The sequence below is a fragment of the Pseudomonas sp. Y5-11 genome (genome assembly GCF_022368695.1).
Lineage (GTDB): Bacteria > Pseudomonadota > Gammaproteobacteria > Pseudomonadales > Pseudomonadaceae > Aquipseudomonas > Aquipseudomonas parakoreensis.
Genome location: NZ_CP058974.1, coordinates 1992021 through 2049691 on the forward strand (window position 1 = coordinate 1992021; position 57671 = coordinate 2049691).

Consider the following 57671-nt stretch of genomic DNA (forward strand, 5'->3'; position numbering starts at 1 on the left):
TAGGGATGGAGTAATTCATCTCCACGACCAAGCGAATGGCTTCTGCTTTTTCCTCTGACGTAACAACCCGATATCCCATGATGCTTCCTTAAATCGACGCTCCTACATCATGGTCTAAAAAAATTCGACCACAACACGGCAGCTCCTACAGTTTGAACGCGTTTTCCCTGTAGGAGCTGCCGCAGGCTGCGATCTTTTGCTTCTAAAAAAAGCCCCCGCCCAACCCACTGCGGATAGGGGACGCAGCGGGCTGGACGGGGGCTTCCTATTGCCGGGAGATCACTGCGCGATGGTTTTCACCGACACGCCGCGTTCGATCGGGGTGGAGCGACCGTAGATGTCTTCGAAGCGCTCGATATCGTCTTCACCCAGGTACGAACCCGACTGCACTTCGATGATTTCCAGCGGGATCTTGCCCGGGTTGCGCAGGCGGTGCACCGAGGCGATCGGGATGTAGGTCGACTGGTTCTCGCAGAGCAGGAACACGTTGTCATCGCAGGTCACTTCGGCGGTGCCGCTGACCACGATCCAGTGTTCGGCGCGGTGGTGGTGCATCTGCAGCGACAGGCACGCGCCCGGCTTGACCGAGATGTGCTTGACCTGGAAACGGCCGCCCATGTCCACCGAGTCATACGAGCCCCACGGACGGTAGACCTCGCAGTGGTTCTGGGTTTCGCTGCGACCCTGCTCGTTGAGCGTGTTGACCATCTGCTTGACGCCCTGGACCTTGTCCTTGTGGGCGATCATCATCGCGTCCTTGGTTTCGACCACGACGATGTTTTCCAGGCCGATCACCGACACCAGTTTGCCGTTGCCGTGGATCATGCAGTTCTTGCTGTCCTGGATCACCACATCGCCCTTGCTGACGTTGCCGTTGGCATCCTTCTCGTTGACTTCCCACAGCGACGACCAGCAACCGACATCGCTCCAGCCGGCGGTCAGCGGCACCACGCAGGCGCGCTGGGTTTTTTCCATCACCGAGTAGTCGATGGAGTTGTCCGGGCAGCAAGCGAAGGTGGCTTCGTCGAAGGTGATGGTGTCGGCGTCCTGCTGGCTGCGCTCAAGGGTCAGCAGGCAGGTGTCGTAGATGTCCGGATCGTGCTTTTTCAGCTCTTCGAGGAAGCGGCTGGCGCGGAACAGGAACATGCCGCTGTTCCAGTAGTAGCCGCCTGATTCAACGTACTCAGTGGCGCGTTTGACGTCAGGTTTTTCAACGAAATGCGAAACGCGGCTGACGCCTTCTGGCAGCAGCGAGTCGCCGGTGGATTTGATGTAGCCGTAGCCGGTTTCCGGTTTGGTCGCCGGCACGCCGAACAGCACCATCTCGCCGTTTTCGGCGGCGACGGTGGCCAGGGCGAGGGCGCGTTGCAGGGCTTTCTGGTCTTCCAGCACGTGGTCGGCCGGCAGCACCAGCATCAGTTCGTCACGCCCTTCATTGACCAGCATCATCGCAGTCAGCGCTACCGCTGGTGCGGTGTTGCGGCCGAACGGCTCCATGAGGATGCGCTGGCATTCGAGGTTACGGTTGGCCAACTGTTCGTTGACGATGAAACGGTGATCCTTGTTGCAGACCACGATCGGCGTGTCCATGCCTTCGAACACCAGGCGCTCCAGCGTTTGCTGGAACAGCGTGTGTTCACCGGTCAGGGCCAGGAATTGTTTAGGGAATTGCTTACGCGAAAGCGGCCAAAGACGTGAACCGCTACCACCTGACAAGATCACCGGAATCATGTTGTTTACTCCATAAAAATCGATTGGTTAGAGGCACGAACGTTGTGTCGTTTCACTCTTGTTGTTGTCTCGTACCGAGAGGCCGCGGCATTCCCCTGTAGGAGCTGCCGAAGGCTGCGATCTGTTGTTCTTGATCTTTAAAAACAACGTCAAAAGATCGCAGCGTGCCGCAGCTCCTACAGGGATCAGCGTCTCATCGGGAAATTGTTAGCGAGTCGACACCGGGCGTTTCACCCAGACTGGCGACAGGCTGCTGCCGGAGCCGGTGACGTACAGCACCGCGGCCTCACCGCGCTCCAGCGCGACCGGTTTCACGTCGCCGACTTTCTTGTCACCTTCGTACAGCGCCAGGCTGACTTTCACCGGGTTGATTTCACGCTCGCCACGGCCCTTGGCGGCCACGTTCGGCACCACTTCGGTCTTGCCGTCGGCGGTCTTCAGGGTCAGCGGCTTGTCGCTGAGGTTCTGCACGCGCACCAGGGATTTCTGCTTGTTCTTGAACGGCGGTTCCTCGATCAGTTGCGGCGCGCCGGACGCGTTGTTGACCAGGGTGTAGTAGTGGTCACCGGCCAGTTTGACCGGCAGGGTCTGGCTGCCGACTTTGGCGCTGTAGTCACCGCCCGGCATGAAGCTGAAGTCGCTGCTGGCCAGTGGCGCTACGTCACTCAGATTGGTGCTGCCGACGGTGGCGCTGACTTCGGCGTTGCTGGCGTTGTAGACCCGCACGAAGGTCGAGCCTTTCGGCGCGGTCGGGCCGTACAGCGCGGCGTCGCCACCGGCAAAGGCCTGGACCGACAGCACGCTCAGACCCGCAACCAGTGCGAAGCGTTTGGCGAGACGACGAGGAGTAGTAGTGAAAGTCATGGTGTTACCTCTCTTTCAGTTTTGCGCCCGATCGGGCGTCTCGGATTTAGTGTTGATGGCTACGTTTTGTTGGCGAGCACCGGCTTGTTTGAGCTCTGCGACCCACTGCGGGTCGGCGTCGCCGATTTCGTTGTTCACAGGCAGATATCGTTCAGGAAACTCCCAGATCAGCACCTGTGGCGGGCTGTTCTTGAAGTCATCGCTTTTCAGGTAGCTGAGCATCGGCAGGATCGGGCCGTGGCCGTCCTCGGCGTAATTGACCACGTCGCTGTGCAGCGCTTGTTTCAGCGCACCGACGAAGTTCCAGTTGGGGTTGGCGCTGTAGCTGGTGCCGATCAGTGCGACCGGTACTTCGCTGCTGGCGAACAGCGCGTCGTCACCAGCCGGTTGCTCGGCGGCCACGGTGTTGCGCTTTTGCAGCGGTTCTTGCGCCGGCATCAGGTTTTCGAACAGCGGATCCAGCGGCAGGAACAGACGCAGGTCGCCCTTGTGCGTGACCTTCTCCGCTGGCGTGGTGACGAAGCGCTGCGGCTCGCCGCTGAGCGGGAACTTGTCGGCGATGGTCTTGGCCAGGGTGTTGGCGGCGATTTCGGCGCCTTCCGGGGTCCAGTGGGTGTCGGTGCGCAGGAACACTTGCTGACCGTTTTGCTTGGCTTGTTGCAGCGGGCCGAGCAGGTCCGGGGCGAGGATCTTGTCTGCCGCGACACGGGCGTGGAAGTCCTGATAAAGGTTGGCGTGAATGCTTGCCGGTTTCACTTCACCCAGGTGTTCCGGGTACAGGCGCACCTTGGCCGGCACGATCGCCATCACCAGTTTCACGCCTTTCTCTTTCAGGGTCTGGCGCACGCCTTCGACCAGCGCGTAGTTGCCTTGCAGGTTCAGCTCTTCGTTGACGATCGGGTTGAATTCTTCGTCGCTGTACAGCCACTGATCGCGACCGAGCACCACGCCCGGACGCCCTTCGTTGAACAGTTTGAAATCCAGCGCCGCCCAGAGGTTGGTGCCCAGTCGCTTGATCGGAAACTGATCGTCGTAGTGGGTTTCCACGGCTTTGGTCCAGCGGCCGTTGAGTACCGTCGCGTCGGCATTGGTGTTGAAGCCGAAGAAGCTGCGCACCGACCACAGACCGAGCACCAGCAGGGTCAGCAGAAACAGCGCGATGTAGAAGATGCGTAATGAGCGGGTCATGTCAGATCCCTCAGAACTGGAAGTAAAGGAACGGCGAGAAGCTTTGCGCCGAGAGTTTGAGAATCGAGGCGATGAACAGCAGCAGGATCAGCCCGCGCATCACGTAACGCGACCAGTCCGCCGTCCAGTACGCCGGTTGCACCTGGGCTTCGACGCCGACGGTGTAGCCAGGCTCGTGGATGCTCGCCGGGTTTTCGCCGGGTGCGGCTTTGATCGTTCCCGGAGTCGCAGCGGCAGGGCCGTCGGTTTCGACGTTGACCACTGGCTTGGTTTTGACCGGAGGCTGGTTGGTGTACAGATCACGCAGGCCGAAGAACGCCAGCGTTGCGTACGCCACCACCAGGGTTGCCACTTGCAGACCGGTGAGGCTGGCGCGGTTGAGTTCCGACAGCGACCAGTCGCTGAAGCTGAACATCGCGCCGTACATGCGCCCGGCGACGTGCAGGTTCTCGGCACGGAAGATCACCCAGCCCATCACCACCAGCAGGAAGGTCAGCGCCCAGCGGATCGGGTTGAGGCTGCGCGGCGAGGTGTTGATGCCGAGCATTTTTTCGATCGCCAGCCACATGCCGTGCCAGGCGCCCCAGACGATGTAAGTGATGTTCGCGCCGTGCCACAGACCACCCAGCAGCATGGTCAGGAACAGGTTGCGATAGGTCATCAGCGTGCCTTTGCGGTTACCGCCGAGGGTGATGTACAGGTAGTCACGCAGCCAGGTCGACAGGCTGATGTGCCAGCGACGCCAGAACTCGGTGATCGACTGGCTGATGTACGGCTGCTTGAAGTTTTCCATGAAGCGGAAACCCATCATCAGGCCCAGACCGATGGCCATGTCGCTGTAACCGGAGAAGTCGAAATACAGCTGCGCGGTGTACGCCAGCGCGCCCAGCCAGGCATCACCCGTAGTCGGGTTTTGCAGGGCGAAGCAGTGGTCGGCCACTACCGCGAGGGTGTCGGCGATGAACACCTTCTTGATGAAACCCTGCATGAACCGCGTGCAGCCCTCGGAGAACTTGTCGAGGGTGTGGGTGCGGTTGTTGAATTGATCGGCGAGGTCGCGGAAGCGCAGAACCGGGCCGGCAATCAGGTGCGGGAAGATCGCCACGAACGCTGCGAAGTCGATCAGGTTGCGCGTGGCCGGGGTGTCGCCGCGGTACACGTCGATGATGTAGCTGATCGATTCGAAGATGTAGAACGAGATACCGATCGGCAGCAGCACGTGGGTCAGGATGAACGGTTCCAGACCGAACGAGGTCATGATCGCGTTGATGCTGTCCACGCCGAAATTGGCGTATTTGAAGTAGCCGAGGATGCACAGGTCGACCGCGACGCCGAGCAGCAGCCAGCGCTGCGCCGGTTTGGTACGCACGCCGGCGGCACCGACTTTCAGGCCGATCCAGTAGTTCCACAGGGTGACCCCGGCGAACAGCGCCAGGAAGTCCACCCGCCACCACGCGTAGAACACGTAGCTGGCGATCAGCAGCAACAGGTTGCGATAGCGTTGCCCGCTCAAGTAGTACAAGCCGAGAAAGATCGGCAAGAACAGAAACAGGAACACGTTGGATGAAAATACCATCCCGATCTCTCCATGTTTGAACCAACAGTCAAGGGCCAAAGCCCCCCCAAACCCCCCACGTAAAACCGGAGGGCTAACTCAAATCTCGCTGCCGCCCTGTAGGAGCTGCCGAAGGCTGCGATCTTTTGATCTGGTCTTTTGAAAATCAAAGTCAAAAGATCGCAGCGTGCCGCAGCTCCTACAGGGTTTTGGCCTTATGAACCTTTGTTGCCCTTCTCGTGCGACGGGTCGTAGACCTTGGTCAGGTCGCCGCCGAGGCGGAAGGTCTTGAACGGTTGCATGCCGTGCTTCTTCTCGATCACATCTGCCGGGCAGGTGTAGAGGGTGCAGAACGGTTCAAGCCAGGCGAATTTCATGTCTTCTTTCAGGTCGGTCATGTCCTGTTTCTTGCCGTTCTTTTCCTCGAACTGATCCGGGTCTTTCACCCCGGCCAGCACCCGATCACCCAGACGCTTGAGCGCGCTGTTGTTTTCCTGACGCAGATCCACCCCGTTGACCTGGGCGAAGCTGGCAATCATCGCCAGTGGCGGCAGGGCGTAGTTGTGATAGGCGAGGGCGCGTTGCTGGCGCTTGAGTTCGTTGGGCAGGAAGCCGTCGGCGTCGACTTGATTGACCCCGACCTTGTATTCCTTCACCGCCCAGTCGAACAGGTCGCGACGGTTGGTGGCGACAGCGGTGGCCATCACCGACCAGGCGGCCCAGTACGAGTGGTTGTTGGTTTTTTCCAGCGGCAGGTTGTCCCAGTCGCTGACCACCTGATCGGCCATCTTGCTGAACCACGCCTCGATCTGCTGCGCTTCTTGCTGATGCGTGGCCAGCGGATGCGAATCGGAGAACTTCAGGCGGATGTACGAAGAGGCCATGCTGCCCAGTGCCCATTTGCGCATCGACTTGCCGGTGTGGTTGAAGTCTTTCGACATCAATGCATCGGCCTTGGCCCACGCGGTCAGCCAGTTCAGCGTGCAGTCGAGCTGCTCCGGCCGGCCGTCGCGCATGAACTGCATCACTCGTTTGGCGGTGCCGCGCTCCAGGGTGGTGATGTCCTTGGTGGTGTCGCGGAAAGCTTTTTCCGACTGCACGTTCAGGGTCGCGCGGGCCTTGTCCGAGCCTTCGTATTTGCTGCGAAATTGCAGCGGTCCGGTGTACGGCGTCGGCATCGCGTCGCAGCCTTCGCTGTTGTCGCCGCTCTTGAATTTATCCACCGGGGCGAAATAGCCCTGCGGCGGGCGCAATGGCGCGGCGGCCTGAGTGGCCCCGGCGAACATCGCCAGGGTCAACAGGGATGGCGCAAGCAGGTGTTTGATCGTTCGATTTCGCATAGCAGACCTCATTGCCCGAGCTGAGCGGTTTGTGGCCCAGCGCCCGGGAATACGTTGCGTTTGCAGATTTTCGCTTCGACTTTTTGCGGCGCGGTACCCGCTTCCGGGCCCTGGACTTCGACGGCCAGCAGATTTTGCGAGGCCCAGTCTTCGTCCGTGCGCAGCTCAAAGGCGAAACGACCGTCGGTGTCGGAGGTTTCCGGTTTCTCGATCTTGATGTCCTCGTGGCGACCGTTCATGTACCAGAGGGTGGCTTGCAGGGTTTTCACCGAGGTGTCGGCGAAGCGGATGTCGACCTGATGGCTGCTGTTCTGCAGGTTCAGGTTCTTGCTGTTGACCAGCAGTTCCTGTTTGCCGCCAGGCTTAAGCGTGGTGCTGGCGGACATTTGGGTTTCCTTGCCTTCGCAACCGTTATCCAGCAGCGCCATCATCTGGCGATAGATGGTTTCCTGGTCGAGGCGGTACAGCGGCGAGAATTCCCAGATCAGAATCTTCGGCGGGGTCTTTTGGAATTCATCGCTACCGAGGTACTGCAGCATCGAACCTTCGAGACCACCGCCGGGGAAGGCGACATTGAGGATGTCGGCGCCAATCGCTTCTTCGAGGAAGCCGGCAAAGTTGTAGTTCTTGCCGCTGTGCGAGGTACCGACGAGGGTGATTTGCGGGTTGCCGGAATCACCGAACAGGTCGCCGTCACCGGCCTCGCCTTTCGGCTCGGTGGTGAACTGGTCCATGTACTGGATCGCGTAACTGGTGCCGCACAGTTGCCCGGCCATATTGTGCAGGGTGCCGGTCTTGCCCATGCGCCCGGTGCGCTTGGTCTCGAATTCACGCTTGGGAATGTCGGCGAAGGCCGGGATCTGCTTGACCTTCTCGGCGACGATTTTCGCTGTGCGCTGAGCACCGTATGGGGTCCAGTGCTGGTCGCCGCGGAAGTAGAAATCGTGGGCGGGCAGGGTGTCCGGCAGCGATTCGTTGGTCAGCGGCGACAGGTCCGGTACCACGTAACCCATCTTGGCGAAACGGCCGAGCATGGTCTTGTAGTTGCCCAGCGCTTTCTCGTAATCGAACGCGGCTTTTTCCTGCGGGTTGAGCTTGTTGCGGTTCACCAGACCACGGGTCGGCTGGTAAACGATCACCAGTTCGACGCCTTTGGCCTTGAACGCATCGTGCAGTTGTTGCAGGCGTTTGTAGCCGGCCGGGGTAGTGTTGAACTCGGTGCGCAAATCTTCCTGGGTACGGAACAGCCAGTCGCCCTGCGCCTGCACCAGGGTGGTGAAGTTCTGCTGATAGCGCGTGGTGTAGTTCTTCGCGTCGTGCGCAGCCGGGCACAGGTTGCAGCACGGTTCGGCGCTGAATTTTGGCGCGGTGGCGCCCGCCGCTTCATCGGCGCGGGCAGCATTGCTGGCTGCCAGAATGCCCACGGTCAGGGCCGACAGGCTGAGTAATTTGATCAAATGTGGGTGCATAAAATTATCCTCAGTCCCGCAGTTCGGTCTGGCGTTCGACAGGGTCGATCAGTACGGCTTTCTGCTGGCGCACCAGCAGGTCGAGAATTTCATCCTGGCGCTCGCCGAGGATGCCGTTGAAGCTGATGCCGCTGGACTTGGTCGGCGCCAGCATCGATACGCGATACAGCTCGACGCTCAACGGCGAGTCGATGGCCATCGGCCCGCTGCCGTTGGCCGCCAGTTCACCGCCGACCACGATCAGCGAGACTTGCGCGTCGAACGGGTCGAGCTTGATGTCGCGGTCGGTGTCGGTCAGGTCCTTGATGTGGCCGTAGACGCCGGTCAGCCCGTTGGCCATGGCGACGTTTTCGTAGAGGCGGATGTTCACGCTGTTACGAATGCGGATGCCGTGGCGCTTGTTGCTGATGACCTTGTTGCCCCACAGCAGGTTGTCGGCGGACTCGTAGAGGGTGATGCCGTCCGTGTGGTTCTTGTAGATCTCGTTGTAGGCAATGATGTTGTTGACGCTGTTACGGTCGATCACCAGGCCCGAGAGGTGGTTGTCGTAGCTCTTGTTGTTGAAGATGAAGCTGTCGTTCACTTCTCGGGAAATGATGATGCCGTGCTTCTTCTTCGTACCGTGGACGGTGTTCTCGGCAATGATCAGACCGTGGGAACGGTCGTGCGGGTCGATGCCGTAGACGATGTTGTCCTTGTAGGTGTTGCCCTTGACCACGAAGTCGCGGGTCTCGTAGCAGTAGAAGCCGTACCACATGTCGGAGAACTCGGAGCCGACGATCCAGCCGGTCGGCTCGGGACGCTTGAGGACCTTGGCCATGTTCGGCGTGTACTGGGAAATACTCACCCCGTACGACTTACTGTTGGCGTAACCGAAACTGGCCATCTTGCTGTTGACGATGTAGGTCTCGGTGCCGCCCCAGGCCAGCAGGAACGGACGGAATTCCTTCGGCGAACGGAAGGTGGCCGGGCCATTGTCCTTCTCGCGCCAGCCAGTGACTTTGGTGTCACGCACAAACAACTGACCGTCGTTGACCAGGAACGAACCGGCCTCTTGCGACAGGCGCAACTCCTGGGTCTGACCATCGATTTCGAGGATGCCTTTGCGGCCGACCACAATCGGCAGCTTCGCCAGGTACACGCCCGGCGAGGTCTCGCTGAAGTACTGCTTGGGCAGCTTCTGCGCCAGATCCTTGAGGTTCAGGTAACCGTCGTCGACGAAGATCGCCTGCGGGATACCGTGCTGACGCACCACCCATTCAGCCATCTTGTTGTCGCCGCCGATGAAGTCCTTCAGGGCGTCTTCCTGCATCATCCGGCGCACGCTGATCTTGCCTGCTTTGCTGCGATTGATCTTCGCAGCGGCAGCCTCGGCGGTGAAGCCGGACAGGTCGGGCAGTTTCGGCTTGGCCAGCTCCAGCGCCTCGGTCGGCGCGCTGCTGACGGTGTAGGTCTTGGCTTGTTGCAGCTCTTTGGCGGTGGTCACCGGCTTGGCCGGTTCCACCGTGGCGAACGCGCCAGCGGAGGCCAGCAGCATGGCGCCGGCCAACAGGCTGAGCGAGCCTTTCCTTGCATGGTGCATGTCGGGCACTCCCTTGGCGGTTTGCATCAGAAGCGCCAGATCACGTCGATGAACGCGCGGTGCATGTACGAATCGACCTGGCTGCCATAGGCATCACCCGGCTTGAACACACCGCCACGGAAACGCACCAGCGCCGACGGCTCGTCGATCGACTGGCTCAACGCCGCCGGCAGCAAGCCTTGCTTGAAGTACTTGGTCACCACCAGGTCCATTTCCTGACCCAGGTCCTTGTTGCCATCCTGCAGTGGCAGCGAGGTGCTGGAGAGGATTGCGCCGGTGACGTCGTCGGTGTTGTTTTCCACGGCGTTGATGCCGTTGCTGCCCACCGGCTTGTTGCCGTCCACGCGCCAGAACTTGTGGTAGATCAGGCTGGCGTCGTACTGGTCGTTGAGCATCCACGAACCGAACAGGGTCGCGGTCTGCATGTTGTTCATTTCGCCACGGAATGCTTCGCCGAAACGGTGCACGCGCGAGCGGGTACCGGTGTAGTTGGAGCGGTTGCTTTCCAGACCGTTCTGCTGGTAATCGGCGCTGGCGCGGGCGTAGGCTGCACCGACCTGCCACTGCGGATCGAGGCGCAGGCGCACGCCCAGGTCGGTGGCCCAGCCGTTGATGTCATCACTGCGCTTGGCTTGGGCCGGACGGCTGCCATCGGCGGTCAGCGGGTTGACCGAATCAAGGTCGCCGCTCATGCCGGTGATGCTGCCCCAGTAGTTGACGGTGTTGGTGTTGCGCCAGTTGTAGGCGTCACTGTCGACGGTCAGACCGAGCCAGCTGATGTCGCCGTTCTGGGTTTTGTCGAGGGTGTCGCGGGGCACGCCCGGTTCGGCGTAGTCGAGCTTGCCGTTATCGTGGGTGTGGTGACCGCGAATGCCGACCCAGTTACCCGGCGTCCACTGGTAGGCGGCATCGGCGTAGGCGTGCAGGCGATCCTTGTCTTTCGGCGCCAGCTCTTTGAGGTCGGTGCGGTATTCGCTGAAGCGTTCGGCGACACCGACGTTGGCGCGCAGCAGGGTGGTGTCGAAGGTCCAGTTCAGCGCTTCGATGTTGGTGTCACGCCATTGGCCGTCGTCATTGCGCAGACGCTGGCGACCGAACTTGAGCATCTCGCCGGGGTACGGCGTCAGGCCGCTGTAGCCGACCCAGAATTCGCGCATCGCCAGGTAGTTTTTCTTGGTTTTGCGGTCGCTGTTGTCGGTGGTTTGTTCACCGTCGGACTGCTGCAGGGTGTCGGTTTCGATAATGTCGGTCGAGGTCACGGCCTGGCCCATGGCGTAGGCGCTCCACGCACCGCTTTCGCCGTAGACCCACGGACGCAGGTCCAGGCCCACACCGTTGACGTCGCCGCCGCTGGCGGTGCCGAGGTCGCGGTCGTCTTCGGACTGGCCGGTGATTTTCACTTCCAGACCGAAGTTCTTGGTTTCAGTGATCGCGGCCAGTGTCGGGCAAGACCAGATCAGCGCGAACGTGAGGCCAATGCCAGCCTTCACAAAGGGATTCAACTTCATAGGGATTCCTCGCCGTCTTCTTCTTGCAGGGCGTGCAGTTGCAGCGTGTTCTGGTTCAGGGCGCCACGGCTGGCCTGTTCCTGTTGCAGCAGGCGCTGGGCTTCGGCCAGACGCTCGGGCGGCAATTGCGCTGCGAGGGTGGTCGCCAGTTCATCGGCTTGCGGGGTGTTCTGCGCCTTGGCCAATTGGCTGAATACATAGGCGTTGAGCGGGTCGGGCTTGGTGCCCTTGCCTTGGGAAAACAGTTGGGCGATGGCGAAATCAGCGCTGTTCTGGCCGTTGCGCGCAGCGGTCAGCAGGTGGTCGAGAGCCTTCTGCGGATAGACCTTGCCCAGGTAACCACGGCGATAGATCTGGCCGAGGTAGTAGTCAGCGGCGACTTCGCGGCCGACGGCTTTCTGGAAATGTTCTTCGGCGACTTTTGCGTCGGCCGGCACCAGTTTGCCTTCGTAGTAGAGCTTGCCCAGCAACAGTTCGGCGCGCGGCTGGTCGGCGGCGCGGCCGTTGTCCAGGTACTTCATCATCTGATCGACGTCGCCCAGTTCCGGGAAGTCGTAAAGCAGCTGCGCGAGGGTCACCCACGATGCCGGGTAGCCCGGGGCGATCGGTTCGAGCAGCGACTGCGCGGTCTTCTCGTCGGTTTTGCCGAGGGTCGAATCGGCCAGCACGCGGGCCACCGAATCGACGCGCTGCGCGCTGACCGTGCCGCGGCTGTAACCGGCCTGCATCTGCTTGAGCAGCTCGGCCTGTTGCTCAGGCTGGGCACGTTTCTGATACACCGTGGCCAGTTCGACGTAGCAGATGTCGGTGGTGTTGAGCGCGGCCTTGCAGATCTTTTCCACGTCATCCAGATGCTGGTCGTAAGTGCCTTGGGTGCGATACAGCAGCACCTGCGCCAGACCCGCTTCCGGGTAACCGGATTTGCGCCACTGATCGATCTGCTGCTGCGCGTTGATATTCGGGAAGCTGTGCGGGAATTGCAGGTACAGCATCGCCAGCGGGATCAACGTGTTGCCTTCGCCGTTGGCGGCGGCTTTTTTCAGCAGGCTTTCAGCTTCGTGGTGCTCGGCTTCGGTGGAACCGGGCTTGGCCACCAGCAGGCGACCGAGACGGGCCTGGGCCCGTGGCGACACGTCGGCGGCGGCGCGGTAGGTCGCTTCGGCCTGTTTGATCTGCTCGGGGTCGCGGCTGTCGACCTGGATATCGGCGAGACCGACTTGCGCCTCGCTGTAACCCAGATCGGCCAGTGCGCGGTAGTTCTGCGCGGCAGTGGCAGTGTCGCCACGCTTGAGCGCTTCGTTGGCCAGGCGCTGGTCGGGCAGGCCGGCGCAACCGGCGAGGCTGACGGCCAGTGCCAGCGAGCACACCATATGACCTTTGTGGGAGCTGGCTTGCCAGCGATTCAGGCGGCTCGGTGTGTCAGACAGACCGCGTTGATCCAATCGCTGGCAAGCCAGCTCCCACAGGGATCGCGGTGTTCTCAGGAGACGGATGATAGTCACAGGCATGTCCTCGACTTAAAGACCGGCAGCCATGGCTTTGTCGATCAGCCAGTTCAGGTTCGGACCACGGTCGCTATTCACTTCCACCGGACGGCCGGCGAAGCTGCTGTCCAGCGGTTCGTCCGGCTGGATCTGCACGCGGATGTCGGAGGACAGGTCGGCGCTTTTCAGGCTGGTGCTGCTGACGATCTTGCCGGTGCGGGTCTGGTCTTCGCCGGCGATCTGGAAGCTCACTGGCGTCCCCGGACGCACGTCGCCGAACTGGCGATAGGAGAAGCGCGCATCGACGGTGGCCTGGGTGTTGCGCGGTACCAGGGTGAAGATCACGTCGCCTTTGCTTGCGTACTGACCGTCAGCCACCAGTTGCTGGGCCACGGTGCAATCGCACGGCGAGGTCAGGGTGCCGGTCATCTGCTTGCCGAACAGTTCTTCCACCTTGGCCGGTTGCAACTGGTCTTCGTCGAGATGGCCCTTGAGCACGTCGAGCATGCTGGTGCTGAAGGTCGCCAGCGGGGCGCCTTTGGCGGCGACGCCGTCGGACTTGACCAGGCTCTGCACGGTGCCGTCACGCGGCATGGTGATGTTCATTCCCGGTACGCTGACCAGACCGGCCTGCGCATGGCTGACGAAGTACATGCCGTACACCGACTTGAAGACGAAACCGAACGCCACCAGGCCGATGGCGAATACCCCGGCGCTGAAGGTCACCGCTTTCAGACGCCCGAACGGGGTCATGCCGCTGCCGCCGTCCTTGACCTTGCGCGCCTTGGTGAAGTTGTCGCGCTGCAGCGTCGCCAGCACTTCACCCATGCTGACGATGTCGCCGGCCAGGTGCGACGTGATCAGGTGACGCAGGGTCGAGATGTCTTGCGGTTCGAGGTTCTGGAACTGGCAACCGACGCGGCCGCTCTGGCGGTCGTAGGAGCGCACTTGCAGTTCGACGTCCATGGCCAGGCCGAGGTTGTCGATCACGAATTGCAGGCGTGCCTTGTACACGTCGCCGGTCTTGAGCGGCAGTTGTCCGGCGTTGAACGCCAGACCACCGGCGGACAGGTCCAGGACCCGCGCCTCGACCGGCGTCCGGTCCGGGCCGAAGAAGCGCAGTTTGGCCGGGATTTTCACTCGGGCGTGCTGACGCTGGGCTTCGGATTCATGCACTACGTTGGCGTTGACGGCGGTATTCATGGGGGCGATTTCCTTGTTAATTCAATAGGGGCAGGTCAGACCATCATCAGCAGCACGGCGACGAAAATGCTGCCGGCGGAGAAGGTCATGGTCCGAGACGACCAGGTGTTGAACCAACGTTGAAAGCTGGCGAGATCACGGGTCAGGGAAGTGGGTTGGCGCGTCCAGGATTGCTGGTCGAGGCGGAAGAACACGTAGATCTTCACCAGCGCACCGACGATCTGGTTGTAATACAGAATCACGGGATAGGCCGGGCCGATCCGGTGACCGGAGCACGACAGCAGCAAGGTCAGAATCAGGCGCGTGATGCCGATCCACAGCAGGTAGGCGAGGATGAACGCACCGCCGTACTTGAAGCTGGCGATGATCGCCACGGTCAGGCCCAGCAGCGAGGTCCACATCGACACACGCTGGTCGAACAGCACCACCGAGGTGAAGGCGCCGAGGCGTTTCACACCCAGGCCCAGCGCTCGCGAGTTCTGACGCAGGTTGTTGCCGTACCAGCGGAACATCAGCTTGCGGCTGGCCTTGATGAAGCTCTTTTCCGGCGGATGTTCAACGGTGTTGATCGCGGCGTCCGGCACGTAAAAGGTGTCGTAACCCAGACGCATCAGGCTGAACCAGCTCGATTTGTCGTCACCGGTGAGGAACTTGAAACGACCCAGGCGCCAGTGTTGCAGCGAGTCGCTTTCGACGTCGGCGATGAATTCCGGATCGGTCACCACGGTGGCGCGGAACACCGACATACGCCCGGTCATGGTCAGTACGCGCTTGGACAGGGCCATCGAGCACATGTTGATGTGACGCTGGGCGAAACGCAGCTTGTGCCATTCGCTCATGATGTAGCCGCCGCGCACTTCGCAGAATTCGTTGGTGGTCAGGCCGCCGACATTGCCGAACAGCTGGAACCACGGCACGGTCTTGCGCACGGTGCCTTCGCCGAGCACGGTGTCGCCGTCGATCACGGCCACCACGGCGCGGTCGTCCGGCAGGTGACGGGAGATCGCGCGGAAACCGTAGGCCAGGCCATCACGCTTGCCGGTGCCGGGAATGCGCACGAAGTCGAGCTTCACCCGGTCTGGCGGATTCATCCGCGCCCACAGCGCTTTCACCAGCAGCTCATCGGACATTTCGACGATCGAGCAGACCACGGTGGTCGGCAGGTCGCAGTCGATGGCTTCGCGGATCACCGAGCTGTAGACCTGCGCGGTGGTCAGCGCGTCGATACGGAAACTGGTGACCATCAGAAACACATGCGACGGGTCCGCCGCTTTACCCAGCTTGCGCACTTTGCGGCGCAGGTGCGGGTAAACGATGTAGAGAAAAATCATGCCGCGCACAAAGTGCGTTGCACCCATCGAGTAGCGCCAGATACCCACGGCGCCAATCAGGAAAATGAAGTCCTTCGACTCGGAGTCGAATGTGGACGTGGGCAGCATCAAGGCCAGACCCATCAACAAACTGAGGTAAAACAGCCAACCGGCGGCCTGAAGTAGGCCGTGCTTTAGCCTGTGCATAATCTGCATCCGTCTCTATCTCGGGCGAGCCTGTCGGGTGGCCCGATGGGGTTAAGGCAGGCGAAGAACCGGCCGGGGGTTCAAATCCCCCGGCCGGAAGGCTGACTTACCAGCAGATACCTTCAGTGCGAGTACCTGGGTTGGTGGCTTTGGCCATGAAGCCGACCAGGTCGATGACCTGTTTGCCTTGCGGTGCTTCCTGGGCCAGCGCGCGGAATTTCTCGTCGCGGTTGCCGAGGATGATCACGTCGGAGTTGTCGATCACCGAATCGAAGTCCGCGTTGAGCAGGGACGACACGTGCGGGATCTTCGACTCGATGTAGTCTTTGTTCGCGCCGTGAACACGGGCGTACTCGACGTTGCTGTCGTAGATGCTCAGGTCGTAGCCCTTGCCGATCAGCATTTCGGCCAGTTCCACCAGCGGGCTTTCGCGCAGGTCGTCGGTGCCGGCCTTGAAGCTCAGGCCGAGCAGGGCGACTTTGCGTTTGTCGTGGCTTTCAACGATGTCGAAGGCGTTCTGCACTTGCGATTCGTTGCTGCGCATCAGCGAGTTGAGCAGCGGTGCTTCGACGTCCAGCGAACCGGCGCGGTAGGTCAGGGCGCGCACGTCTTTGGGCAGGCACGAACCGCCGAAGGCGAAGCCCGGGCGCATGTAGTACTGGGACAGGTTGAGGGTCTTGTCCTGGCAGACCACGTCCATCACTTCACGGCCATCGACACCGACCGCTTTGGCGATGTTGCCGATCTCGTTGGCGAAGGTGACCTTGGTTGCGTGCCAGACGTTGCAGGTGTACTTGATCATCTCGGCGACAGCGATGTCCTTGCGGATGATCGGTGCGTCGAGTTCTTCGTACAGCGATTGCAGAACGTCGCCCGAGGCCTTGTCGAACTCGCCGATGACGGTCATCGGTGGCAGGTCGTAGTCCTTGATCGCGGTGGATTCACGCAGGAATTCCGGGTTGACCGCGACGCCGAAATCGACACCGGCCTTCTTGCCCGAGCAGTCTTCGAGGATCGGGATGACCACGTTGGCGACGGTACCCGGCAGCACGGTGCTGCGCACCACGATGGTGTGGCGGGTGGATTTTTCACGCAGCACGAAACCGATCTCGCGGCACACCGCCTCGATGTAGTTCAGTTCCAGGTCGCCGTTCTTCTTGCTCGGTGTACCGACGCAGATCATCGACAGGTCGGTGTCACGAATTGCCTCGGCGAAGTTGGTTGTACCGCGCAGACGACCGGTCTCGATACCCTGGGCCAGAAGTTCGCCCAGACCCGGTTCAACAATCGGCGACTTGCCGGCGTTGATCATGTCGATCTTGTCTTTGGCAACATCGACGCCAACCACGTCATGGCCCCGTGCAGACAGGCAACCGGCACATACTGCGCCAACGTAACCCAAACCAAATATGCTGATGCGCATCGCAAATACCTCTGTGTTTTATCAAGCCATTAGATGGCCGGAGTTAATGGTGTTCAGCGGTCATAGTGCACTCGAAAGTGCGGCAAACAGGCGCCACAATGCCGTGTGCAGGCATACTAAGTTCCGAGTGTCTAAATAAGTGCACTCAAGATGTGCGCAACTAGGCCTGGTTGTTATGACTTGCCCTGTTATGCAGCGGATCCTCTTGCTGGAAGACTCTTGTGCATGTTTTCAGTCCACCTGATGTCGGACGAAAAGCCCGTAGATCAAGCGGTTGGGTGCTCAGGCGAGCACGTTTACAGGGGCGCAGCCTTGGCCTTGTAGAGGATGTTTATGGTGCGTATCACCTATCCATCGTTAGTTGATCAGATGAGTGAACCATCTAGGCAAGTTGCTGTGACAACTTGGTTACATGGTTCTCCGCTCTGCGTAAGTTATCTCGTACAAACTCGGCGAGAATCGTTACCGGTGGTATGAGCTATGCATTTGGACATAGTTCCTACCCGCTCATCGCGAAATCTGAAATTTTTTGAAATATTGACAAAGATGGCACTGGTCTCAAATTGATAGCACTTTCGATTTGGGCCTTTATTAATCGGTGCGCAATCGAGCTCGATAGTTTTGTGCCACTACCGTAAAAAAATTTACGTGCCACTACTGAAAAAAAGTGCGGGTGTCGAGTGAAACTAAAATTAAAATCGGACGGGACGATTTTATGGCGCCAATAAAACGGCGAAATGAGGCGGGGGATTTTTGACGTCGTGCGAGCTGCACGACTCCTTATAGAAAGAGTCGTGCATTGGGCATGCTTTATTCCGGGGCGTGGTCGCGCAGAAACACCAGATTGTCCGGTTTCGACTGCTCGGCGCTGTACTGATAACCCTGCACGTCGAACTGTTTGAGCAGGGCGGGATCATTGATTTTTTCCTGAATCACGAAACGGCTCATCAGTCCTCGGGCCTTCTTTGCGTAGAAGCTGATGATCTTGTACTGACCGTTCTTCAGGTCCTTGAACTCGGTGTTGATGATCCGCGCGTTCAGGGCGCTGCGCTTGACCGCCGAGAAGTACTCGTTGGACGCCAGGTTCAGCAGCACGTCGTCACCTTGCTCGGCCAGGGCTTCGTTGAGCCATTCGCTGATGCGGGTGCCCCAGAACGCGTAGAGGTCCTTGCCACGGGCGTTGGTCAGCTTGGTGCCCATTTCCAGACGATACGGCTGCATCAGATCCAGCGGACGCAGCAGACCATAGAGCCCGGAGAGCATGCGCAGGTGCTTTTGCGCGTAGTCGAACTGGGCTTCGCTGAAGGACTGGGCGTCGAGGCCGGTGTACACATCACCTTTAAAGGCGAGCAGCGCCTGCTTGGCGTTTTCCGGGGTGAAGGCGGGCGTCCAGCTGCCGAAACGCGCGGCGTTGAGGCCGCCAATCTTGTCGGACACGTGCATCAGTTCGCTGATTTGTGCCGGGCTCAGTTCGCGCAGTTGCTGGATCAGCTCCTGGGAATGGTCGAGGTATTGCGGCTGGGTAAAGCGCTGGGTCGCCGGCGGTGTTTCGTAATCGAGGGTCTTGGCGGGGGAAATCACCATCAGCATGAAGTCGTCTCCTTTAATCGTGGGGGCGATTCTAGGGGGTTGGCCGGGTTGACTCCAGCTATCAAGCCCATAGGTGATCGATGGTGTGCTGGAAAAGATCGCAGCCTTCGGCAGCTCCTACAGGTTACGGTCGACTGTTGGCTGCCTTTGTAGGAGCTGCCGGAGGCTGCGATCTTTTGATCTTTCTTTTGATTGTCCTGCGGCCACCCGCGATATAGTGCCGCGCGGGTTTGGTTATGGAGACACCCCTTTGCGCATTGTTCTTTTATTCACGGCGTGGCTGATGAGCTGCGGGGCCATGGCGGCACCGGGCGATGTCGCGACGCTGGATCGCAGCACCTGGCCGGAGCAGCTCAGCAATCCGACGCTGTTCGACGTCGCCTCGCGCGCGGAAATCCTCATGTTCGCCCGGGGCCTGCTCGGCACCGAAGCGCTGGACGAGGCTGCGCTGGCCCAGCGTCTTGGCCTGCGCACGGTCAATGTCGACGCGATCAGCCGCCTGCGGCAGCGGCTCTGGGAACATCTGTTGGCCAACTACAACTTCGCCCAGCAGAGCTGCGATCAGGATGCCTCGTTCTGCTTCCTCGTCGAAGACCTGCCGACCCTGCGCGAGCAGGCCGCCAAGTTCGTGGTCAGCGACGACAGTTATTACACCAAATGGGCCGAACCGAGCCGGTTGTTTCATCTGCAGTACCTGGACGAGCTGATGCGCAAGGCCGCGCTGTCGCCGCAGACCAGCAGTGAAATCGATCGTTTCGGCGACTATGAACGCAGCGGCGACGAGATGCATGACCGGCTGTTTCTGCTGAGTTTCGACAGTGCTGCCAATCTGCAGCCGGACAACACCGACTGGATCGCCGACTACCTGCGCAAAGCCAATCTCAGCGGCACGTTCTTCCTGTTGGGCAAGGACGTGCAGGCGCGACTGGCGGATCGCTCGGTGAGCAACCTGCAATCGGAGTTCTCGAAGCATTGTGTCGGCGTGCAGGGGTGGGAGTTCCGTTCCCACAGCTATTGGCAGGACTGGCAGGACTCGGTGCGCCGCAGCAGTGACCTGGTGAAGAACAAGTTGCCGGAAAACTACGTGCCGCTGTTCCGTCCGCCGGAGGGGCAGCGTCGCTCTGATGCTGGCAGCTTCTTGCGCAATCAGGGCCTGCAAGTGGCGCTGTGGGACATCCATGCCCAGGATGGTGCCGGCAAGCTCAACGGTGCGCAGAGCGCGCAGCGAGTGCTGACCCTGATGCTGTTATGGCGCCACGGGGTGATCAATTTCAACATGAAACAGGATGCGGTGAGGACCGCGTTGCCGTGGCTGATCACGCAGACTGCGCAAAGCGGCATCGGCTTTGAAGACTGTCAGGACGGGTTTCGCTAGTAAACGGAAAAAGCCCGGAAACATTGGGCCTTTGGCGATTTTTTCAGAGAATTCGATGCAGGCGGACTTCCGACTTTAGCGGGGTCTGCACGGTCCGCCAAGGGCTTTTCGTCACTCTGCAAAATAAACTTAAAAAAACCGTCAAAGTGCTTTTTTATGTCATGGGTTTTGGAGTATTACGAAGACAGACCGCCGAAACCTGCAACACAGGTGGCGTCTTCCAAGACTCCTTTTGTGTGCAGTTCATCCAGGCCCTCGTGGATGAATTCGGCAGTCACTTCGAGGCGCAGCACCGCCCAGGTATTGCGTCGAATGGCTCCCACAAAGGTGACCGAGTATGGATGATCACGGACGTAGCCCTTCTTCCAACCAGCCAATCCTTTATGTACTCGATACCAACGTATTGATTCACGATCCAAATGCCCTGCTGAATTTCGAAGAACACCACGTCGCGATCCCGATGACCGTGCTTGAGGAGCTGGACAAGCTCAAGAGCGGCCATCACAGCGTTGCTGCCGAATGCCGCCAGGCGATCCGCCTGATCGACAAGACCCTGGGCGATGCCTCCCCCGAGGACGTCGAGCTGGGCGTGCCGATCCAGCGCGGCAAGGGCGGGCCGAAAGGCTTGCTGTCAATTCTGATGAGCAAACAGGCCGAGTCGAACCTGATTCTGCCCGAGCATCTGAACGACAACAAAATCATCAACCAGTTGATCGACCTGCACACCCGTGATCCGCAGAAGGCGGTGGTGCTGGTCACCAAAGACATCAACATGCGCCTCAAGGCGCGCGCCTGCGGCATCGATGCCGAGGACTACAGCACCGACCAGCTGGTCGATGACGTGTCCCTGCTGCCCAACGGCTACCACAACATGACCGGCTCCTTCTGGGACCGCGTGAGCAAGGTCGATACCCGTCAGGATCACGGCCGCACGTGGCATCAGGTGCAGCTGATCGACAACCTGCCCGCGGTGCACATCAACGAGTTCATCATTGACGAACAAGGCTTTGTCGGCTGGATCAAGGAAATCCAGGAAGACAAGCTGCTGATCCTCGACCTGCACCAGGAACCGCTGCTGCACCAGGAAGCCTGGGGCCTCAAACCACGGGACATCTATCAGAGTCTGGCGCTCTACGCGCTGCTGGATCCGGACATTCATCTGGTCAACCTGTCGGGTGCTGCCGGTTCCGGTAAAACCATTCTGGCGCTGGCCGCGGCGATCGAGCAGACCATGGTCAGCAAGCGCTATCGCCGCATCATCGCGACCCGCAGCGTGCAGGGCCTGGACCAGGAAATCGGCTTCCTGCCCGGCACCGAAGCGGAAAAAATGGAGCCCTGGCTGGGGGCCATCACCGACAACCTCGAAGCTTTGCACATGGATGATGAAAACACCCATGGCAGCGTCGATTACATCCTCAGCAAAGTGCCGTTGCAGTTCAAATCGCTCAACTACATTCGCGGTCGCAGCTTCCAGCAGAGCCTGATCCTGATCGACGAATGCCAGAACCTTACGCCGCACCAGATGAAAACCATCATCACCCGGGCCGGCGCCGGTTCCAAAGTGGTGTGCCTGGGCAACCTGGCACAGATCGACACCCCTTACCTGTCCGCGACCAGTTCCGGGCTGACCTACCTGACCGAACGCTTCAAGGATTTCCCCAACGGGGTGCACATCACCCTGCAGGGCGTGCCACGCTCGATCCTGGCCGAATACGCCGAATCGCATCTGTAACCCTTCCAATAAAACCGGGCGGCCGCAAAGTCGCCCGGTTTTTTATGCCTGAACCACAAATCCCTTGATTGATGCGCCACTGATCCGATGTAGGAGCTGCCGAAGGCTGCGATCTTTTGATCTTGTTTCTAAAAATCAAAGTCAAAAGATCGCAGCCTGCGACAGCTCCTACACGAAGAATTCGTGGGTGCGGAAATTTGACCCACAGGTTTACAATCCACGCTCCTGATCAGGAGTAATCCCGTGCTGACTCATCTCGATTCCCAAGGTCGCGCCAACATGGTCGACGTCACCGAAAAAGCCGTGACATTCCGTGAGGCGACCGCCCAGGCGCTGGTGCGCATGCTGCCCGAAACCCTGCAGATGATCGTCAGCGGCGGCCACCCCAAGGGTGACGTGTTTGCCGTCGCTCGCATTGCCGGCATTCAGGCCGCGAAGAAAACCAGTGATCTGATCCCGTTGTGCCATCCGCTGATGCTCACCGGAGTCAAGGTCGAACTCAGTGCAGAAGGCGACGACAGCGTACGCATCGTCGCCCGCTGCAAGCTCTCCGGGCAGACCGGCGTGGAGATGGAGGCACTGACCGCTGCCAGCGTTGCCGCGCTGACCATTTACGACATGTGCAAAGCGGTGGACCGGGGCATGACCATCGAAAGCGTGCGTTTGCTGGAAAAGGTCGGCGGCAAGAGCGGGCATTTTCAGGCGGAGCAACCATGAAACTGACGGTTAAATTCTTTGCCCGTTACCGTGAAGCGCTGGGCGTGGACTCGGTCAAGGTCGAAGGCGATTTCGCCACGGTCGACGATGTCCGTGCGCTGCTCGCGCAACGCGATGGCGCCGAGGTCTTGAGCGAGCAGAACCTGATGTGCGCGCGCAACGAAGACCTGTGCCAGCTCGACGAACCGGTGAGCGACGGCGACGAGGTGGCGTTCTTTCCCACCGTGACCGGAGGCTGAGGCATGGCGATTCGTGTGCAGTCCACGGCGTTCGATCCCGGCGCTGAAGTCAACGCGATGCACGCGGCGAATGTCGGCGTTGGCGCGGTGGTGAGTTTTGTCGGCTACGTGCGCGACTTTAATGACGGGCTGGATGTGGCCGGCATGTTCCTCGAACACTATCCGGGCATGACCGAAAAAGCCCTTGGCAAGATCGCCGTCGAGGCCGAGCAGCGCTGGCCGCTGTTGAAGCTGGAAGTGCTGCACCGCATCGGCGCGCTGGAGCCGGGCGAGCCGATTGTGTTCGTCGGCGCGGCCAGCGCCCATCGCCAGGCGGCATTCGACGCCTGCGCCTTTGTCATGGACTACCTGAAAACCCGCGCGCCGTTCTGGAAAAAAGAGAACACCAGCGATGGCCCGCGTTGGGTGGAAGGGCGTGACAGTGATCATGCTGCGGCGGATCGCTGGAAGAAGTAATTACTGCATCGCCCTCTAGTCAGTCATCGCTGGCAAGCCAGCTCCCACAGTGTTTTGTGTCATGCACATATTCATGTACACCTCTGAACCCTGTGGGAGCTGGCTTGCCGGCGATTAGGCCATCCGCAACACCAAATACCTTTCTTCAGCTAATTGACGATTTGTACGTGCGAGTCCAATATGGATTTATAAGTACAAAAAAGGCATTCCCCTTTCCAGCTCTTTTCTTCTGTCTTGCCAAACCAACAACAACCCGCGAGAGAACGAACATGAAGAAACTCCCCCTCATCACCGGTCTGGCCCTGAGCCTGTTGGCGTGCACCCATTCCTTTGCCGCTGAGAAAGCCCTGCGCATCGGCATTGAGGCCGCTTATCCGCCGTTCGCCTCGAAAACCGACAAGGGCGAGATCGTCGGTTTCGACTACGACATCGGCAACGCCCTGTGTGCGCAGATGAAGGTCAAGTGCGTGTGGGTCGAGGGTGAGTTCGATGGCCTGATCCCTTCGCTGAAAGTGAAGAAAATCGACATGGCGCTGTCGTCGATGACCATCAACGAAGACCGCAAGAAGTCGGTGGATTTCACCCACAAGTACTACTTCACTTCGTCGCGGCTGGTGATGAAGGAAGGCGCCACGGTCGATGACCAGTACGCCAGCCTCAAGGGCAAGACCGTCGGTGTGCAGCGTGCGACCACCACCGACCGGTATGCCACCGAGGTCTTCGAACCCAAGGGCATCATCGTCAAGCGCTATGGCAATAACGAAGAAATCTACATGGACCTGGCAGCAGGGCGGCTCGATGCGATTTTTGCCGACACCATTCCGCTGACCGACTTCCTGTCGATGCCACGCGGCAAGGGTTACGCGTTTGTCGGGCCGGAACTGAAGGATACGAAGTACGTGGGCGAAGGCGCGGGGATTGCGGTGCGCAAGGGCAATACCGAACTGGTCAGCCAGTTGAATACGGCCATCGACGGGATTCGTGCCAGCGGCGAATATCAGAAGATTTCCGAGAAGTATTTCAAGTCCGACATCTACGGCGACTGACAGTCCGCTATCGCTGGCAAGCCAGCTCCCACAGCGACCGAGTCGTGCACAGATTTTGTGTACACCCAAAAAACTGTGGGAGCTGGCTTGCCGGCGATGGGGCCGGAAATGCCAATGCAGATCTTCAGCCCTTCAATTCCTTCAAATGCTTGTACACCGTCGCCCGCCCCATGTTCAGCACGTTGGCCACATAGTTCGAGGCGCTCTTGCCCTTGAACGCGCCTTCGGCGTGCAGCGCCAGCACCAGTTCGCGCTTGTGGTCGCGAGTCAGCAGATTCAGGCTCAGCTGGCGCTCGCGCAGCCAGGCGTGGAGGAAGGTGTTGATGCGCTCCTGCCAGTCATCGCGAAACAGTGAATCCGGCTGCGGGATCAGTTTGCTCGGTGACAGGAACAGGTCCAGCGCAGCCTTGGCATTCTCGAACAACGAAATATTCAGGTTAATGCACAGCACCGCCAGTGGCCGCTCTTCGCTGTCGCGCAGCACCGTGCTCAGGCTGCGTATCTTCTGGCCGTCCCAATTGAGCTTTTCGTACGGACCGATGTTGCGCTCACTGACCTCCTCGCTGAGCATGTCTTCAAGCGATGAATCGTCGCCGATCTCGCGTTTGGACAAGTTGTTGGCGATGTAGTCGACCTTCTGCGTGCGCAAGTCGTGCAGCACCACTTCGGCGTGGGGAAAAAACAGCGTGGCGATGGCGTCGGCGATGGCGCGGAAATTATCCAGTGCCGGATCGAATTCGGGGGCGGTCATGTTTGTGGAGCTCCAGGCGGCGTCAACGCCCCCGTGCACGGGGGCGCTGCGAGTGTGCCGCAATCCGTTGGGCGCGTCATCCGCCAAGGGTCTTAGCCGAGCCTTGCGAGGGAGAGCATGGCGCTGCTCAGGCCGAACTGCTGCAGATGTTCAGGCAAGGCTTCACCGCGTACCAATGCCGCACTGGCCTGGCCCATGGCCGGTGAGGTCTGAATACCGTAACCGCCTTGAGCCGCGACCCAGAACAGCCCGGACACCTGCGGATCGAAACCGCTGAGCAGATCACCGTCGGCGACAAAACTGCGCAAACCGGCCCAGGTGCGGGGCGGGCGGCGGATGGTCAGGGTCGTGGCCTCTTCGATCTGGTAGATGCCCATGGCGATGTCCAGCTCTTCCGGCTGCACATCGTGGGGTTCGACCGGGTCGGCGTTGGCCGGCGAGCCGAGGAACATCCCGGCGTCGGGCTTCATATAGAACGACTCATCGAGGCTGACCAGCATCGGCCAGTGATGAATGTCCACGCCCTCGGGACCGGCGAAAATGAACGCCGCGCGGCGCTTGGGTTGCAGGCCCAGCGCTTGGGCACCGGCGAGTGCGCCGATCTTGTCGGCCCAGGCGCCGGCGGCGTTGATGATGACCGGCGCGCTGAAGGTCTGACCGTTGGTCTGCACTTGCCACTGGCCGTCAGTGTCACGACGCAGGCCCAGCACTTCGCAATCGGTGTGCACTTGGCCGTTGTTGCGGCGGATACCGCGCAGGTAGCCCTGATGCAGGGCGTCGGTGTCGATGTCGCTGGCGGTCGGGTCGTAGATCGCGCCGTGGACTTTTTCCCGACGCAGGATTGGCAGACGGGCACAGGCTTCATCGGCGCTGAGCAGTTGCATCTCCGGCACCGTGGCTTTGGCGCTGAGGTACTGGTTGTTCAGCTCGGCGGCATCACCGGTGAAATCCACGGTCATTTCGCCGCGCGGTGTCAGCAATGGGTGCTCGCAAAAGCCGCTCGGCGGATGGTCGAAGAACGCACGGCTGGCCAGCGTCAACGCCCGCACCTGCGGCGTGCCGTAGGCGGCGGTATAGAGCGCCGCGGAGCGTCCGGTGGAGTGATAGGCCGGGTGTGATTCGCGTTCGAGCACGATCACTTTGGCGTGGCGCGACAGCCAGAAACCGGTGGAAGCACCGGCAATCCCGCCGCCGATGATGATGAAATCTGCCTGGCTCATGAAATCTCCCAATTTATCTGGAATNGGAGCGTCCGGTGGAGTGATAGGCCGGGTGTGATTCGCGTTCGAGCACGATCACTTTGGCGTGGCGCGACAGCCAGAAACCGGTGGAAGCACCGGCAATCCCGCCGCCGATGATGATGAAATCTGCCTGGCTCATGAAATCTCCCAATTTATCTGGAATCCTGTAGGAGCTGACGAGTGAAACGAGGCTGCGATCTTTTGATCTTGTCTTTTGAAAATCAAAAGATCGCAGCCTCGTTTCACTCGTCAGCTCCTACAAGGGATCGAGGTGTCAGTGCTTGAGGTGATAAATAGCATTGGCCAGCGCAATGTCTTCCAGGCCCAGGCCAATTGAACGGAAAAATACGTGACGGTCGTAATCGGGGCGCTGCACCCTCTCGCTGAGCAGATCGGCCAGGTCGCCGATGATCAAATCCTTGTTCCAGCCATGCTGCTCGGCGGCGATCAGCATTTCACCCGCCGAGCCCGGCGTGGTCAGCCGATAGTCACAGAACACCTGCATGTCGCCCAGAGTCTTTGGCGGTACTTCATGGGCGCGGGGGGCGTTGGTGCTGATCGAGGTGATCAGTGCCGGTTTGCTCAAGCTGGCCGGGTCGATGACCGGACCGGCAGATGACGTGCAGAGCATGATCACGTCGGCCTCGGCGAGGGCGGCTGCGCGGCTGTCGGCAATGTTCAACCCGGGGTAGATCTCTTTCAGCAGCGCCCGGGTTTCAGCGTCTTCAGACAGGCTCGGTGAGTACACGCTGATGCGCTGCCAGTCGCGCAGCCCTTTCACGTAATGCAGATGCGCCTGGGCAACCTTGCCGCTGCCGATGATCGCCAGTCGTGTGGCATTCAGCGGGGCGAGGGCATCGACAGCAACGGCGGTGGTCGCAGCGGTGCGTGCGGTGGTCAGTTCGCCGGCGTCGCACAGCAGCAGTGGCTGGCCGGTTTGCATCGACATCAACAGTGTCCACGCCGTCACCAGCGGCCCTTGTTCGCGGACGATGTACGGCGAGGTCTTGACCCCGTACACACCGTCCTCGGCCAGCACGCCCAGGTAGTTGATAAAGTCGCCGGCGCCCTGCGGGAACTCCACCAGTTGCTGCGCGGGTTGTACGGCGTGGCCGGCGGCAAGGTCGCGAAACAGTTTGCGCAGGATCTGCGGCACGTCAATGCGCGCCAGCAGCTCGCGGGCCTGGGTGTGGTCGATCACGTAGGGTGTACTGGACATGTCAGGCTCCGCGGTCTGGATATAAACTTATTTGTCCATTATGGACTTTTAGTTATCTATCGCAAGCGCCTGGTGAAAACGTCGGGCAAAAAAAAGCGCAGTCCGTTGCCGGCTGCGCTTTTTGCTTTCGGGTCGTTTACTGCGGCTGCGGACGCTTGCGTTCGACTGCGCGCAGCAGGTGCGTCGGCGGTGTTTCGCAGCTGATCTTGCGGCCGAGCTTCTCTTCGATGGACGGCAACTGGTACGAGTCGTCCTCACCGGCGAAGCTGATCGACACGCCATCGGCGCCCGCGCGACCGGTACGGCCGATGCGGTGCACGTAATCGTCCGGGACTTCCGGGAGGGTGAAGTTGATCACGTGGCTGATGCCGTCGATGTGGATGCCACGACCGGCGACATCGGTGGCCACCAGCACGCGAATCTTGCCTTCGCGGAAGCCTTCCAGGGTCTTGATGCGCTTGTGCTGCGGCACGTCGCCGGACAGTTGCGCAGCGTTGATGCCGTCACGTACCAGACGCTCTTCGATGCGGCGCACTTCGTCCTTGCGGTTGGCGAAGACGATCACGCGCTCCCAGCCGTTGTCGTTGACCAGGTTGAACAGCAATTTGTACTTGTCCGCACCGGCTACCGCGTAGATGTGCTGCTCGACGTTTTCGTTGGCCACGTTGGTGACTTCGATTTCGACGATTGCCGGATCGGTGGTCCATTGCTTGGCCAGGTTCATCACGTCTTCGGTGAAGGTCGCGGAGAACAGCAGGGTCTGACGCTCGGACTTCGGCGGAGTCTGGCGAATGATCTGCCGCACTTGCGGGATAAAGCCCATGTCGAGCATGCGGTCGGCTTCGTCCAGCACCATCACTTCGACCATGTCCAGGTGCACGTCGCCGCGCTGGTTGAAGTCGAGCAGACGGCCCGGTGTGGCGACGAGGATGTCGCAGTGGCGTGCTTCGAGGTGCTTGAGCTGCTTGTCGAAGTCCATGCCGCCAACGAACGTCATCACGTTGAGGCCGGTGTACTTGGTCAGGTCGGCCGCATCCTTGGCGATCTGCACCACCAGCTCACGGGTCGGCGCGATGATCAGCGCACGGGGTTCGCCCATGTAGCGTTCTTTCGGCGGCGGGGTCTGCAACAGCTGGGTGATGATCGAGATCAGGAACGCGGCGGTCTTGCCGGTGCCGGTCTGCGCGCGACCGATGGCGTCTTTGCCGGCGAGGGTGAAACCCAGTACCTGCGCCTGGATCGGCGTGCAGTACGGAAAGCCCAGGTCCTGGATGGCGTGCATCAGTTCCGGAGCGAGTTTGAAATCGTGGAAGCGGGTTTTGCCTTCCTGGGGTTCGACGACGAAATCTTCGAGTTTCCAGGGAATGACCGGTGCCTTGGGCTTCGGTTCGCGGCGCGGACGGGCCGGTTTCGGCGCTTCGGCGCGAGCAGGTTCGGCGGCGCTGGCGGGTTTCGGCTCGGGCTTGGGTGTCGCTACCGGAGCCGGACGTTCAACCTTGGGCGCTTCACTGCGAGGGCCGGGGGCGTGCGACGGCGCACTGGGGACTGGCGCGAGCTGCTCAGCCTCGCTTTTACCGAACATTTTCTTGAGTGCTTTGAGCACGGTCATCTCATCAATTGGTTAAGGAATGTACGCCGGCCAGTGTAATGCAAGAAGCGGGCTCGGCGTAGTGGGATGATCAAAGGGACGTTCGAACTGAAACGATCAACGCAGGTGTTCACCCAGCCAGACCCCGATGTCGCGAATTTCTTCGGGTAACACTTCGTGCTCCATTGGGTATTCCTGCCATGTCACGGTGACACCATGCTTCACCAAATGCTCATAGGCGCTGCGCCCCATCGAGTTCTGCACCACGCCGTCGAATTGACCGTGCAGGCACAGCGCTGGAATGCGCTGCTGACTGGCTGAAAGCTCCATCTCGTCAGTGAAGGTCGGGGCATAGGTGGACAGGGCGAGTACACCACCCAACGGGCCTTGCCACTTTATATAAGCGGTGTGCAGCACAACGGCGCCACCCTGGGAAAACCCGGCGAGAAAAATCCGCGAGGCGTCTATTCCGCTGGCGCGCTCCTTTTCGATCAATTCGATGATGCGATCCGCCGACGCTTCCAACTGCTCACGGTCAATAGACCGCGCCGGACTCATTGCTTTTATGTCGTACCAGCTCGGCATCGCGTAACCGCCGTTGATGGTGACGGGCAGGGTTGGCGCTTGCGGTAATACGAAGCGCGTACTCAGCAGGCTTTCCTGCAGCGCTTCAGCCACTGGCAGGAAGTCATAGCGATCCGCGCCGAGACCGTGCAGCCAGATCACACAGGCGTCTGCGGGCTTTTGGGGTTGAAGAATCAGGGGCTCGTGCATGGCTGCTCCAAAAATGTGCGGGCGCTCTCAATAAGTGCGTGATTTGCGTGCGCGCCCGGTCGATCCGTTAACAAGATGTCGCAAGGCTACAAGTTTTGCTATTGACCTGTCGCGCAACCGCTTCAGCAAGCGGTGTGGTACGGGCTTTGCTATGGAGGATTCTGTATGAAGCGTCCTACGCCTTGCGGTAACACTATCAGTGTACGTCGTGCGAAGGGATTGCAAAGAATCCGGTGATGGATGTTCGCCAATGGCCGCTACGGGCAACGCGAACGTGAAAGGGCTACAGCCCGTTCGGCCGACTGGTGAGAAGTGAGTTGTCCATGATGTGGATTTTCTCCTACTAGACTCATAGCGAAGGTCTTACGTCGGTTGACCCCAAAAAAAGCCAACACGGGTCAACAACGCCTCAAAAGGGTGCGACTGGACTCAAGCTCCGACACAACAAGAGCAAAACTGGAGGTTTGAATGAAGATGTTGAAATCCACTCTGGCGGTCGTGACTGCTGCAGCAGTACTCGGCGTCAGCGGGTTCGCTCAGGCGGGTGCAACCCTGGATGCCGTGCAGAAGAAAGGTTTCGTGCAATGCGGCGTGAGCGACGGTCTGCCGGGTTTCTCGGTGCCGGACGCTTCGGGCAAGATTCTCGGGATCGACGCTGACGTTTGCCGCGCTGTGGCCGCTGCCGTATTCGGCGACGCCAACAAGGTCAAGTTCAGCCAGTTGAACGCCAAGGAGCGCTTCACCGCGCTGCAGTCCGGCGAAATCGACCTGCTCTCGCGCAACACCACCATGACCAGCTCGCGTGACGCCGGCATGGGCCTGAAATTCCCGGGCTTCATCACTTACTACGACGGCGTGGGCTTCCTGGCCAACAACAAGCTGGGCGTGAAAAGTGCCAAGGAACTGGACGGTGCAACCATCTGCATCCAGGCCGGTACCACCACCGAACTGAACGTCTCCGACTACTTCCGCGCCAACGGCCTGAAGTACACCCCGATCACCTTCGACACCTCCGATGAAAGCGCCAAGTCGCTGGAATCCGGTCGTTGCGACGTGCTGACCTCCGACAAGTCGCAGCTGTACGCACAGCGCAGCAAGCTGGCCTCGCCAAAAGACTACGTGGTACTGCCGGAAACCATCTCCAAAGAACCACTGGGCCCGGTCGTGCGTAATGGCGACGACGAGTGGCTGGCGATCGTTCGCTGGGTTGGCTACGCGCTGCTGAACGCCGAAGAAGCCGGCGTGACCTCGAAAAACGTGCTGGAAGAAGCCAAATCCACCAAGAACCCGGACGTTGCTCGTCTGCTGGGGGCTGACGGTGAATACGGCAAGGACCTGAAACTGCCGAAGGACTGGGTTGTGAAAATCGTTTCGCAGGTCGGTAACTACGGTGAAATCTTCGAGAAAAACCTCGGCAAGAGCACTCCGCTGGAAATCGACCGTGGCCTGAACGCGCTGTGGACCAACGGCGGCATTCAGTACGCACCACCAGTGCGCTAATGGTTCTATCACCCGGCGGGCCAACCGCCGGGTGATGTTCTGTTCCATTTTTTCCGGGGCACTTCATGCAAAATTCAATCGGCGCACCAAAGCAGAGGTTCAGCCTCAGCGATCCGCGAGTGCGTGCGTGGCTGTTTCAGATCATCACCGTCGTGGCGGTGGTCGCCATGGGCTGGTATCTGTTTGATAACACCCAGACCAACCTTCAACACCGGGGCATCACGTCCGGTTTCGACTTTCTCGAGCGCAGTGCCGGGTTCGGCATCGCTCAACACCTGATCTCCTACACCGAAGCGGACAGTTACGCGCGGGTGTTCGTGATCGGCCTGCTCAATACGCTGCTGGTGACCTTCATCGGCGTGATCCTGGCGACCCTGCTGGGCTTCATCATCGGTGTGGCGCGGCTGTCGCCGAACTGGATCATCAGCAAACTGGCGACCGTGTATGTGGAAGTGTTCCGCAACATTCCGCCGCTGCTGCAGATCCTGTTCTGGTACTTCGCGGTGTTCCTGACCATGCCGGGTCCGCGTAACAGCCACAACTTCGGTGACACCTTCTTTGTCAGCAGCCGGGGCCTGAACATGCCGGCCGCGCAAATGGCTGACGGCTTCTGGGCATTCTTCATCAGCGTGGTGCTGGCCATCGTCGCCATCGTGCTGATGTGCCGCTGGGCCAACAAGCGATTCGAAGACACGGGCGAACCATTCCACAAGTTCTGGACCGGCCTGGCGATCCTGCTGGTGATCCCGACCTTGTGCACGCTGATCTTCGGTGCACCCCTGCACTGGGAAATGCCGCAACTCAAGGGCTTCAACTTCGTCGGCGGCTGGGTGCTGATCCCGGAACTGCTCGCCTTGACCCTGGCGTTGACTGTGTACACCGCAGCATTCATCGCGGAAATCGTCCGTTCCGGGATCAAGTCGGTCAGCCATGGCCAGACCGAAGCGGCGCGTTCGCTCGGCTTGCGTAACGGCCCGACCCTGCGCAAGGTGATCATTCCGCAAGCCCTGCGGGTGATCATTCCGCCGCTGACCAGCCAATACCTGAACCTGGCGAAGAACTCGTCGCTGGCCGCCGGTATCGGTTATCCGGAAATGGTTTCGCTGTTCGCCGGTACCGTGCTCAACCAGACCGGTCAGGCGATCGAAGTCATTGCCATCACCATGAGCGTGTACCTGGCGATCAGTATCAGCATTTCCCTGCTGATGAACTGGTACAACAAGCGCATTGCGCTGATCGAGCGGTGAGGAAACGCGCATGACAACCCATACTTTCAAACCCGACATGCCACCGCCGGCCAAGGTTTTCGGCCCGATGGCATGGATACGCGCCAACATGTTCTCCAGCTGGCTCAACACCCTGCTGACCCTGTTTGCGTTTTACCTGATCTATCTCGTCGTGCCGCCAATCCTCAGCTGGGCGATCCTCGATGCCAACTGGGTCGGCACCACCCGCGCCGACTGCACCAAGGACGGCGCCTGCTGGGTGTTCATTCAACAGCGTTTCGGCCAGTTCATGTACGGCTACTACCCGGTGGAACTGCGCTGGCGTGTAGACCTCACTGTCTGGCTGGCAGTGCTCGGCGTGGCGCCGCTGTTCATCTCGCGCTTCCCGCGCAAAGCGGTGTACGGCCTGAGCTTCCTGGTGATCTACCCGATCGTTGCCTGGTGCCTGCTGCACGGTGGCGTGTTCGGCCTCGACACTGTGGCGACCAGTCAGTGGGGCGGTCTGATGCTGACCCTGGTGATCGCCACTGTCGGTATCGCCGGCGCCTTGCCGCTGGGGATCATTCTGGCATTGGGCCGTCGCTCGAACATGCCGGCGATTCGCGTGGTCTGCGTGACGTTCATCGAGTTCTGGCGTGGCGTGCCGTTGATCACGGTGCTGTTCATGTCCTCGGTGATGCTGCCGCTGTTCCTGCCCGAGGGTATGAACTTCGACAAGCTGCTGCGGGCGCTGATCGGGGTGATTCTGTTCCAGTCGGCCTACGTCGCCGAGGTGGTGCGCGGCGGTCTGCAAGCGATCCCCAAAGGGCAGTACGAAGCGGCTGCGGCGATGGGCCTCGGTTACTGGCGAGCCATGGGCCTGGTGATTCTGCCGCAAGCCCTGAAGCTGGTGATTCCCGGCATCGTCAATACCTTCATTGCGCTGTTCAAGGACACTAGCCTTGTGATCATCATCGGCCTGTTCGACCTGCTCAACAGCGTCAAGCAAGCCGCTGCCGATCCGAAATGGCTGGGCATGGCCACCGAAGGCTACGTGTTCGCCGCCCTGGTGTTCTGGATTTTCTGTTTTGGTATGTCGCGCTATTCCATGCATCTGGAACGCAAGCTCGACACTGGCCACAAGCGTTAGGAGTTCTTTGTAAATGAGCGAAGCAATCAAAAAGCCTGTGGGCCCTGAAGGCATTATCCAGATGCAGGGCGTGAACAAGTGGTACGGCCAGTTCCACGTGCTGAAAGACATCAACCTCAACGTCAAACAGGGCGAGCGTATTGTTCTGTGCGGCCCGTCGGGTTCCGGCAAGTCGACCACCATCCGCTGCCTCAATCGCCTGGAAGAACACCAGCAGGGCCGCATCGTGGTTGATGGCGTGGAGCTGACCAACGACCTCAAGCAGATCGAAGCGATCCGCCGCGAAGTCGGCATGGTGTTCCAGCACTTCAACCTGTTTCCGCACCTGACCATCCTGCAGAACTGCACGCTGGCGCCGATGTGGGTGCGCAAGATGCCCAAGCGCAAGGCCGAGGAAATCGCCATGCATTACCTGGAGCGTGTACGCATCCCGGAGCAGGCGCATAAATTCCCGGGGCAGTTGTCCGGCGGTCAGCAACAGCGTGTGGCGATTGCCCGCGCGCTGTGCATGAAACCGAAAATCATGCTGTTCGACGAACCGACTTCGGCACTCGACCCGGAGATGGTGAAAGAGGTGCTCGACACCATGATCGGCCTCGCCGAAGACGGCATGACCATGCTCTGCGTGACTCACGAAATGGGCTTCGCCCGCACCGTGGCCAACCGGGTGATTTTCATGGACAAAGGCGAAATCGTCGAACAGGCAGCGCCTAACGACTTCTTCGACAACCCGCAAAATGACCGCACCAAACTGTTCCTGAGCCAGATCCTGCATTGATTCAAGTTGATGCACAGACAAACCCGGCCCTGTGCCGGGTTTTCTTTTGCCTGCGATTTTCATTTTTCCCCTGTAGGAGCTGCCGCAGGCTGCGATCTTTTGACGTTGATCGTTAAGCACAAGATCAAAAGATCGCAGCCTGCGGCAGCTCCTACACGGGGTTGTATGAACCCGGCCAGCTGACTAAGATGTCAGAAAATTCATCCTATGATTGGATGAAAGGGCGAATTTCATGACAGACACCTCACCTTTGATCAAGCGATCCCTGGTCGATCAGGCCCTGGATCAGTTGCGCCAACGCATCACCGATGGTGTGTGGCAGGTCGGCGAACGGCTGCCCACCGAGCCTGAGCTGTGCGCCGAGCTGGGCATCAGCCGCAACACCGTGCGTGAAGCCATGCGCGTGCTGGCGTTTTCAGGGTTGATTGAAATCCGGCAGGGCGACGGCAGTTATTTGCGCGCGGTGGTCGATCCGATGGACACGCTCAAGGCGTTGTCCCGTTGCTCGCTGGAGCAGGCGCGGGAAACCCGCCACATCCTCGAAGTCGAGGCGATTGGTCTGGCCGCGCTGCGTCGTACCGATGAGGATCTGGTCGCACTGCGCGAGGCACTTGGCACCAGTGGCAGTCATTATCACGGTGATCTCGACACCTATATTTCCTGCGATCTGGTGTTCCACCGCCGTCTGGTGGACGCCGCGCACAACCCGACCCTCAGCGAGCTGTATCGCTATTTCTCCAGCATCGTCGGCGCGCAATTGCGCCAGACGCTCAATATCGTCCCGCGCCGTCAGGAAGTGTTCGACCTGCACATCGAGTTGCTCGATGCCGTCGAACAACGCGACCCGGAACGGGCCAAAGCCATATCGAGGCAGTTGATCAATGAACCTTGAAAGCGAGAAAAACCTTTCAACCCCCAAGCGCACGGCGGAGCTCGAAGAGCTGCTGATCGACGCCGAGGCTGACGACGAACAAGTACAGCAAAGCCATCCGCTGGTGCGTCGGCCGTGGCTGTTGCTGCTGGGGCTGATTCTGGTGGCGCTCAACTTGCGCCCGGCACTGTCGAGCATGGCGCCGTTGCTCAGCGAAGTGTCGAAAAGCCTTGGCCTGTCTGCGGCGCAGGCCGGTCTGTTGACCACGCTGCCGGTGTTGTGCCTCGGTTTGTTCGCACCGCTGGCGCCGATTCTGGCGCGGCGTTTCGGCGCTGAACGGGTGGTGTTGGGGATACTGCTGACCCTGGCCGGCGGGATCATCCTGCGCAGCAATTTCGGTGAGATCGGCCTGTTCGCCGGCAGCGTCCTCGGTGGCGCAAGCATCGGCATTATCGGCGTGCTGCTGCCGGGCATCGTCAAACGCGACTTCGCCAGACACGCCGGAACCATGACCGGCGTCTACACCATGGCGCTGTGCCTGGGTGCGGCGATGGCCGCGGGTTCCACCGTGCCGTTGAGCGAGCACTTTGATAACAGCTGGGCACTGGGCCAGGGCTTCTGGGTGATTCCGGCACTGGTGGCGGCGCTGTTCTGGCTGCCGCAAGTCGGGCAGAAACACGGCGCGCACCACGTTGCCTATCGGGTGCGTGGGCTGCTGCGCGATCCGCTGGCCTGGCAAGTGACGTTGTACATGGGCCTGCAATCGTCGCTGGCGTACATCGTGTTCGGCTGGTTGCCGTCGATCCTGATCGGCCGCGGCTTGACTCCGACCCAGGCCGGCCTGGTGCTGTCCGGCTCGGTGATCATCCAGCTCGCCAGCTCCCTCGCGGCGCCGTGGCTGGCGACCCGGGGCAAGGATCAGCGCCTGGCGATCGTGGTGGTGATGGCGCTGACCCTAGGCGGTCTGTTCGGTTGCCTGTATGCGCCGATCGAAGGGCTGTGGGGCTGGGCGATTCTGTTGGGGCTGGGGCAGGGCGGTACGTTCAGTCTGGCGCTGACCCTGATCGTGCTGCGCTCGCGGGATTCGCACGTGGCGGCGAACCTGTCGAGCATGTCCCAGGGCTTCGGCTACACCTTGGCGTCGATGGGGCCGTTCGCCGTCGGCGTGGTGCATGACTGGACTGGCGGCTGGAATGCCGTGGGCTGGATTTTCGGCATCATCGGCACCGGTGCGATCATTGCCGGCCTTGGTGCCGGCCGGGCGCTGTACGTGCAAGTGCAAAGCGAAAAAGTCTAAAGGCACTGATTTCAAATGTGGGAGCGGGCTTGCTCGCGAAAGCGGAGGGTCAGTCAATATTGATGGCGACTGATTCACCGCTTTCGCGAGCAAGCTCGCTCCCACAGTTTTTGCGGTGCTTTAAATCTTGCGTGGTATTCGCTTTGCGAATGCCGATAGTGTTTCTGCGATTTGCAGCTTATCGTGCTGGCAATCTGTCCATTTCCCGGAGTTTGCCCATGAGCGAAGCCCACGCCGCCCTGATCACCCGCTTCTACCAGGCCTTCCAGCGCCTCGACGCCGAGGCCATGGCCGAGTGCTACACCGATGACGTGGTGTTCAGCGATCCGGCCTTCGGCGAGTTGCGCGGGCGCGATGCCGGCGACATGTGGCGCATGCTCACCACTCGCGCCAAGGACTTCTCCCTGACCTTCGACAATGTCCGCGCCGACGAGCGCAGCGGTGGCGCGCACTGGGTGGCGACGTATCTGTTCAGCCAGACCGGCAACGTGGTGATCAACGATATCCAGGCGCGTTTCGTCTTTCGTGACGGCATGATCTGCGAGCATCACGATCACTTCGACCTGTGGCGCTGGTCGCGTCAGGCGTTGGGTTTCAAGGGCTTGCTGCTGGGCTGGACACCGCTGGTACGCAATGCCGTCCGCGCACAGGCGCTGAAAGGGCTGAAGGCATTTCAGGCCGGTCGCTGATAAGATCGCGGCCTGTTTCCTGCACGTCCAGATCCCGAAGTGACCAGTCTCAGCGAAAATCCGGTTGATGTTGTCGAACCCGTGAGCAAATCCTGGTTCGTCTATCTCGTGCGCGCGGCCAACGGCTCGCTGTATTGCGGGATCAGCGACGATCCGGTGCGGCGCTTTGCCAAGCATCAGAGCGGCAAGGGCGCGCGGTTCTTCCTGTCCAGCCCGGCGATGGCGCTGGTCTACACCGAACGTTGCCGCGACAAGAGCGATGCGTTGCGCCAGGAACGCTTGATCAAGAAGCTGCGCAAAAGCGCCAAGGAATGCCTGGTCGCGTCTTATCAATCTGACTGATCGGTTCCCATCAGCCAGATCTGTAGGCTGCTAATCAAATGCACGCTAAGCTGCCGATTCACTTTCTGTGCGGCGGAGCCGAGCATGTCCGAGTTGATTCTGCATCATTACCCGACCTCTCCATTTGCCGAAAAGGCTCGCCTGCTGTTGGGCTTCAAAGGCTTGTCCTGGCGCTCGGTGCACATCTCGCCGGTGATGCCCAAGCCGGATCTGACCGCGCTGACTGGCGGCTACCGCAAGACTCCGGTGTTGCAGGTCGGCGCGGACATCTATTGCGACACCTCGTTGATCGCCCGTCGCCTGGAGCAGGAAAAAGCCCTGCCGGCGTTTTTTCCGGAGGGTCAGGAAATGATCAGTGCCAGCTTCGCGGCATGGGCCGATTCGGTGGTGTTCCAGCATGCGGTCAGCCTGGTGTTCCAGCCGGAATCGGTGGCGGTGCGTTTCGGCAAGTTGCCGCCGGAGGCGATCAAGGCGTTTATCGCTGACCGTGCCGGTCTGTTCAGTGGTGGCAGCGCCACGCGGTTGCCGGCCGAACAGGCCAAACACCAATGGCCAACGATCATGTCGCGCCTGGAGCAGCAGTTGCAGCGCGAGCAGGGCGACTTTCTGTTCGGTGAGCCGTCGATTGCCGACTTCGCCCTGGCGCATCCGCTGTGGTTCCTCAAGGCGACGCACGTCACTGCGCCGTTGGTCGATGAATATCCGGCCGTGACGGCCTGGCTTGGGCGTGTGCTGGGCTTTGGCCATGGCGCCGCGAGCGAAATGAGCGCCGAGGAAGCGCTGCAAGTGGCGCGCACCTCGACGCCGGCGGCGCTGCCGGATGAGCAGTTTGTCGATCCGAACGGGTTCAAGGCCGGGCAGCAGGTGGCGATTGCCGCCATTGACTACGGAGTGGATCCGGTGGAAGGCGAGTTGCTGTTTGCTGGCCGCGAAGAGCTGATCTTGCGCCGCGAAGACCCGCGTGGCGGCGTGGTGCATGTGCACTTCCCGCGCTTTGGTTTCCGCATCGAAGCCCGCTGATCAGCAAGCGGCCTTTGCTTGGGGGGGCAATTGTGGTGAGGGGATTTATCCCCGATGGGGCGCGAAGCGCCCCCAAAAAACTGCACGCCCTACCAGGCAGATTTTGCGACGGCTTCGCCGCCGATCGGGGATAAATCCCCTCACCACAGAGGAGTTGTGTTATTTCAGGGCAGCGAGAATCTCGTCCGGGTCGAATCCGCGAATCAGCGTGCCATTCACGTCGATCAACGGAATCCCGCGCCCGCCCAGCGCCTCGTACGCTTTGCGCGCCTCGGCGTCCTTCTCGATATCGAATTCCCGGAAAGGAATCCCCTTGCTGTCGAGAAAGCGCTTGGTCTGTTTGCAGTAGCCGCACCAGTCGGTGGCATACAGCACGACACGGGCCTGCGCCCGCGTCTGCTCAGAGACCATCTGCGACGGGTTGAACACCCGCTCGATCTTGCCCCAGTTCTGATAGATCACCACCACCAGCAGAACCAGCGCAACCTTCTTCAGCACATTGCCCAGCATCAGTTGCGGCGCTTGAGCTGATCGGTGAGCGAGGTCGGCAGGCCCTTGATGATCAGGGTGCCGGCCTCCTCGTCGTATTCGATCTTCGAACCCAGCAGGTGCGCTTCAAAGCTGATTGACAGGCCTTCGGCGCGCCCGGTGAAGCGGCGGAACTGGTTGAGGGTGCGTTTGTCCGCCGGAATTTCCGGCGACAGACCGTAGTCCTTGTTGCGGATGTGATCGTAGAAGGCCTTCGGGCGCTCCTCGTCGATCAGCTCCGACAGCTCTTCCAGGCCCATTGGCTCGCCGAGCTTGGCCTGACTGCTGGCGTAATCGACCAGAGTCTTGGTTTTCTCGCGGGCGGAATCTTCCGGCAGGTCTTCGCTCTCGACGAAGTCGCTGAAGGCCTTGAGCAGGGTGCGGGTCTCGCCCGGGCCGTCGACGCCTTCCTGGCAGCCGATGAAGTCGCGGAAGTACTCCGAAACCTTCTTGCCGTTCTTGCCCTTGATGAACGAGATGTACTGCTTGGACTGCTTGTTGTTCTGCCACTCGGAGACGTTGATCCGCGCCGCCAGGTGCAGTTGGCCGAGGTCGAGGTGACGCGACGGGGTGACGTCCAGCTCGTCGGTCACCGCCACGCCTTCGCTGTGGTGCAGCAGGGCGATCGCCAGGTAGTCGGTCATGCCTTGCTGATAGTGGGCGAACAGCACGTGGCCGCCGACCGACAGGTTCGATTCCTCCATCAGTTTCTGCAGATGCTCGACCGCGACTTTGCTGAACGCAGTGAAATCCTGGCCGCCTTCCATGTATTCCTTCAGCCAGCCGCTGAACGGAAACGCGCCGGATTCCGGATGGAACAGGCCCCAGGCTTTGCCTTGCTTGGCGTTGTAGCTCTCGTTGAGGTCGGCAAGCATGTTCTCGATGGCCGCGGACTCAGCCAGTTCGGAGTCGCGGGCGTGCAGAACTGCGGGCGTGCCGTCGGGTTTTTTGTCGATCAGGTGGACGATGCAATGACGGATCGGCATGGGCTTCTCGGCTGGTGGAAGGGAGGAGGGCGGGCTCCCCCGAAAAAGCGCCCAGTGTACCGCAAACTCCATCCGAGGCTCCCTGTAGGAGCTGCCGAAGGCTGCGATCTTTTGATCTTGTTTTTGAAAAATCAAAGTCAAAAGATCGCAGCCTTCGGCAGCTCCTACATGAATGGGGGATGACTTGAAAATTGTGGCCCGTGGTCGCGTAATCACGGGGTTGAAGGCTAAATCCGGGGCAAGCGCCTGTGCTTATGCAGTTTTTTACCGATTTAGAGCAATAAACCTGACCAAATGGGTAGCTAGAGGCGGATATTTCCCCGTCTCTGTGCTAGTTTTGCCCGGTCTTACGCGAAGTCACTGCGTTAAGCGTGCAATCAGCATTTGTCAGGTCGAACCAAACCCTGATTTCGGTATCTATAACCCGACTCGTCGTGGTTATCGCCGAGGGTGCCAGATCCAGAAGATCGGGCTCGATGGCTGACACTGCACTCTGCAATCCATATGAATTTGATAGGGAAGGAACACTACATGGCTCTTACTAAAGACCAACTGATCGCCGACATCGCTGAAGCTATCGACGCGCCGAAAACCACCGCGCGTAACGCTCTGGACCAACTGGGCCAAATCGTTGCCGATCAGCTGGAAAACGGCGGCGAAATCACCTTGCCAGGTATCGGCAAGCTGAAAGTGACCGAGCGTCCTGCCCGCACTGGCCGTAACCCTTCGACTGGCGCTGCCATCGAAATCCCTGCCAAGAAAGTGATCAAGCTGGTTGTGGCCAAAGGCCTGACCGACGCTGTGAACAAGTAAGACGCAGCGATAAAAAACCGTGCACCGGAGTGATCCGGGCACGGTTTTTTTGTGCCTGCGATTTGGCAAGGCGTTACGCCGCCCTGTAGGAGCTGTCGAGTGAAACGAGGCTGCGATCTTTTGATCTTGTTTTCAAGCAGGATCAAAAGATCGCAGCGTGCCGCAGCTCCTACAGAATCAGCGAACCCAGCGCTCGCGACGCCAGATCTGCTGCTCGGACTTGGTCTGAAAGGTCCACGCCACGAAGCGGCTCTGTTTCTGCCCTTGCGACATCTCCACCACCTGGCTTTCCAGCACGCCGGCCTTTTTCAGGGCGGTTTCGATGGCCGGCAGGTTCGAGGCTTTCGAGACCAGGGTGCTGAACCACAGCACCTTGTGCTGGAAGTTCGCGCTCTCGGCGATCAGTTGCGTCACGAAACGCGCTTCACCGCCTTCACACCACAGCTCGGCAGACTGACCACCGAAGTTCAGCACCGGCAGTTTGCGTTTCGGATCAGCCTTGCCCAGTGCGCGCCATTTGCGCTCGCTGCCCTTGGTCGCCTCTTCCATCGATGCGTGGAACGGCGGGTTGCACATGGTCAGGTCAAAGCGCTCGCCCGGCTCCAGCAAGCCAATCAGGATGTGCTTGCGGTTCTCCTGCTGGCGCAGCTGGATCACCTTGTTCAGCCCGTTGGACTGGACGATGGCTCGGGCGGCAGCCACGGCGGTCGGGTCGATTTCCGAACCGAGGAAGTGCCAGCGGTATTCGCTGTTGCCGATCAGCGGATAAACGCAGTTGGCGCCCATGCCGATGTCCAGCACGTTGACGATTGCACCGCGCGGCACCTTGCCGTCGTTCATGCTGGCCAGCAGGTCCGCGAGAAAGTGCACGTAATCGGCACGGCCCGGTACCGGTGGGCAGAGGTAATCGGCCGGGATGTCCCAATGCTCGATCCCATAAAACGCCTTGAGCAGCGCCCGGTTGAACACGCGCACTGCGTCGGGGCTGGCGAAATCGATGCTTTCCTTGCCATACGGGTTGGTGATCACGAATTTCGCCAGTTCCGGCGTGGTCTTGATCAGCGCCGGGAAGTTGTAGCGGCCCTGATGGCGATTGCGCGGGTGCAGGCTGGCCTTTTCACGCGGCTCGACGGCTTTGGCCGGGGTCGCGGCATCAGGCTTGTTGCGCGCAGGTTTGGGTGTGCGGGGGGCGTTCATGGGTGTGATCGATTCGGGTATGGCTGAAAGTGGCGGGTATTGTCCCACATTGATGAGTCATGCGCCGAACGCATGTGGGAGCTGCCGAAGGCTGCGATCTTTTGATCTTGTTTTAAAAAAATCAAAGTCAAAAGATCGCAGCCTTCGGCAGCTCCTACAGGGGATTGGTGTTCTGGAATAAAAAAGGGAGGCCATTTGGCCTCCCTTTGTCATTGCGGCTTGCCCTTACAGGCTGGAAATCCGCGCGTGTTGCTCGGCCAGTTTGCCCAAGGCCTGTTCCGCCTCGGCCAGTTTGGCGCGTTCCTTCTCGATGACTTCGGCCGGGGCCTTGTCAACGAAACCGGCGTTCGACAGCTTGCCGCCAACTCGCTGGACTTCACCCTGCAGACGCAGGATTTCCTTGTCCAGACGCGCCAGCTCGGCGCCCTTGTCGATCAGGCCGGCCATCGGCACCAGCACTTCCATCTCGCCAACCAGCGCGGTGGCCGACAGTGGCGCTTCTTCGCCAGCGGCCAGCACGGTGATCGATTCCAGACGCGCCAGCTTCTTCAGCAGCGCTTCGTTCTCGGTCAGACGACGCTGGTCTTCAGCGCTGACGTTCTTCAGGTAGATCGGCAGCGGTTTGCCCGGGCCGATGTTCATCTCGCCACGAATGTTGCGCGTGCCGAGCATCAGGCCTTTGAGCCATTCGATGTCGTCCTCGGCGGCCGGATCGATGCGCTCTTCGTTGGCCACCGGCCACGGTTGCAGCATGATCGTCTTGCCCTGAATACCGGCCAGCGGCGCGATGCGCTGCCAGATTTCTTCAGTGATGAACGGCATGAACGGATGCGCCAGACGCAGCGCCACTTCCAGCACGCGCACCAGCGTGCGACGGGTGCCGCGCTGGCGCTCGACCGGCGCGTTTTCGTCCCACAGCACTGGCTTGGACAGTTCCAGGTACCAGTCGCAGTACTGGTTCCAGATGAACTCGTACAGTGCTTGCGCGGCGAGGTCGAAACGGAACTGATCCAGTTGACGGGTTACTTCGGCTTCGGTGCGTTGCAGTTGCGAGATGATCCAGCGATCCGCCAGCGACAGCTCGTAGGCTTCGCCGTTCTGGCCGCAGTCTTCACCTTTGTCCAGAACATAACGCGCGGCGTTCCAGATCTTGTTGCAGAAGTTGCGATAGCCTTCGACGCGGCCCATGTCGAACTTGATGTCGCGACCGGTCGAGGCCAGCGAGCAGAAGGTGAAGCGCAGGGCGTCGGTGCCGTAGCTGGCAATGCCGTCGGCGAACTCGTCGCGGGTCTGCTTCTCGATCTTCTTCGCCAGTTTCGGCTGCATCATGCCGGAGGTACGTTTCTGCACCAGCGCTTCCAGCTCGATACCGTCGATGATGTCCAGCGGGTCCAGGACGTTGCCTTTGGACTTGGACATCTTCTGGCCCTGGCCATCACGCACCAGGCCGTGCACGTAAACGGTCTTGAACGGTACCTGCGGGGTGCCGTCCTCGTTCTTGATCAGGTGCATCGTCAGCATGATCATCCGGGCGACCCAGAAGAAAATGATGTCGAAACCGGTGACCAGCACGTCGGTGGAGTGGAATTTCTTCAGGAACTCGGTCTTTTCCGGCCAACCCAGAGTGGAGAACGTCCACAGGCCCGAGCTGAACCAGGTGTCGAGCACGTCGTTGTCCTGTTGCAGCGCAACGTCCGGGCCGAGGTTGTGCTTGGCACGTACTTCGGCTTCGTCGCGACCGACGTAGACCTTGCCCGACTCGTCGTACCACGCCGGAATCCGGTGGCCCCACCACAGTTGACGGCTGATGCACCAGTCCTGGATGTCGCGCATCCACGAGAAGTACATGTTTTCGTACTGCTTGGGCACGAACTGGATGCGGCCGTCTTCAACGGCGGCAATCGCCGGCTCGGCCAGAGGCTTGGTCGACACGTACCACTGGTCGGTCAGCCACGGCTCGATGACGGTGCCAGAACGGTCGCCTTTCGGCACTTTCAGGTTGTGATCGTCGACGCTGACCAGCAGGCCGGCGGCGTCGAACGCAGCGACGATCTGCTTGCGCGCTTCGAAACGCTCGAGACCGGCGTACTCGGCCGGGATCTTGCCGTCGATGCTGTCGTTCAACGTGCCGTCAAGGTTGAACACCTGGGCTGCGGGCAGCACGTTGGCGTTCTTGTCGAAGATGTTCAGCAGCGGCAGGTTGTGGCGCTTGCCGACTTCGTAGTCGTTGAAATCGTGGGCCGGGGTGATCTTCACGCAGCCGGTGCCGAATTCAGGGTCGCAGTAATCGTCGGCGATGATCGGGATACGGCGGCCGACCAGTGGCAGCTCGACGAATTTGCCGATCAGGGCTTTGTAGCGTTCGTCGTTCGGGTTAACCGCGACGGCGGAGTCGCCGAGCATGGTTTCCGGACGGGTGGTCGCGACGATCAGGAAATCGTTGCCTTCAGCGGTTTTCGCGCCGTCGGCCAGCGGGTACTTGAGGTTCCACAGGAAACCTTTTTCGTCGTGGTTTTCCACTTCGAGGTCGGAAATCGCCGTGTGCAGCTTGGTGTCCCAGTTGACCAGACGCTTGCCGCGGTAGATCAGACCGTCTTCGTGCAGGCGTACGAAGGCTTCCTTGACCGCTTCCGAGAGGCCGTCGTCCATGGTGAAGCGCTCGCGGCTCCAGTCCACGGACGAGCCGAGGCGGCGGATCTGACGGCTGATGTTGCCGCCGGACTGATCCTTCCACTCCCAGACTTTCTCGAGGAATTTCTCGCGGCCCAGGTCGTGGCGGTTCTGGCCGGTGGCTTCCAGTTGGCGCTCCACCAGCATCTGCGTGGCGATACCGGCGTGGTCGGTGCCCGGCTGCCACAGGGTGTTGCGACCCTGCATGCGGCGGAAACGGATCAGGGCGTCCATGATCGCGTTGTTGAAACCGTGACCCATGTGCAGGCTGCCGGTGACGTTCGGCGGCGGGATCATGATGGTGTAGGAATCGCCCGCGCCTTGCGGTGCGAAATAGTTCTCGGACTCCCAGGTGTTGTACCAGGAAGTTTCAATGGCGTGCGGCTGGTAGGTCTTATCCATGCGCGGCGGGACCCTATTGGCATTTATTCAGGAAAAGCCGGGAAGTATAGCGGGGCATGGGGCCGAGGGCGAGCGGGGGGAGGCTGGGCGGACACTAATGTTGGGGGGAACCCTTGTAGTGAGGGGATTTATCCCCGATGGGCCGCGCAGCAGCCCCAAATAACTCAATCACGCTGCGTATTCGCAGGGTTCACGACTGCTGCGCAGCCGATCGGGGATAAATCCCCTCGCCACAAGGGGATCCATCCGGGTTATTCGTACTGGCTGAGCAACCGTTCCATCCGCGCCTCGAGGCGGCGTTTGATTTCGGTTTCAATGTGCGGTGCGAAGTCGTCGATCACGTCCTGCATGATCAATTGCGCGGCGGCGCGCAGTTCGCTGTCCAGGTGCAGCAGGGCGTCCGGGCCTTTATCCACAGGTGCGGCAGCGGGTGCCGGAGCCGGAGCAGGTGTCGGTTCGATGGTCGGCGGCGTGGCGTCGACGGCCTCGAACAGCATCGGAATCTGTTCCTGTTCACCGTCATCGACCGTGTCGGTCAGCAGCGGCGGTTGCAGGTTGTCATCGCCGAGCAACTGGCGGATCGATTCGAGATCGTCCAGCAGGTGCGCAGGCTTTTGCAGCGGTTTTGGAGTGTCCATCGGCGTACTCAGAGTCGCTGTAAACGGTGATCTTGCAGAGGATAGCCCTGTTCGCGGTAGAAACGGAAACTCTCCCGTGCCGCCGCGCGAATCGTCGGATCTTCTACCACCACTTCCGCCACGCGGGCGAATTGGCTGGCAAAGGCCGGGACTTTCAGGTCGAGATTGACCAGCAGATCCTGGTGCGCGCCGCAGTCCGCGCCCACTCCCAGCACAATCAAACCGTCCGGTTCGCTCTCGGCAGGGCCATGAGGGACGAAGGTTTCGCCCTTGAATGCCCACAGGCGCGCATCGAGATCATCACGCTGAGCAGCATCGCTGCAATGCAGGTAGATGCGGTGGCCCATGCGCCAGGCTTTTTCGGTGAGCTTGCAGGCAAAGTCCAGGCGAGCCGAAGGATCGGCGCTGGGCAGGATATAGAAGTCGACTTTGGTCATTGCGGTTCCTGAGCCTTGAGCGGCGTCGCCGTAGAGTGACGCCGCCCAGGTTCATCGGTTTCAGGCTTTGGCGCGGTCCAGCAGGTATTGGGTCAGCAGCGGAACCGGACGGCCAGTGGCGCCTTTGTCCTTGCCGCCGCTGGTCCATGCGGTGCCGGCGATGTCCAGGTGCGCCCAGTTAAGGTTCTTGGTGAAGCGCGACAGGAAGCATGCGGCGGTGATGGTGCCGGCCTTCGGCCCGCCAATGTTGGCGATGTCGGCGAACGGGCTGTCCAGCTGCTCCTGGTATTCGTCGAACAGCGGCAGTTGCCAGGCGCGGTCGTCAGCGGCCTTGCCGGCACTGAGCAGTTGCTCGATCAGCTCGTCGTTGTTGCCCAGCAGGCCAGACGTGTGTGCACCGAGTGCAACCACACAGGCACCGGTCAGGGTGGCGATATCGATCACCGCTTGCGGCTTGAAGCGCTCGGAGTAGGTCAGCGCGTCGCACAGCACCAGACGGCCTTCGGCGTCGGTGTTGAGGATTTCCACGGTCTGGCCGCTCATGGTGGTGACGATGTCGCCCGGACGCGACGCAGTGCCGCTCGGCATGTTTTCCGCGCAGGCGAGGATGCACACCAGATTGATCGGCAGCTTCAGCTCAAGGACGGCACGCAGGGTACCGAACACGGAGGCCGCGCCGCCCATGTCGTACTTCATTTCGTCCATGCCGGCGCCAGGCTTGAGGCTGATACCGCCGGTGTCGAAGGTGATGCCTTTGCCGACCAGCGCGTAAGGCTTCTCGGACTTCTTGCCACCGTTGTATTGCATGACGATCAGGCGCGGTGGCTGGGCGCTGCCCTGACCGACGGCGTAGAACGAACCCATGCCCAGGGACTTGATTTTCTTCTCGTCGAGGACTTCGACTTTCAGATCCTTGAACTCTTTGCCCAGGTTCTTGGCTTGTTCGCCTAGGAAGGTCGGGTGGCAGATGTTGGGTGGCAGGTTGCCCAGATTGCGGGTGAACGCCATGCCGTTGGCGATGGCGGTCGCGTGGTTCACCGCGCGCTGCACTTCGGCCTGGGCGGCTTTGATGGTCAGCAGGGTGATTTTCTTCAGGGCGCGCGGTTCGGCTTTCTGGCTCTTGAACTGGTCGAACGTGTATTCGCCATCCACCAGGGTTTCGGCCAGCAGGCGGGTCTTGCCGTAGCTGTCGCGATTCTTGACGATGATCTCGTCCAGGGCCAGCACGGCGTCGCTGCCGCCCAGACCTTTCAGGGTGTTGAGGATGCCGGCAACGATTTTGCGGAACGGACGGTCACCCAGTTCTTCATCCTTGCCCACGCCGACCAGCAGCACGCGCTCGGCCTTGAGGTTCGGCAGGCTGTGCAGCAGCAGGCTTTGACCGACCTTGCCGGCCAGGTCGCCACGCTTGAGCACGGCGCTGATCGCGCCACCGCTCAGCTCGTCGACCTGTCGGGCGGCAACGCCGAGTTTGCGGCCTTCGCCGACGGCAACCACCAGGGTGGCGGTTTTCAACGTTTCTGGGCTAACGCTTTTTACAACCAGTTCCATGTCCGGATCCCTGAATGAATGGTCAACACGCAGGCGTTCGACGGTGTCCGCAGTCGCCTGCTTATAGATAGAAGAGGCGCAGGTCTGTGCCTGCGACGAAGGCGGCAGTTTGAACCTCGCTCACCGCGCCTGACAACCCTCGGTTGTGCGATCTTCAACGGAATCTACGCTTGGGTGAGTGTGCGCAGTGACAGGCGCCCTCAATCACAGGATAATGCCGCATCTTTTTTCGACGGCTCTGCCTTGCGGGTCGCTCGAAACGTTTGCTTGTTTGGCCGCCTTAGCCTGACAACCCTGGAGTGTCTGGTTTGATCGTCTTCCGTTATCTGTCCCGTGAAGTGATGTTGACCCTGAGCGCCGTCAGCGCCGTGCTGCTGGTCATCATCATGAGCGGTCGCTTCATCAAATACCTTGCCCAGGCCGCTGCGGGCCAACTCGATCCGGGATCGCTGTTCCTGATCATGGGTTACCGTCTGCCGGGTTTCATGCAGCTGATCCTGCCGTTGGGCCTGTTTCTCGGGATCCTGCTGGCTTACGGCCGGTTGTACCTCGAAAGCGAAATGACCGTGCTCTCGGCCACCGGCATGAGTCAGCAGCGTCTGCTGCGCATGACCCTGTTCCCGGCAACGCTGGTGGCACTGGCCGTCGCGTGGCTGAGCCTGAGCCTGGCCCCGCAGGGCGCCAATCAGTTTCAACTGCTGCTGAACAAGCAGGACGCGCTGACCGAGTTCGATACCCTCGAACCCGGCCGTTTCCAGGCGTTGCGTGACGGTACCCGGGTGACCTACACCGAAAGCCTGACCGACGATCGCGTCAACCTCGGCGGCGTGTTCATCTCGCAGAAGAACCTCGGCTCGGATCAGAAAGACCGCGGGATTTCCGTACTGGTGGCCGAGAAGGGGCGGCAGGAAGTCCACTCGGACGGCAACCGCTACCTGATCCTGCACAACGGCTATCGCTATGACGGCAGCCCGGGTCAGGCCGATTACCGCGCGATCAAATACGACACCTACGGCGTATTGCTGCCCAAGCCCGATGCCAGCGACGAAGTTACCGACCGTGATGCGATCCCGACTTCGACCCTGCTGAGCGCCGACGACGAGCGATCCAGGGCCGAACTGCAATGGCGGATTTCGCTGCCGTTGCTGGTATTCATCGTGACCCTGATGGCGGTGCCGCTGTCGCGGGTCAATCCGCGTCAGGGCCGTTTCCTGAAGCTGCTGCCGGCGATTCTTCTTTATATGGCTTACCTGACCATCCTGATTGCCGCCCGCGGCGCCCTCGAAAAAGGCAAGATTCCACCGGCCCTTGGCCTGTGGTGGGTGCACGGGATCTTCCTGTTCATCGGTCTCGGCCTGTTGTACTGGGAACCGTTGCGCCTGAAGCTGGCCAGTCGTCGCAGCGCTGCGCTGGAGGTGGCCCGTGGTTAAACTCGACCGCTACATCGGCAGCAGCGTATTCGTGGCGATCATCGCGGTGCTGGCGATCATTCTGGGTCTGGCGACCCTGTTTGCCTTCATCGACGAGATGAGCGACGTCAGCGATACCTACACCCTGACCGATGTGCTGAGCTTCGTCCTGCTCACCGCGCCGCGCCGTCTGTATGAAATGCTGCCGATGGCCGCGCTGATCGGCTGTCTGATCGGCCTCGGCAGTCTGGCCAGCAGCAGCGAGCTGACGGTCATGCGCGCTGCGGGTGTGTCCATCGGGCGCATTGTCTGGGCGGTCATGAAGCCCATGCTGGTGTTGATGCTGGCCGGTGTGCTGATCGGTGAATACGTGGCCCCGGCCACCGAAAGCATGGCGCAGGCCAATCGCTCGCTGGCGCAAGGCAGCGGCGATGCGCAGAGCGCCAAACACGGTATGTGGCACCGTCAGGGCGAGGAGTTCATCCATATCAACGCCGTGCAACCTGACGGCCTGCTGTATGGCGTGACCCGCTATCACTTCGACAAAGAGCGCCACCTGCTCAGCTCCAGCTTCGCCAAGCGTGCGGAGTTCGACGGCAAGCGCTGGCTGCTCACTGACGTGACCACCACGGTGTTCCACGAGCGCAGCACCGAAGTGGTGAATGCGCCGAGCGAGGAGTGGGACGTGTCGCTGAGCCCGCAATTGCTCAACACGGTGGTGATGGCGCCTGAGTCGCTGTCGATTTCCGGTCTGTGGGGCTATATCCACTATCTGGCGGATCAAGGCCTGAGCAACGGTCGTTACTGGCTGGCATTTTGGGTCAAGGTGTTGCAGCCGCTGGTCACCGCTGCGCTGGTGCTGATGGCGATTTCCTTCATCTTCGGCCCGTTGCGCTCGGTGACCCTCGGTCAGCGGGTGTTCACTGGTGTGCTGGTAGGCTTCACCTTCCGCATCGTCCAGGATCTGCTCGGCCCGTCGAGCCTGGTGTTTGGCTTCTCGCCGCTGTTCGCGGTGCTGGTACCGGCCACGGTCTGTGCGCTGGCGGGTGTCTGGCTGCTGCGACGCGCCGGTTGATGACCGCGTTGTTGCCAATGCTTTAACCGCGAAAACGCCTCGATCGACAGATCGGGGCGTTTTCGTATGCAATCCGGGTGACAGGCGAACGTGACGCTTGCGCCGTGTATCAGGTACAATTCCCGGCTATTTTTCGGCGGGCCAAGCCTGCAGCCTTTTTGAGTGTTGATCCGTGAGTGATTTGAGTCATATCCGCAATTTCTCCATCATCGCCCACATTGACCATGGCAAGTCGACGCTGGCTGACCGTTTCATCCAGATGTGCGGTGGCCTGGCCGAGCGTGAAATGGAAGCCCAGGTACTGGATTCCATGGATCTGGAGCGCGAACGCGGGATCACCATCAAGGCCCACAGCGTTACCCTCTATTACAAAGCCAAAGACGGCGTCACCTACCAGCTGAACTTCATTGACACCCCGGGTCACGTCGACTTCACCTACGAAGTCAGCCGTTCTCTGGCTGCGTGTGAAGGTGCGTTGCTGGTGGTCGATGCCGGTCAGGGTGTTGAAGCCCAGTCCGTGGCCAACTGCTACACCGCCATCGAGCAAGGCCTCGAGGTCATGCCGGTGCTGAACAAGATCGACCTGCCACAGGCCGAGCCGGACCGCGTCAAGGACGAGATCGAGAAGATCATCGGCATCGACGCCACCGACGCCGTTACCTGCAGTGCCAAGACCGGCCTGGGTGTCGACGAAGTGCTCGAGCGTCTGGTCGCGACCATTCCTGCGCCGACCGGCAACATCGAAGATCCGCTGCAAGCGTTGATCATCGACTCCTGGTTCGACAACTACCTGGGCGTAGTCTCCCTGGTGCGCGTGCGTCATGGCCGCGTGAAGAAAGGCGACAAGATCCTGGTGAAATCCACCGGCAAGATCCATCTGGTGGACAGCGTCGGTGTGTTCAACCCGAAACACACTGCCACTGCCGACCTCAAGGCCGGCGAAGTGGGCTTCATCATCGCCAGCATCAAGGACATTCACGGTGCACCGGTCGGTGACACCCTGACCCTGAGTTCGACCCCGGACGTTGAAGTGCTGCCCGGCTTCAAACGCATCCAGCCACAGGTTTACGCCGGTCTGTTCCCGGTCAGTTCCGACGACTTCGAGGACTTCCGCGAAGCGCTGCAGAAACTGACCCTGAACGACTCCTCGCTGCAGTACACCCCGGAAAGCTCCGACGCCCTGGGCTTCGGCTTCCGTTGCGGGTTCCTCGGCATGCTGCACATGGAGATCATCCAGGAGCGCCTGGAGCGCGAATACGACCTGGACCTGATCACCACCGCGCCAACGGTAATTTTCGAGCTGGTGTTGAAAACCGGTGAAACGATTTACGTCGACAACCCGTCCAAGCTTCCGGATGTCTCGGCCATCGAAGACATGCGCGAACCAATCGTGCGCGCCAACATCCTGGTTCCGCAGGAACACCTGGGCAACGTCATCACCCTGTGCATCGAGAAACGCGGCGTACAGGTCGACATGCTGTTCCTCGGCAATCAGGTCCAAGTGACCTACGACCTGCCGATGAACGAAGTGGTCCTGGACTTCTTCGACCGTCTCAAATCCACCAGCCGCGGCTATGCTTCGCTGGATTACCATTTCGATCGTTACCAATCGGCTAATCTGGTGAAACTGGACGTGCTGATCAACGGTGACAAGGTCGACGCCCTCGCGTTGATCGTGCACCGTGACAATTCGCACTTCAAAGGTCGCCAGTTGACCGAGAAGATGAAAGAACTGATTCCTCGTCAGATGTTCGACGTGGCGATTCAGGCTGCCATTGGCGGTCAGATCGTCGCCCGGACCACCGTCAAGGCACTCAGAAAGAACGTATTGGCCAAATGCTACGGCGGTGACGTAAGCCGTAAGAAAAAGCTGCTTGAAAAGCAAAAGGCCGGTAAAAAACGCATGAAGCAGGTCGGCAACGTGGAAATTCCACAAGAAGCCTTCCTCGCCGTGCTCAGGTTGGAATAGTCAGGTCCTATGTCACTAAATTTCCCGCTGTTGCTGGTCATCGCCGTGTTCGTCTGCGGCCTGTTGGCGTTGCTCGATCTGCTGTTCCTGGCGCCGCGTCGGCGTGCTGCGATTGCCTCTTATCAAGGCAGTGTCAGCCAGCCGGAGCCCGTGGTGGTCGAGAAGCTGAACAAAGAGCCGTTGCTGGTTGAATACGGCAAGTCGTTCTTTCCGGTGCTGTTCATCGTGCTGGTGCTGCGTTCGTTCCTGGTGGAACCGTTCCAGATTCCGTCCGGCTCGATGAAACCGACGCTGGACGTCGGCGACTTCATTCTGGTGAACAAGTTTTCTTACGGGATCCGCCTGCCGGTGATCGACAAGAAAATCATCGAAGTCGGTGATCCACAGCGCGGCGATGTGATGGTATTCCGCTACCCGAGCGATCCGAACGTCAACTACATCAAGCGTGTAGTCGGCGTACCGGGCGACACGGTGCGTTACACCGCCGACAAGCGTCTGTTCGTCAACGGCGAATCGATTGCCGAGCAACTGGTCGGCTCCGAGCCGGGCACGCTGGGCAGCGCGGAACTCTACAAGGAAAAACTCGGCGCCGCCGAGCACCTGATCCGCAAGGAAATGAGCCGCTACCGCGCGACGCCGGACCATACCTGGACCGTGCCGGCCGGGCACTACTTCATGATGGGCGACAACCGCGACAACTCCAACGACAGTCGCTACTGGGATGACCCGAACATTCCCAAGGATCTGCTGGGCATGGTTCCCGACCAGAATATCGTCGGCAAAGCCTTCGCTGTCTGGATGAGCTGGCCGGAACCGAAACTCAGCCACCTGCCGAATTTCTCGCGGGTTGGCCTGATCAAGTAATCAATCACGGCGCTGTTGACCACAGCGCCGAATGCATTTCTGGCGTCGACACAAATTGGCGCCAGGGCATGAAGCCACGATATTCAGGACGTCATTTTTGAACACAGCGTTAATTGTCCCAGGCCTGCGCCGTACCCCGGCGATGGCAGTGGAATCCAGCCACGAACTCAGCGTGGGTAAACCGTGAGCGTTTCTCTAAGCCGTCTCGAGCGCCAGCTCGGTTACACCTTCAAGGATCAGGAGCTGATGCTGCTGGCCCTCACGCACCGCAGCTTTGCCGGGCGTAACAACGAACGCCTGGAATTCCTTGGCGATGCCATCCTCAACTTCGTCGCCGGCGAGGCGCTGTTCGATCGCTTCCCGCTGGCTCGCGAAGGCCAGTTGTCGCGTTTGCGCGCACGCCTGGTGAAGGGTGAGACACTGGCCGTGCTGGCCCGTGGTTTCGATCTGGGTGACTACCTGCGTCTGGGTTCGGGCGAACTGAAAAGCGGTGGTTTCCGTCGCGAATCAATTCTGGCCGACGCCCTCGAAGCGCTGATCGGCGCGATCTACCTGGATGCTGGCATGGACGTCGCTCGTGAGCGCGTGCTGGCCTGGCTGGCCGGTGAGTTCGAAGGCCTGACGCTGGTCGACACCAACAAGGATCCGAAGACCCGTCTGCAGGAACACCTGCAATCGCGCGGTTGTGAACTGCCGCGCTATGAAGTGGTGGACATCCAGGGTGAGCCGCACTGCCGTACCTTCTTCGTCGAGTGCGAAGTGGTCTTATTGAATGAAAAAAGCCGAGGTCAGGGTGTGAGCCGTCGTATTGCCGAACAGGTAGCGGCCGCCGCAGCACTGATTGCCCTGGGCGTGGAGAATGGCAATGACTGATACAAACGCAACTCGCTGTGGCTACGTTGCCATCGTCGGCCGTCCCAACGTCGGCAAGTCGACGTTGCTCAACCACATCCTCGGCCAGAAGCTCGCGATCACCTCGCGCAAGCCGCAGACCACCCGTCACAACATGCTCGGGATCAAGACCGAAGGTGACGTCCAGGCGATCTACGTCGACACCCCCGGCATGCACAAGGGTGGCGAAAAGGCCCTGAACCGCTACATGAACAAAACCGCCTCGGCGGCGTTGAAAGACGTCGACGTGGTGATCTTCGTGGTCGATCGCACCAAGTGGACCGAAGAAGACCAGATGGTGCTGGAGCGCGTACAGTACGTGACCGGTCCGCTGATCGTCGCGCTGAACAAGACCGACCGCATCGAAGACAAGGCCGAGCTGATGCCACACCTGTCGTGGTTGCAGGAACAGCTGCCGAACGCACAGATCATCCCGATTTCCGCGCAGCAAGGGCACAACCTCGACGCGCTGGAAAAGGTCATCGCCGATCACTTGCCGGAGAACGATCATTTCTTCCCGGAAGACCAGATCACCGATCGCAGCAGCCGCTTCCTCGCTGCCGAACTGGTGCGCGAGAAGATCATGCGTCAGATGGGCGCCGAACTGCCTTACCAGATCACCGTCGAGATCGAAGAATTCAAGCAGCAAGGCAAGACCCTGCACATCCATGCGCTGATCCTCGTTGAGCGTGACGGCCAGAAGAAGATCATCATTGGTGACAAGGGCGAGCGCATCAAACGTATCGGCACCGAAGCGCGCAAGGACATGGAGTTGCTGTTCGACGCCAAGATCATGCTCAACCTGTGGGTGAAGGTGAAGGGCGGCTGGTCCGACGACGAGCGTGCTCTGCGTTCGCTGGGTTACGGCGACCTGTAAGTACGCGGTTGTCGCAACACCGAAAAAACCTGTGGGAGCGAGCTTGCTCGCGAAGGCGTAGTGCCAGACGACATATTTGTTGACTGACACCCTGCATTCGCGAGCAAGCTCGCTCCCACAGTGGTTTTTGGGTGAATATAAAACCGCGTTTTATCCATGAGAGTTCCATGTCTTCAAACCCACCTCCCGCCCAACCCGCCTACGTCCTGCATTCGCGCGCCTACCGCGAAACCAGCGCGCTGGTCGACTTCCTTACGCCGCAAGGTCGGCTGCGGGCGGTGTTGCGCAGTGCGCGGGGCAAGGCCGGGACATTGGCGCGACCGTTCGTGCCGCTGGAAGTCGAGTTTCGTGGCAAGGGTGAGTTGAAGAATGTCGGGCGCATGGAAAGTGCCGGCAACGCGACCTGGATGGTCGGTGATGCGCTGTTCAGCGGCCTCTATCTCAATGAGCTGCTGATCCGCCTGCTGCCCGCCGAAGATCCGCACCCGGCGGTGTTCGATCACTACGCTGCAACCCTGCTGGCCCTGGCCGAAGGCCGCCCGCTGGAGCCGTTGTTGCGCTCGTTCGAATGGCGCCTGCTGGACGATCTCGGTTACGGCTTCTCGATGAGCACTGACATCCACGGCGAGCCAGTGGCTGCGGACGGCCTCTATCGCCTGCAAGTGGATGCCGGGCTAGAGCGCGTCTTCCTGTTGCAGCCGGGTCTGTTCAACGGCGTCGAGTTACTGGCCATGGCTGAAGCCGACTGGACCGCGCCCGGTGCACTGTCGGCGGCCAAGCGTCTGATGCGTCAGGCACTGGCCGTTCATTTGGGCGGTCGGCCCCTCGTCAGCCGCGAGCTATTTCGCAAGCCCTGATATGCTGTGCGCCGAATCTTTCCCTTCAGGAGCGCATCCGTGACCACCAGCAATCGCATTCTTCTTGGCGTGAACATCGACCACGTCGCCACCCTGCGTCAGGCCCGTGGCACACGCTACCCGGATCCGGTCAAGGCAGCGCTGGACGCGGAAGAGGCGGGCGCCGACGGCATCACCGTGCACTTGCGTGAAGACCGCCGGCACATTCAGGAGCGCGACGTGTTGCTGCTCAAGGATGTGCTGCAGACCCGCATGAACTTCGAAATGGGCGTCACCGAAGAAATGATGGCGTTCGCCGAGCGCATCCGTCCGGCGCACATCTGCCTGGTCCCGGAGACCCGTCAGGAACTGACCACTGAAGGCGGTCTGGATGTAGCGGGGCAGGAAGAGCGGATCAAGGCAGCGGTCGAGCGTCTATCGAAGATCGGCAGCGAAGTGTCGCTGTTTATCGATGCCGACGAGCGCCAGATCGCTGCGTCGAAGCGCGTTGGTGCACCGGCCATCGAGCTGCACACCGGGCGTTACGCCGATGCCGAAACCCCGACCGAAGTTGCTGAAGAGCTGAAGCGTGTGGCCGACGGCGTAGCGTTTGGTCTGGCGCAGGGCCTGATCGTCAATGCCGGACATGGCCTGCATTATCACAACGTCGAAGCAGTGGCAGCGATCAAGGGCATTAACGAACTGAACATCGGTCATGCGCTGGTGGCGCATGCGTTGTTCGTCGGGTTCAAGTCGGCAGTGTCCGAGATGAAGGCGCTGATTCTGGCAGCTGCGCTCAAAGGCTGAAGATCAAAAGATCGCAGCCTTCGGCAGCTCCTACAGATGTACGCAAAACCCTGTAGGAGCTGCCGAAGGCTGCGATCTTTTGCTTTTAGAGCGGGGCAGGCTCTTGAGCCGGTTTTGACTTGTCGATCCCCGGCACATGCAGATTGCCTTCGGCCACCTGATCGCCCTCAAGCTGCGGCTGGGTCACCCAGGTCAGGATGTCGTAGTAGCGACGGATGTTCGCCACGAAATGCACCGGCTCGCCGCCCCGGGCATAGCCGTAGCGGGTCTTGCTGTACCACTGCTTCTGCGACAGGCGCGGCAGCATCTTCTTCACGTCCAGCCACTTGTCCGGGTTCAGGCCTTCGCGGGATGCCAGTTTGCGCGCGTCATCGAGGTGGCCGCTGCCGACGTTGTACGCCGCCAGCGCAAACCAGGTACGGTCCGGTTCCTGAATCGACTCGTCGAGCTGATCCTTCATGTAGGCCAGGTACTTGGCGCCGCCCATGATGCTTTGCTTGGGATCGAGCCGGTTCGACACGCCCATCGCCTGAGCGGTGTTCTGGGTCAGCATCATCAAACCGCGCACGCCGGTTTTCGAAGTGACCGCCGGTTGCCACAGCGATTCCTGATAACCGATGGCCGCGAGCAGGCGCCAGTCGATTTTCTCTTTCTTGGCGTAGGCCTTGAAGTGCTGTTCGTATTTGGGCAGGCGCTGCTGCAGGTGCTGGGCGAAGGTGGTGGCGCCCATGTAGCCGAGGACATCGACGTGGCCGTAGTAACGGTCTTTCAGGCGCTGCAGGGTGCCATTCTTCTGCACCTTGTCGAGGTAGGCGTTGATCTCGTTGAGCAGGCTGTTGTCTTCGCCGGCGGCCACCGCCCAGCTCTGGCTGCGCGCATCCCCGAGGTCGAAGGCCACACGGATGTTGGTGAAGTACACCTGGTTCATTGCCACTTCGTTGGAATCAACCAGCGTCAGGTCGATCTGGCCTTCATCGACCATGCGCAACAGGTCGACCACTTCCACGGCGTCGGATTCTTCGTATTCGATGCCGGGGAATTTCTTTTTCAGCTCCGCCAGCTGTTCGGCGTGGGTGCTGCCCTTGAGCACCATGATCTTCTTGCCGACCAGATCGCCCGGGTCGGTAGGCCGCGACTGGCCGTTGCGATAGATGATCTGCGGGGTGACTTCGAGGTAGGAGTGGGAGAACCGCACCTGCTTCTTGCGCTCCTCGCTGCTGACCAGGCCCGCCGCCGCCAGTACCGGGCCGTTCGGCTTGCCGATCTGGTTGAACAGG

The 57671-nt window shown here is 60.4% G+C and carries 50 protein-coding genes and 1 pseudogene (1 of these 51 only partly in view); 24 read left to right on the top strand and 27 right to left on the bottom strand.

All coding sequences use genetic code 11. The features are described from left to right. Positions 1–279: 279 nt before the first annotated feature. The 13 genes from HXW87_RS08755 to yaaA all read right to left on the bottom strand — a co-directional run bounded on the left by HXW87_RS08755 (position 280) and on the right by yaaA (position 18454). Positions 280–1731: a mannose-1-phosphate guanylyltransferase/mannose-6-phosphate isomerase gene (locus HXW87_RS08755; protein WP_041064843.1), complete on the bottom strand. Its 1452-nt coding sequence runs from the start codon at positions 1729–1731 to the stop codon at positions 280–282. A gap of 207 nt (positions 1732–1938) precedes the next feature. Further along, positions 1939–2595 (bottom strand): alginate O-acetyltransferase AlgF, encoded by a 657-nt coding sequence (locus tag HXW87_RS08760; protein WP_041064839.1) that lies wholly within the window; start codon positions 2593–2595, stop codon positions 1939–1941. A gap of 15 nt (positions 2596–2610) precedes the next feature. Further along, the gene (locus HXW87_RS08765) at positions 2611–3783 is read right to left on the bottom strand and encodes an alginate O-acetyltransferase (RefSeq protein ID WP_047292663.1); all 1173 of its coding nucleotides are present in this window, start codon (positions 3781–3783) and stop codon (positions 2611–2613) included. A 10-nt stretch (positions 3784–3793) separates the two neighbouring features. Then, the gene (locus HXW87_RS08770; RefSeq protein WP_121183802.1) at positions 3794–5359 is read right to left on the bottom strand and encodes an MBOAT family protein; all 1566 of its coding nucleotides are present in this window, start codon (positions 5357–5359) and stop codon (positions 3794–3796) included. A 194-nt stretch (positions 5360–5553) separates the two neighbouring features. Further along, the gene (locus tag HXW87_RS08775) at positions 5554–6678 is read right to left on the bottom strand and encodes a mannuronate-specific alginate lyase (protein ID WP_239778773.1); all 1125 of its coding nucleotides are present in this window, start codon (positions 6676–6678) and stop codon (positions 5554–5556) included. Between the two features lie 8 nt (positions 6679–6686). Beyond that, entirely contained in the window at positions 6687–8147 is a 1461-nt protein-coding gene (locus HXW87_RS08780; protein WP_047292668.1) for an alginate O-acetyltransferase, read from the bottom strand. Positions 8148–8157: 10 nt separating this feature from the next. Then, positions 8158–9729: a mannuronan 5-epimerase AlgG gene (gene algG, locus HXW87_RS08785; RefSeq protein ID WP_047293038.1), complete on the bottom strand. Its 1572-nt coding sequence runs from the start codon at positions 9727–9729 to the stop codon at positions 8158–8160. A gap of 26 nt (positions 9730–9755) precedes the next feature. Next, on the bottom strand, positions 9756–11237 hold the full coding sequence (locus HXW87_RS08790) for an alginate export family protein (RefSeq protein ID WP_239778774.1): 1482 nt from the start codon (positions 11235–11237) through the stop codon (positions 9756–9758). After that, positions 11234–12739, bottom strand: a complete 1506-nt coding sequence (algK, locus tag HXW87_RS08795) for an alginate biosynthesis TPR repeat lipoprotein AlgK (RefSeq protein ID WP_275588960.1) — start codon at positions 12737–12739, stop codon at positions 11234–11236. The genes HXW87_RS08790 and algK overlap by 4 nt, the downstream gene beginning before the upstream one ends. Positions 12740–12754: 15 nt before the next feature. Beyond that, entirely contained in the window at positions 12755–13924 is a 1170-nt protein-coding gene (locus tag HXW87_RS08800; protein ID WP_047292670.1) for an alginate biosynthesis protein Alg44, read from the bottom strand. A gap of 35 nt (positions 13925–13959) precedes the next feature. Beyond that, complete coding sequence (alg8, locus tag HXW87_RS08805) at positions 13960–15444, bottom strand: mannuronan synthase (protein ID WP_179294994.1); 1485 nt, start codon at positions 15442–15444, stop codon at positions 13960–13962. A 103-nt stretch (positions 15445–15547) separates the two neighbouring features. Then, positions 15548–16864: a UDP-glucose/GDP-mannose dehydrogenase family protein gene (locus HXW87_RS08810; protein ID WP_041064820.1), complete on the bottom strand. Its 1317-nt coding sequence runs from the start codon at positions 16862–16864 to the stop codon at positions 15548–15550. A gap of 810 nt (positions 16865–17674) precedes the next feature. After that, positions 17675–18454, bottom strand: coding sequence for a peroxide stress protein YaaA (gene yaaA, locus HXW87_RS08815; protein ID WP_239778775.1), 780 nt, complete (start codon positions 18452–18454; stop codon positions 17675–17677). A 250-nt stretch (positions 18455–18704) separates the two neighbouring features. Here yaaA and HXW87_RS08820 point away from each other — a divergent pair, with 250 nt between their 5' ends. From HXW87_RS08820 to HXW87_RS08845, 6 genes are all read left to right on the top strand, one after another. Next, positions 18705–19829, top strand: coding sequence for a polysaccharide deacetylase family protein (locus HXW87_RS08820; protein ID WP_239778776.1), 1125 nt, complete (start codon positions 18705–18707; stop codon positions 19827–19829). 337 nt (positions 19830–20166) lie between these two features. Next, positions 20167–21561 carry a PhoH family protein gene (locus HXW87_RS08825; RefSeq protein ID WP_041064814.1) on the top strand — a complete coding sequence of 465 codons (1395 nt, stop codon included), beginning with the start codon at positions 20167–20169 and terminating at the stop codon, positions 21559–21561. A 243-nt stretch (positions 21562–21804) separates the two neighbouring features. Continuing rightward, positions 21805–22278: a cyclic pyranopterin monophosphate synthase MoaC gene (moaC, locus tag HXW87_RS08830; RefSeq protein WP_007972660.1), complete on the top strand. Its 474-nt coding sequence runs from the start codon at positions 21805–21807 to the stop codon at positions 22276–22278. Next, positions 22275–22517 (top strand): molybdopterin converting factor subunit 1, encoded by a 243-nt coding sequence (gene moaD, locus HXW87_RS08835; RefSeq protein ID WP_108181749.1) that lies wholly within the window; start codon positions 22275–22277, stop codon positions 22515–22517. The genes moaC and moaD overlap by 4 nt, the downstream gene beginning before the upstream one ends. Positions 22518–22520: 3 nt before the next feature. Next, the gene (moaE, locus tag HXW87_RS08840; protein WP_007965204.1) at positions 22521–22973 is read left to right on the top strand and encodes a molybdopterin synthase catalytic subunit MoaE; all 453 of its coding nucleotides are present in this window, start codon (positions 22521–22523) and stop codon (positions 22971–22973) included. A 269-nt stretch (positions 22974–23242) separates the two neighbouring features. Then, positions 23243–24019, top strand: a complete 777-nt coding sequence (locus tag HXW87_RS08845; protein WP_239778777.1) for an ABC transporter substrate-binding protein — start codon at positions 23243–23245, stop codon at positions 24017–24019. Between the two features lie 124 nt (positions 24020–24143). Here the strand turns inward: HXW87_RS08845 and HXW87_RS08850 are convergent, their stop codons facing one another. From HXW87_RS08850 to HXW87_RS08875, 6 genes and pseudogenes are all read right to left on the bottom strand, one after another. After that, on the bottom strand, positions 24144–24770 hold the full coding sequence (locus tag HXW87_RS08850) for a transcriptional regulator (RefSeq protein WP_047292678.1): 627 nt from the start codon (positions 24768–24770) through the stop codon (positions 24144–24146). A 92-nt stretch (positions 24771–24862) separates the two neighbouring features. After that, positions 24863–25990 (bottom strand): FAD-binding oxidoreductase, encoded by a 1128-nt coding sequence (locus HXW87_RS08855; RefSeq protein ID WP_239778778.1) that lies wholly within the window; start codon positions 25988–25990, stop codon positions 24863–24865. A gap of 19 nt (positions 25991–26009) precedes the next feature. Next, positions 26010–26150: pseudogene (locus HXW87_RS08860) on the bottom strand (FAD-dependent oxidoreductase); the annotation flags it as partial. A gap of 135 nt (positions 26151–26285) precedes the next feature. Continuing rightward, positions 26286–27230: an ornithine cyclodeaminase family protein gene (locus HXW87_RS08865; protein ID WP_239778779.1), complete on the bottom strand. Its 945-nt coding sequence runs from the start codon at positions 27228–27230 to the stop codon at positions 26286–26288. Positions 27231–27366: 136 nt separating this feature from the next. Further along, positions 27367–28839 carry an ATP-dependent RNA helicase RhlB gene (gene rhlB / locus HXW87_RS08870; RefSeq protein ID WP_047292683.1) on the bottom strand — a complete coding sequence of 491 codons (1473 nt, stop codon included), beginning with the start codon at positions 28837–28839 and terminating at the stop codon, positions 27367–27369. 96 nt (positions 28840–28935) lie between these two features. Continuing rightward, positions 28936–29592, bottom strand: coding sequence for an alpha/beta fold hydrolase (locus tag HXW87_RS08875; protein ID WP_047292685.1), 657 nt, complete (start codon positions 29590–29592; stop codon positions 28936–28938). 468 nt (positions 29593–30060) lie between these two features. Here HXW87_RS08875 and HXW87_RS08880 point away from each other — a divergent pair, with 468 nt between their 5' ends. From HXW87_RS08880 to HXW87_RS08920, 9 genes are all read left to right on the top strand, one after another. Then, a complete protein-coding gene (locus HXW87_RS08880) occupies positions 30061–31092 on the top strand; it encodes an amino acid ABC transporter substrate-binding protein (protein ID WP_047292688.1) in 1032 nt (343 codons plus the stop codon). Positions 31093–31157: 65 nt separating this feature from the next. Next, positions 31158–32339: an amino acid ABC transporter permease gene (locus HXW87_RS08885; protein WP_047292689.1), complete on the top strand. Its 1182-nt coding sequence runs from the start codon at positions 31158–31160 to the stop codon at positions 32337–32339. Between the two features lie 10 nt (positions 32340–32349). Next, positions 32350–33447 carry an amino acid ABC transporter permease gene (locus HXW87_RS08890; protein WP_095667440.1) on the top strand — a complete coding sequence of 366 codons (1098 nt, stop codon included), beginning with the start codon at positions 32350–32352 and terminating at the stop codon, positions 33445–33447. A 13-nt stretch (positions 33448–33460) separates the two neighbouring features. After that, positions 33461–34225 (top strand): amino acid ABC transporter ATP-binding protein, encoded by a 765-nt coding sequence (locus tag HXW87_RS08895; protein ID WP_003221897.1) that lies wholly within the window; start codon positions 33461–33463, stop codon positions 34223–34225. A 232-nt stretch (positions 34226–34457) separates the two neighbouring features. Continuing rightward, positions 34458–35117 (top strand): FadR/GntR family transcriptional regulator, encoded by a 660-nt coding sequence (locus tag HXW87_RS08900; protein ID WP_047292692.1) that lies wholly within the window; start codon positions 34458–34460, stop codon positions 35115–35117. Next, a complete protein-coding gene (locus HXW87_RS08905) occupies positions 35107–36393 on the top strand; it encodes a CynX/NimT family MFS transporter (protein WP_239778780.1) in 1287 nt (428 codons plus the stop codon). Before HXW87_RS08900 ends, HXW87_RS08905 begins: the two co-directional genes overlap by 11 nt. A 218-nt stretch (positions 36394–36611) precedes the next feature. Continuing rightward, positions 36612–37082 (top strand): nuclear transport factor 2 family protein, encoded by a 471-nt coding sequence (locus tag HXW87_RS08910; protein WP_239778781.1) that lies wholly within the window; start codon positions 36612–36614, stop codon positions 37080–37082. A gap of 39 nt (positions 37083–37121) precedes the next feature. Next, positions 37122–37424: a GIY-YIG nuclease family protein gene (locus HXW87_RS08915; RefSeq protein WP_239778782.1), complete on the top strand. Its 303-nt coding sequence runs from the start codon at positions 37122–37124 to the stop codon at positions 37422–37424. A gap of 84 nt (positions 37425–37508) precedes the next feature. Then, complete coding sequence (locus HXW87_RS08920; protein ID WP_239778783.1) at positions 37509–38444, top strand: glutathione S-transferase family protein; 936 nt, start codon at positions 37509–37511, stop codon at positions 38442–38444. 159 nt (positions 38445–38603) lie between these two features. On the opposite strand, the gene HXW87_RS08925 is transcribed toward HXW87_RS08920, so the two are convergent. Together HXW87_RS08925 and yejK are read right to left on the bottom strand one after the other, a co-directional pair. Continuing rightward, on the bottom strand, positions 38604–38954 hold the full coding sequence (locus tag HXW87_RS08925; RefSeq protein ID WP_145597532.1) for a glutaredoxin family protein: 351 nt from the start codon (positions 38952–38954) through the stop codon (positions 38604–38606). Beyond that, on the bottom strand, positions 38954–39958 hold the full coding sequence (gene yejK / locus HXW87_RS08930; protein WP_047292700.1) for a nucleoid-associated protein YejK: 1005 nt from the start codon (positions 39956–39958) through the stop codon (positions 38954–38956). Before yejK ends, HXW87_RS08925 begins: the two co-directional genes overlap by 1 nt. 531 nt (positions 39959–40489) lie before the next feature. Here yejK and HXW87_RS08935 point away from each other — a divergent pair. Next, on the top strand, positions 40490–40771 hold the full coding sequence (locus tag HXW87_RS08935; RefSeq protein WP_003221909.1) for an HU family DNA-binding protein: 282 nt from the start codon (positions 40490–40492) through the stop codon (positions 40769–40771). A 177-nt stretch (positions 40772–40948) separates the two neighbouring features. Here HXW87_RS08935 and rlmF read toward each other — a convergent pair whose 3' ends face one another. The 5 genes from rlmF to HXW87_RS08960 form a co-directional block, all read right to left on the bottom strand. Next, positions 40949–41968, bottom strand: a complete 1020-nt coding sequence (gene rlmF / locus HXW87_RS08940) for a 23S rRNA (adenine(1618)-N(6))-methyltransferase RlmF (protein ID WP_239778784.1) — start codon at positions 41966–41968, stop codon at positions 40949–40951. Positions 41969–42193: 225 nt separating this feature from the next. Further along, the gene (locus tag HXW87_RS08945; protein ID WP_007965170.1) at positions 42194–45040 is read right to left on the bottom strand and encodes a valine--tRNA ligase; all 2847 of its coding nucleotides are present in this window, start codon (positions 45038–45040) and stop codon (positions 42194–42196) included. A 251-nt stretch (positions 45041–45291) separates the two neighbouring features. Next, positions 45292–45678 carry a hypothetical protein gene (locus HXW87_RS08950; protein ID WP_047292702.1) on the bottom strand — a complete coding sequence of 129 codons (387 nt, stop codon included), beginning with the start codon at positions 45676–45678 and terminating at the stop codon, positions 45292–45294. Between the two features lie 8 nt (positions 45679–45686). Continuing rightward, a complete protein-coding gene (locus HXW87_RS08955) occupies positions 45687–46115 on the bottom strand; it encodes a DNA polymerase III subunit chi (protein WP_145597539.1) in 429 nt (142 codons plus the stop codon). A gap of 60 nt (positions 46116–46175) precedes the next feature. Continuing rightward, on the bottom strand, positions 46176–47666 hold the full coding sequence (locus tag HXW87_RS08960) for a leucyl aminopeptidase (protein ID WP_047292705.1): 1491 nt from the start codon (positions 47664–47666) through the stop codon (positions 46176–46178). A 308-nt stretch (positions 47667–47974) separates the two neighbouring features. Here HXW87_RS08960 and lptF point away from each other — a divergent pair, with 308 nt between their 5' ends. The 8 genes from lptF to pdxJ all read left to right on the top strand — a co-directional run bounded on the left by lptF (position 47975) and on the right by pdxJ (position 56394). Then, positions 47975–49096 (top strand): LPS export ABC transporter permease LptF, encoded by a 1122-nt coding sequence (lptF, locus tag HXW87_RS08965; RefSeq protein ID WP_047292707.1) that lies wholly within the window; start codon positions 47975–47977, stop codon positions 49094–49096. Then, a complete protein-coding gene (gene lptG / locus HXW87_RS08970) occupies positions 49089–50150 on the top strand; it encodes an LPS export ABC transporter permease LptG (protein WP_047292709.1) in 1062 nt (353 codons plus the stop codon). The genes lptF and lptG overlap by 8 nt, the downstream gene beginning before the upstream one ends. Positions 50151–50322: 172 nt before the next feature. Continuing rightward, the gene (gene lepA / locus HXW87_RS08975) at positions 50323–52119 is read left to right on the top strand and encodes a translation elongation factor 4 (protein WP_041064736.1); all 1797 of its coding nucleotides are present in this window, start codon (positions 50323–50325) and stop codon (positions 52117–52119) included. A gap of 9 nt (positions 52120–52128) precedes the next feature. Further along, a complete protein-coding gene (gene lepB / locus HXW87_RS08980; RefSeq protein ID WP_041064734.1) occupies positions 52129–52983 on the top strand; it encodes a signal peptidase I in 855 nt (284 codons plus the stop codon). Positions 52984–53166: 183 nt separating this feature from the next. Continuing rightward, positions 53167–53856 (top strand): ribonuclease III, encoded by a 690-nt coding sequence (rnc, locus tag HXW87_RS08985; protein WP_024011703.1) that lies wholly within the window; start codon positions 53167–53169, stop codon positions 53854–53856. Then, on the top strand, positions 53849–54751 hold the full coding sequence (era, locus tag HXW87_RS08990; RefSeq protein WP_041064729.1) for a GTPase Era: 903 nt from the start codon (positions 53849–53851) through the stop codon (positions 54749–54751). The genes rnc and era overlap by 8 nt, the downstream gene beginning before the upstream one ends. 167 nt (positions 54752–54918) lie before the next feature. Continuing rightward, positions 54919–55608 (top strand): DNA repair protein RecO, encoded by a 690-nt coding sequence (gene recO, locus HXW87_RS08995; RefSeq protein ID WP_239778785.1) that lies wholly within the window; start codon positions 54919–54921, stop codon positions 55606–55608. Between the two features lie 39 nt (positions 55609–55647). Further along, positions 55648–56394 (top strand): pyridoxine 5'-phosphate synthase, encoded by a 747-nt coding sequence (gene pdxJ, locus HXW87_RS09000; protein ID WP_047292711.1) that lies wholly within the window; start codon positions 55648–55650, stop codon positions 56392–56394. Positions 56395–56479: 85 nt separating this feature from the next. On the opposite strand, the gene mltF is transcribed toward pdxJ, so the two are convergent. Next, on the bottom strand, positions 56480–57671 hold the 3' portion of the coding sequence (mltF, locus tag HXW87_RS09005) for a membrane-bound lytic murein transglycosylase MltF (RefSeq protein ID WP_080963251.1). 269 nt of this gene lie beyond the right edge of the window; 1192 of the gene's 1461 nt are visible here — the last part of the coding sequence; the start codon falls outside the window, past its right edge — the gene reads right to left on this strand; it ends in the stop codon at positions 56480–56482.

Bases quoted from the DNA above. Each gene is read 5' to 3' on its own strand.
- HXW87_RS08755 (WP_041064843.1), bottom strand. From the start codon at position 1,731: ATGATTCCGGTGATCTTGTCAGGTGGTAGCGGTTCACGTCTTTGGCCG.
- HXW87_RS08760 (WP_041064839.1), bottom strand. From the start codon at position 2,595: ATGACTTTCACTACTACTCCTCGTCGTCTCGCCAAACGCTTCGCACTG.
- HXW87_RS08765 (WP_047292663.1), bottom strand. From the start codon at position 3,783: ATGACCCGCTCATTACGCATCTTCTACATCGCGCTGTTTCTGCTGACC.
- HXW87_RS08770 (WP_121183802.1), bottom strand. From the start codon at position 5,359: ATGGTATTTTCATCCAACGTGTTCCTGTTTCTGTTCTTGCCGATCTTT.
- HXW87_RS08775 (WP_239778773.1), bottom strand. From the start codon at position 6,678: ATGCGAAATCGAACGATCAAACACCTGCTTGCGCCATCCCTGTTGACC.
- HXW87_RS08780 (WP_047292668.1), bottom strand. From the start codon at position 8,147: ATGCACCCACATTTGATCAAATTACTCAGCCTGTCGGCCCTGACCGTG.
- algG (WP_047293038.1), bottom strand. From the start codon at position 9,729: ATGCACCATGCAAGGAAAGGCTCGCTCAGCCTGTTGGCCGGCGCCATG.
- HXW87_RS08790 (WP_239778774.1), bottom strand. From the start codon at position 11,237: ATGAAGTTGAATCCCTTTGTGAAGGCTGGCATTGGCCTCACGTTCGCG.
- HXW87_RS08800 (WP_047292670.1), bottom strand. From the start codon at position 13,924: ATGAATACCGCCGTCAACGCCAACGTAGTGCATGAATCCGAAGCCCAG.
- HXW87_RS08810 (WP_041064820.1), bottom strand. From the start codon at position 16,864: ATGCGCATCAGCATATTTGGTTTGGGTTACGTTGGCGCAGTATGTGCC.
- yaaA (WP_239778775.1), bottom strand. From the start codon at position 18,454: ATGCTGATGGTGATTTCCCCCGCCAAGACCCTCGATTACGAAACACCG.
- HXW87_RS08825 (WP_041064814.1), top strand. From the start codon at position 20,167: ATGGATGATCACGGACGTAGCCCTTCTTCCAACCAGCCAATCCTTTAT.
- moaD (WP_108181749.1), top strand. From the start codon at position 22,275: ATGAAACTGACGGTTAAATTCTTTGCCCGTTACCGTGAAGCGCTGGGC.
- moaE (WP_007965204.1), top strand. From the start codon at position 22,521: ATGGCGATTCGTGTGCAGTCCACGGCGTTCGATCCCGGCGCTGAAGTC.
- HXW87_RS08845 (WP_239778777.1), top strand. From the start codon at position 23,243: ATGAAGAAACTCCCCCTCATCACCGGTCTGGCCCTGAGCCTGTTGGCG.
- HXW87_RS08850 (WP_047292678.1), bottom strand. From the start codon at position 24,770: ATGACCGCCCCCGAATTCGATCCGGCACTGGATAATTTCCGCGCCATC.
- HXW87_RS08855 (WP_239778778.1), bottom strand. From the start codon at position 25,990: ATGAGCCAGGCAGATTTCATCATCATCGGCGGCGGGATTGCCGGTGCT.
- HXW87_RS08865 (WP_239778779.1), bottom strand. From the start codon at position 27,230: ATGTCCAGTACACCCTACGTGATCGACCACACCCAGGCCCGCGAGCTG.
- rhlB (WP_047292683.1), bottom strand. From the start codon at position 28,839: ATGACCGTGCTCAAAGCACTCAAGAAAATGTTCGGTAAAAGCGAGGCT.
- HXW87_RS08875 (WP_047292685.1), bottom strand. From the start codon at position 29,592: ATGCACGAGCCCCTGATTCTTCAACCCCAAAAGCCCGCAGACGCCTGT.
- HXW87_RS08880 (WP_047292688.1), top strand. From the start codon at position 30,061: ATGAAGATGTTGAAATCCACTCTGGCGGTCGTGACTGCTGCAGCAGTA.
- HXW87_RS08885 (WP_047292689.1), top strand. From the start codon at position 31,158: ATGCAAAATTCAATCGGCGCACCAAAGCAGAGGTTCAGCCTCAGCGAT.
- HXW87_RS08890 (WP_095667440.1), top strand. From the start codon at position 32,350: ATGACAACCCATACTTTCAAACCCGACATGCCACCGCCGGCCAAGGTT.
- HXW87_RS08895 (WP_003221897.1), top strand. From the start codon at position 33,461: ATGAGCGAAGCAATCAAAAAGCCTGTGGGCCCTGAAGGCATTATCCAG.
- HXW87_RS08900 (WP_047292692.1), top strand. From the start codon at position 34,458: ATGACAGACACCTCACCTTTGATCAAGCGATCCCTGGTCGATCAGGCC.
- HXW87_RS08905 (WP_239778780.1), top strand. From the start codon at position 35,107: ATGAACCTTGAAAGCGAGAAAAACCTTTCAACCCCCAAGCGCACGGCG.
- HXW87_RS08910 (WP_239778781.1), top strand. From the start codon at position 36,612: ATGAGCGAAGCCCACGCCGCCCTGATCACCCGCTTCTACCAGGCCTTC.
- HXW87_RS08920 (WP_239778783.1), top strand. From the start codon at position 37,509: ATGTCCGAGTTGATTCTGCATCATTACCCGACCTCTCCATTTGCCGAA.
- HXW87_RS08925 (WP_145597532.1), bottom strand. From the start codon at position 38,954: ATGCTGGGCAATGTGCTGAAGAAGGTTGCGCTGGTTCTGCTGGTGGTG.
- yejK (WP_047292700.1), bottom strand. From the start codon at position 39,958: ATGCCGATCCGTCATTGCATCGTCCACCTGATCGACAAAAAACCCGAC.
- HXW87_RS08935 (WP_003221909.1), top strand. From the start codon at position 40,490: ATGGCTCTTACTAAAGACCAACTGATCGCCGACATCGCTGAAGCTATC.
- rlmF (WP_239778784.1), bottom strand. From the start codon at position 41,968: ATGAACGCCCCCCGCACACCCAAACCTGCGCGCAACAAGCCTGATGCC.
- HXW87_RS08945 (WP_007965170.1), bottom strand. From the start codon at position 45,040: ATGGATAAGACCTACCAGCCGCACGCCATTGAAACTTCCTGGTACAAC.
- HXW87_RS08950 (WP_047292702.1), bottom strand. From the start codon at position 45,678: ATGGACACTCCAAAACCGCTGCAAAAGCCTGCGCACCTGCTGGACGAT.
- HXW87_RS08955 (WP_145597539.1), bottom strand. From the start codon at position 46,115: ATGACCAAAGTCGACTTCTATATCCTGCCCAGCGCCGATCCTTCGGCT.
- HXW87_RS08960 (WP_047292705.1), bottom strand. From the start codon at position 47,666: ATGGAACTGGTTGTAAAAAGCGTTAGCCCAGAAACGTTGAAAACCGCC.
- lepB (WP_041064734.1), top strand. From the start codon at position 52,129: ATGTCACTAAATTTCCCGCTGTTGCTGGTCATCGCCGTGTTCGTCTGC.
- era (WP_041064729.1), top strand. From the start codon at position 53,849: ATGACTGATACAAACGCAACTCGCTGTGGCTACGTTGCCATCGTCGGC.
- recO (WP_239778785.1), top strand. From the start codon at position 54,919: ATGTCTTCAAACCCACCTCCCGCCCAACCCGCCTACGTCCTGCATTCG.